Here is a 54,829-nt window from a genome sequence, read left to right as displayed (position 1 = left end):
AAGGTCCCGCGCATCATGACTTCGTGGTTGCCGCGGCGGGCGCCGTAGCTGTTGAAGTCTGCCTTGCTAACCTGATGATCTTGCAGGTAAATTCCGGCAGGACTGTCGGCCTTGATGCTACCCGCGGGGCTGATGTGATCGGTGGTGATCGAATCGGCGAAGATCGCGAGCGGCTTCGCCTCGATGATGTCCGCGGTCGGCGCCGGGGTCATCGTCATCCCCTCGAAATAGGGCGGATTGGCGACATAGGTGCTGCCCGCGCGCCAGCCATAGGTGTCCGAGCCCTCGACCGAAATGCCCTGCCACTTCTCGTCGCCGGTGAAGACGTGCGCATAGCGCGCGCGGAACATGTCACTGTCGATGTTGGCGTCGATGAGCGCACGGACCTCGGCATTGGTCGGCCAGACATCCTTTAGATACACGTCCTGCCCGTCGGAGCCCTTGCCCAGCGGGGTTTCGATCATGTCCTCGGTCACCGTGCCCTTCAGCGCATAGGCGACGACGAGCGGGGGCGAGGCGAGGAAGTTGGCGCGCACGTCGGGCGACACGCGGCCCTCGAAGTTGCGGTTGCCCGAGAGCACCGAGGCCGCGACGATGTCGTTGCCATTGATCGCCGACGAGATCGTCGGCGCGAGCGGGCCCGAATTGCCGATGCAGGTGGTGCAGCCATAGCCGACGAGGTTGAAGCCGATGGCGTTCAGATCCGCGGTCAGCCCCGCCTTGTCGAGATAGTCGGTGACGACCTGCGATCCCGGCGCGAGCGAGGTCTTGACCCAGGGCTTGGGGGTGAGGCCAAGCGCATGCGCCTTGCGCGCGACGAGGCCCGCGGCGACGAGAACGCTGGGGTTCGAGGTGTTGGTGCAGCTCGTGATCGCTGCGATCACGACGTCACCGTCGCCGATGTCGTGGGCCTTGCCCTCGACCGCGACGCGCGCGGGGCCGGCCTTCTTGTAGACCGAGAGCAGATCGGCATTGAACACGTCGTCGACCTGATCGAGCACGACCTTGTCCTGCGGGCGCTTGGGGCCAGCGAGCGACGGCTTGACGGTCGCCATGTCGAGTTCGAGCGTGTCGGTGAAGACGGGATCGGGCGCACCCGCGTGACGCCAGAAGCCCTGTTCCTTCGCATAGGCCTCGGTGAGCGCGACCTGCTCGTCGCTGCGGCCGGTGAGGCGCATATAGTCGAGCGTCGCGTCGTCAATGCCGAAAAAGCCGCAGGTCGCGCCATATTCGGGCGCCATGTTGGCGATCGTCGCACGGTCGGCGAGCGAGAGCGCGTCGAGACCGGGGCCGAAGAATTCGACGAAGCGGCCTACCACGCCCTTGGCGCGCAGCATCTGGGTGACGGTGAGCACGAGGTCGGTGGCGGTGATGCCCTCGCCCAGATTGCCCGTCAGCTTGAAGCCGACGACCTCGGGGATGAGCATCGAGACGGGCTGGCCGAGCATCGCGGCCTCGGCCTCGATCCCGCCGACGCCCCAGCCGAGCACGCCGAGACCGTTGACCATCGTGGTGTGGCTGTCGGTACCGACGCAGGTGTCGGGATAGGCGACGGTATCACCGTTCGCATCGACCGAGGTCCACACCGCCTGCGCGATATTCTCGAGATTGACCTGGTGGCAGATGCCCGTGCCCGGGGGGACAACCTTGAAATTGTCGAGCGCCTTGGAACCCCATTTGAGGAACTCGTAGCGCTCGTTGTTGCGGCTGTATTCGAGATCGACATTGTCCTGGAACGCCTTGGGCGTGCCGAACTCGTCGACCATCACCGAGTGGTCGATGACGAGGTGGACGGGAACGAGCGGATTGATCTTCTGCGCATCGCCGCCGAGACTGTTCATCGCGTCGCGCATCGCGGCCAGATCGACGACGCAGGGAACGCCCGTGAAATCCTGCATCAGCACGCGCGCGGGGCGATACTGGATCTCGCGAGTCGAGCTCGGGTCCTTCTGCCAGTCGGCGAGCGCCTGGATGTCGTCGACGGTGACGGTGACGCCGTCCTCGAAGCGGAGCAGGTTTTCGAGCAGCACCTTCATCGAGAAGGGCAGGCGCGAGACGTCGCCGATCTTTGCGGCCGCCTTGGCCAGCGAATAATAATGCACGGTCTTGCCGCCCACGTTGAGCGCGGAGCGGGTGGCGAGTGTATCCTGGCCGATGGCGGTCATGTCTTGGCTCCTTCAATGCCGGGCATGGGCGGGAACGGCCGAGGAGCGAATTGCCGGGGGGCAATTCGCGACCCGGACGTCCGACGGCTAGCCCATGCCGTTGTTCGCGAACGCGAGAGTCGCGGCGGCATTAGCAAGGGATGGGGTGTGGGGGAAGCGTCCAGAACGAATTGCCGGGGGCAATTTGGTAATGGGCGCTCAAAGGCCTTCTCTTCACAAATTGCTCACCTGCGCGGGGGATTTGTCGAGGCAGCGGGTGGCCGAAAAAGGAAAGTCGGCCTTTCCGCCACGCAGTGAAAAGCGGACGCGTATTTTGTATCGCCATAGTCGGCGTCACTGCCGGGCGGCTTCGCTGGCAGGTCGTTACCGACAGCGCGAAGAGCTTAGGCGCCAGCCTTGCTCCGGCGAGAACCGCTACGCCTTTTGGGAGGCTTTGCCTTTGCGGCTTCTTCATCCTCGTCATCTTCCACAGGCGGGATGAACTGCCATCATCATCAATATCATCGAGATCGAATGCACCGATCTGATTCGCACGAATTATCAGAGCGCGGTATTTGTCTTCTTGCACCTGCTTATTGAGATAAGCCCGCTTGATGACGTGATACGGATTGAAAAATATAGCATAGGATAGTTCGCCGAGTGGCCCAGACTTCACGTCGATGAAACCGAGATCGGCGAGCCGCTTCACACGGTCCTTCCACGTTCTCAAAGCACGCTGGCCAGTGAAGCCCGCATAATCATTCTATGACCGAGTTGCCCCCCACCGTCATTGATTATCCCCCACATATCCCTATATGCATATTGCCCACGTCGCTTGCGACTGACCCTGGCGCTTCCCCTTTTTCCGTGTTCCGCCGTTTGCGGATGCCGGAATGACGGGCGATTTTGACGCGAAGCTCAGGCTTCCTTCTGGATCATGGTTCCCTGTTCAATCGCGCGCCTGCGGCGGCGCGTCGGACGACGCGCGCGTTTATCACCATGTGGCGGCACCGTGCCGCCAAAGGATTTTATGAATACAGACAGTTTCGTTTCCACCCGTCCCAGGCTCTCGCTCCCCTTCGATCGACGATCGAACGCGGCGCAGCGCAGCCAGCCGCGCCCGGCGACCTTGTCGGGCAAGGAACTTCGGAAGATCGTCGCCGATCTGATCGGCTGACCCAACCGCCAGGCAAGGCTTCGCGCTTTGCCTGGCTTTTTATTTTTCGCAGAAGAAGGAGATCCCATGTCCAGAGAAACCGTCCGCCCCTTTCTGATCGCGAAGGACGATAATGGCGATTTCCGGCTGACCGTGCGCGACACGCGCTACAATTCGCAGGGCTATCCGATCGTCACCGCGACGATGCAGGCCGAGACCTTCAGGAGCGCCGCGGCTGCGCGCGCGCATGCCAAGGACCATTTCAGCGCCGAACCGGGGCAGTTTGCGAGCAAATAGTTTCGGCGGCTATCCGGCCGCTGATGGCGAGTCCCGCGTCGCCAGCATGGCTGGCGAGCGGGACAGGCTGTCCTCAGAACGGAACGTCGTCGTCGAGATCGCTGTCGAACGCCGCCGGCGCGCTGCGGCCGCTGCCCGAACCACGGCCGAAATCACTGCCGCCGCCCGACGAACGACCGAAGTCGTTGCCGCCGCCTGCCCAGCTGTCACTGGAGCGGCCGCCACCCGCACCCGCGCCCTCGTCGCGGCCGCCGAGCAGGACGAGCTCGCCGCGGAAGCGCTGGAGCACGACCTCGGTCGAATATTTGTCCTGCCCGTTATTGTCCTGCCATTTGCGCGTCTGCAGCTGGCCCTCGAGATAGACGCTCGAGCCCTTGCGCAGATACTGCTTGGCGATCTTGCCGAGATTCTCGTTGAAGATCACGACGCGGTGCCATTCGGTCCGCTCCTGCTTGTTGCCGTCGCGGTCGTTCCAGCGCTCCGAGGTGGCGATCGAGAGGTTCACGACCTCGCCGCCATTGTTCAACGAGCGCGCTTCCGGGTCGGCGCCCAGATTGCCGACCAAAATCACCTTGTTCACCGAGCCAGCCACGCCCTTATCCCTTCTTAAAGTCCCAAAGCCGTTGCGCCCCAGAAGGTGGCGCCTGCTGCGACATAAGCAAGTGTGAAGAGATATGCCAACGCGAAAGAAGGCCATTTCCAGCCATTGGTCTCACGCCGCATGACCGCGATGGTCGACAGGCATTGCGGCGCAAAGACGAACCACATCAGGAAGGCGAGCGCGGTGGGGAGCGACCAGCGCCTCTGGAGCTGGGTGCCCAGCGAGCGCGCGGCTTCGTCCTCGTCATCGCTCTCGATCGAATAGACCGTGGCGAGCGCCGACACCGCGACCTCGCGCGCCGCCATCGCGGGGATGATCGCCAGCGCCATCTCATGGTTGAAGCCGATCGGGTGGACCACGACCTCGAGCCCCGAGGCGATGCGGCCCGCGACCGAATGCTCGACCTGGCTCTGCCCCGCGGGCGCCTGCGGGAAGGAGAGCAGCAGCCATAGCGTGATCGTGACCATCATGATGATCGTGCCCGCGCGCCGCAGGAAGATCCATGCGCGCTGCCACAGCCCGATCGCGACATCGCTCAGCCGCGGCATCTGGTATTTGGGCAGCTCCATCATGAAGCCGCCCGTGGCGCCGCGCGCGATCGTATTGCGCAACACGAACGCGACGAGCATCGCGCCCACTATGCCGACCAGATAGAGGCCGAACCAGACAAGGCCCTGCAGGCCGATCCCATAGCCAAGATCGCGCGCGGGAATGAAGGCGCCGATGATCACCCCATAGACCGGCAGCCGTGCCGAGCAGGTCATCAGCGGCGCGATCAGGATCGTCGTCAGCCGCTGCTTGGGATCATCGATCGTGCGCGTCGCCATGATCCCCGGAATCGCGCAGGCAAAGGAGCTGAGCAGCGGGATGAAGGCGCGGCCGTTCAATCCCACGCGCGCCATCAGCCAATCCATCAGGAAGGCCGCGCGCGCCATATAGCCCGACCCTTCGAGGAGCAGGATGAAGAAGAAGAGGATGAGGATCTGCGGCAGGAACACCACCACCGAGCCAACGCCCGCGATCACGCCATCGACGAGCAGCGAACGGAAGAAGCCATCGGGCAGCGCCGCGTTGATCGCGCCCTGCAGTGCGACAAAACCTTCCTCGATCCAGCCGATCGGCGCTTCGGACCAGGCGAACACCGCCTGGAACATCACGAAGAAGAGCGCGAGCATCACCAAGAGCCCGGCCACCGGATGAAGCAGGATGGAATCGAGCAGATGCGTGATCTGGCGTACGGGCGTTTCGGACACGGTGGCCGCCGCCGAGATAGCGCGCGCACGGCGTTGCAGGTGCGTGATGTCCTCGGCCTGTGGCGCGGACACATGGGGCGGCGGGCTGCCGTCCCCCACGATCGCTTCGAGCGCGACCTTGAGTTCGTCGAGCCCGCGCCGCCGCACCGCGACGGTAGGGATGACGGGCACGCCCAGTTCGCGCGCGAGCGCGTCAGGGTCGAGCTTCAGCCCGTCGCGCTCGGCCAGGTCGACCATGTTGAGCGCGACCACGACGGGCAAACCGAGCCCGATGAGCTGGAGCGTGAATCGCAGGTGATTGTCGAGATTGCCCGCGTCGACGACGACCAGCAGCGCGGAGGGCCGTTTCTCCCCCTCCTGGCGCCCGAGCACCACGTCGCGCGTCACGGCTTCGTCGGGGCTGCCGGGATCCAGACTGTAGGCGCCGGGAAGGTCGACAAGCTCGACCGGGCGGCCGTCGGACAGCGTCATCCGTCCCGATTTGCGCTCGACCGTGACGCCGGGATAGTTGCCCACCTTCTGCCGCGCGCCGGTGAGTGCGTTGAAAAGTGCGCTCTTGCCGGCATTGGGATTGCCGACCAGCGCAATCATCGGGGCGGGGATCACGGCGCGACGGCCGGGGCGGTTACCTGGATCGCCGCTGCCTGATTGCGCCGCAGGGCCACCGTCATCCGCCCGACGCGACACGCGATCGGCCCGAGGCGGAACAGCCAATGATGCCGCACCTCCACCGCCACGCCCTCACCAAAGCCGAGCTCTCGCAGCCGACGCGCTTCGCCGGGGGCGAGCGCGGTCCAGTCGATTTCCGAAATCTGCGCGATCTGGCGCAGGGGCAGTTGATCAAGCCGCACTGTGTTTCCGTCGTTGGAGTCGAAACTTATGCGATTGATTATCAATAACGCGAACGAAAGGCCAGTCCCGGCTTTCAGATCGCGGGATAGCGCAGCCGGCCGATGAAGCGCGAGAGGCTGGGCATCCGCTCGCGCCGTGCCAGAAACTGCGCCTTGGCCTTTTCGAAGCGCATCACGCCGTCAATGCGGCGCGCGAGGAAGCCGCGCGTCTCGGCGAGGCCCGCGCTTTCATCGTTGAGGAACACCATCAGCGTCGCACCATAGACGCCCGACAGGATCGCGCGTTTGGTATAGTGGTTGTAATCGGTCGCGGTATCGCCCGCGAGGTGCCAGATATGATCGGCGGCGCGCCAGCCGAGTCGCGCGGCGAGCGCGGCATTCTGCGGCATGGCGAGAATCGCGAACGCGCGGCGCAACGCCTCGCGGTGCGGCGTCACGGTCTCGATCCGGGCAAGTACGAGCGACGTGATCTTGTCGCGGATCTTCATCGCGCCGAGCTTATCGGGCGGAACTGCCGCTTCCATCGCGCGGTCGATCGCGGCGAACCAGCCATCGATCATGTCGGTCGCGCCACCGGGAAAGGCGAGCCGGGCAATGTCCGCATCAATCCCCAGTTCCTCGGCGGCCCGCGCCAGCGCGACCGCATTCCAGCCGTCGAAGCTGGCATGCGCTGGGATACGCGCGGCAAGCGCCGCGCGGATCTCGTCGAGCGTGGGATCGGCGGGGAGGGCATCGGGCTGGGGGGACATGGCTGCGTCTCCGGTCATCGGCTGTCCTATGCGCGCTCGGCGGGCGTGCCGCAAGGCCGTGACACCCCCGCTCGCGCATGATAGGCCTCGGCCAAAAGCGTTACGAGCGTGCAACAAGGGAGGGTCAAATGGCAAAATTCTTCGGAAATCTGAATGCGGTGCTCACGGTCGGGGTGCTCGCGCTGCTGGCGGTGCTGTTCGGCGTGCAGGAGGCGTATAGCGGTGACTTTTCTTGGGATCCTTTCTGGCGCTTTCTCCATGTGATCAGCGGGATCATGTGGATCGGGCACCTCTATTATTTCAACTTCACCCAGATCCCGACCATGCCCAAGGTGCCCGCCGAGCTGAAGCCGGGCGTGTCCAAGTACATCGCGCCCGCGGCGCTGTTCTGGTTCCGCTGGGGCGCGGCAGCGACGGTGGTGACGGGCATCATCGTCGCGATCCTTGCGGGCTATGCGCACCAGGCGTTCACGTTGCAGTCGCCGTTCCGCACGATCGGCATCGGCATGTGGCTCGCGCTGATCATGGCGTTCAACGTCTGGTTCATCATCTGGCCCAACCAGAAAAAGGCGCTTGGACTGGTCGAGGCGGACGACGCGACCAAAGCCAAGGCGGCGTCCACCGCGATGATGTTCTCGCGCACCAACACGCTGCTCTCGATCCCGATGCTCTACTGCATGATCTCGGCAGAATCGGGCTTCTGATACAAGCGGTTCAGGCGGCCCGGCGCTCGGGCCGCCTGACCAGCACCAGCGCGACCGCGACCGCGACCGCGCCGACCAGATCGAGCAGACCCAGCCGCTCGTCATAGACGATCCAGCCGATTGCGGCGGAGACGACGGGCTGGATGAGCAGCGCAAGCCCGATCACCAGCGGCGAGAAATGCGCGAGCGAATAGATCATCAGTCCCTGGCCGATGACCTGGCTGACCAGCGCGAGCCCGAGCAGCACGCCCCAGTTGTGCGGCCAGATCGTTTCGCCGAAGAGTATGGCGAAGAACAGCAGCGGCGCGATCCCCGCGACGGTCGACAGCGACAGCGCGGTATAGGGGCCGATCACCATCCGCGCGCGCGCCATCGCGATGAAGTAGAAGGTGTAGAGGATTCCCGCCAAAAGGCAGAGCAGGTCGCCCGCCAGATTTTCGGGCGAAAGCTCGTAGGACCGCCCCATAAGCAGCCCGGCGCCGATCGCGGCGAGCAACAGCGCCACGACCTGCGATCGATTGGGCCAGGCGCGCGCGACCAGGAAGCCGTAGATCGGAAAGATCAGACTGGTGGCGTTGCCGAACAACGTGGCATTGGCAAGTTTGGTCTTGAGGATGCCGAGGTGCCAGCTCGCAAGGTCGCTCGCGAAGAAGAGCCCCGACAGCGCCACAAGCCACCACAGCATCGGCGCCATGCGCGGCACGCGTTCGCCGAGCACGCGCATCGCGACGAGCAGAAAGGGCACCGCGAGCGCCAGTCGCCAGAAAGCCGAGGCGGTCGGCCCGACATCGGCCAGCCGGACGAACCACGGGCCGAAGGCAAGGCAGATATTGGCACCGAGCAGCGCGACGAATGCACGCCCAGCCGGATTTGTGACAGTGGAAGAAAATCTTTGGGGCGACGACTCGTGCATGCCTCCCCTTAACGTCCTATCTCCACGCGGTCCCGTTGCAAACAAGGACTGATTCCATGCCAAGCCTTTTCGACCCGATACAGCTCGGCGCGGTCTCCGCGCCCAACCGCGTCCTGATGGCGCCGCTCACCCGCGCGCGTGCCACGCGGGCGCATGTGCCGACCGAAATCATGAAAACCTATTATGCACAGCGCGCGAGCGCCGGGCTGATCATCTCCGAGGCGACGGGGATCAGCCAGCAGGGTCTGGGCTGGCCCTATGCGCCCGGACTGTGGAGCGATGAGCAGACCGAAGCCTGGAAGCCCGTGACCGAGGCGGTGCATCAGGCGGGCGGACGCATCTTCGCGCAGCTCTGGCACATGGGACGCGTCGTCCATTCGAGCTACAACAATGGCGCGGTCGGCGTTTCCGCTTCGGCCACCACGGCGCCGGGCAAGGCACACACCTATGACGGCCGCCAGCCCTATGAACAGGCACGCCCGCTCGACATCAGTGAGATTCCGGGCATCCTCGAGGACTATGCGCGCGCGACGCGCAACGCGAAGGCGGCCGGGTTCGACGGCGTGCAGATCCACGCCGCCAATGGCTATCTGATCGACCAGTTCCTGCGCAACGGCAGCAACCATCGCGATGACGACTATGGCGGTTCCCCTGAAAACCGAATCCGCCTGCTGCACGAGGTCGTGCAGGCTGTCGCGGGCGAAATCGGCGCCGATCGCACCGCGGTGCGGCTCTCGCCCAATGGCGATACGCAGGGCGTTGAGGACAGCGATCCGGTGAGCGTCTTCGTCCCAGCGGCGCGGGCGCTCAGCGATATCGGCATCGCCTTTCTCGAACTGCGCGAGCCCGGCCCCGAAGGCACCTTCGGGCGCACCGATCAGCCCAAGGTCTCGCCCGCGATCCGGCCGGTATTCAAGGCGCCGCTCGTGCTCAATTCGGATTTCGGCCTTGCCGAGGCGCAGGCCGCGCTCGACGCGGGGCTGGCCGATGCGATCTCGTTCGGGCGCACCTTCATCGCCAATCCCGACCTGCCGCTGCGGCTTGCCGAGAAGCTGCCGCTCAACGGCGACGAGATGACGACCTGGTACAGCCAGGGCGCCGAGGGCTATATCGATTATCCCTTCGCGCGCGAGGGCGCGCCGGTCTCAGCCTGACAGCGAAACGAAGCGCGCCGCCGCCATGAATTCGGCGCGGCGCGCTTCCTGCGCCTGTTGCGCGAGCGCATCCTCGCCCCATTGCTCGGACTGCCAGCGTTCGTCGACGGTCGCGGCTTCCCACACTGCCTCTGCCTCGGCCGCGCCCTCGGCGAGCGCGAGAGCTGCCACCAGCGACCCGGTGATCGTCACCAGCGGCGACAGTCCTGCCAGCGCGAAATGATTGCGGGCCGCGGTTGCCGCGGCGAGTCGCTCGAGCGTCTGCGCATGCTGCGCCCTATGCATGACTCCCGTCGCGGTGACGAAAGCGACGTCATAACGCTGTGCTGCCCAGTCGAGCAGTGGATCCCAGGCTTCGACCTGGCGCGCGACGAGCGCCGCAGGGCCTTCCGCGCGATAGCAGAGCAGGTCGCTCTCACCATAGACGGACAGCCCCGCCGCAAACGTCGCGGCATCGGGCGCGACACGATCGATCGCGGCGTTGGACAGACCCGTGAAGCGCATCGTGCGCGGATCGATCTCGTCGCCCTGCGCCATCCATTCGGCGGCGATCGCGTCGGCCAGCGCGCGCGTCGGCACCGTCAGCGCCGCACGGCCGGGGGTACGCACCGGCCGGCCGTCGAGCGTTATGCCGAAACCGTCCTCAGCCTCGACCGCTTCGGCCTGCTTGTAGAAGCGCTTCATGGTGCAGGCGGGGTGCGCCAGCGGCGTGCCAGCATCGTCGGGACAAGGGCGACATCGAGCAGCCCGAGCACGATCAGCACATAGCCGACGAGCGGCGGGATGCCCTCGAAACGGCCCGCGGTGACGACCAGCCCGAAGATCGTCATCGCGGCGCCGGTGATGCGCAGGATGACCATCGTGAAATAGCGCGTGCGCGCCTGCGCCTCGCGTTGCTCGGGGGTCATGCGAATTCCTTCAGATGCGCCGGGATGTCGCGCGGACCGCGCGCGATGCCGTGCGCGCCCGCGAGGGTCAGTTCCTCGGGGGCGTGGTAGCCCCATGCGACGCCAAGCGCGTGCGTGGCGGCGGCACGGCCCATCATTATGTCGAAGCTCGTGTCGCCGATCATCACCGTGGTTTCGGGGGCGGCGCCCGCCTCGGCGATCGCCGCCTCGACCATCGCGGGGTGGGGCTTGGAGGGGTGTCGGTCGGCGGTCTGGAGTGTGACGAAGCGGCTCCTGAGCCCATGATGATCGAGGCAGAGCGCAAGCCCGCGATCGGACTTGCCCGTGGCGACGCCGAGCAGCCAGCCATCGGCCTCGAGCACATCGAGCGCGGCGGCAATGCCGTCGAACAGCGGTTCGTCGACCAGCCCCTTGCCGCGCAGTGCATGAAAGGCGCGCTTGTAATTGTCGGCCAGCTCAAGGTGGAGCGCGGCGTCGCCCTCGGGCAGCAGCGCCGCGATCGCCTGCGGCACGCTCAGTCCGACGATGCGGCGGATGGCGGCGCGATCGGGCGGGACGAGCCTCGCCTGATCGAAGCAATGCTCCATAGCCATGCAGATATTGGCCTGGCTGTCGACGAGCGTGCCGTCGCAATCGAAGAGCGCGAGCCGGTGGGTCATTGCGCCATGTTCCGCATCAGGTGTGCCACCGCGCGCTGGCCCGCGGCCTCGAGCGCGTCGGCAGCGCCATTGCGTACCGCCTCGGGCTTGTTCTGGCCGAGCTTCCGGGTGCCGCGCCACGCGCTGATCTCGAGCGTGAAGCCGGTGATCGCGCCGAGCATCCTGTCGACCGCCCCGGGCGTCATCTTGTGGCGCGTCCATTCGGGCTTGGGCGCGAGCCGCGCCTCGTGAAGGGCGGAGAGCCGGTCGATCTGGTCGAGCAGCTGCTCGCGCTCCATCTTGCGTACGCGGCCCTCGAGTTCGACCGCGAGATAGTTCCAGGTCGGCACCTGATCCTCCACGCCGTACCAGTCGGGGCTGATATAGGCGTCGGGTCCCTGCACGACATAGAGCGCGGTCGCGCCGTCGAGATGGCGCGTGATGCCGTTGCCGCGCGCGACATGGAAGCCGAGCATGGTATCATCGATGAACACCGCGGGCACATGCGCGACACGCGGGCCGTCGGGCGTCGCCGCGAACAGCGCGCCGAAGCCGATCTCGGAGACGAAGGCGGCGAGCGCGTCGCGGTCCTCCCAGCGGAAATGAGGAGCCGGATGCATCAGCCGCGCCCTCGTCCGCGCCTCTCGCCCTTGCGCTCCTTGCGCTTGTCCTTCGCGATCGCCGCCGCCTTGCGGCGCTTGCCCTCGGGCGTTTCGGAGAATTTGACCTCGTCGATCGTCAGCGCTTCGGCAAGCACGGGATCGAAGCCCAGCGTGTCGATGCTCTCGGCGAAGTGCCGGGGAAGCTCGGCGGTGACGTCGACCTGCCCGCCATCGGGATGGTCGATGCGGATGCGGCGCGCATGGAGGTGCATCTTGCGGCTGATCCCGCCGCTCAGAAAGGCTTCCTTGCCGCCATATTTGCCGTCGCCGACGATCGGGTGGCCGATCGCCGCCATGTGCACACGCAGCTGGTGCGTCCGCCCGGTAAAGGGCTGGAGCTCGACCCAGGCCGCGCGGTTGCCTGCGCGCTCGATCACGCGGTAGCGCGTGCGCGCGGGCGGCCCCTCCTTCTCGTCGACATGCATCTTCTCGCCGCCCGTGCCCGGCTGCTTGGCGAGCGGCAGTTCGATCATGCCGTCGTCGATATCGGGGACGCCGACGACGAGCGCCCAATAGACCTTGCGCGCGGTGCGGCTGGAAAAGCTCTTGGCGAAGCTCGCCGCCGCGCGCGACGAACGCGCGAGCAGCAGCGCGCCCGATGTATCCTTGTCGAGCCGGTGGACTAGCTTGGGCCGCCCTTCGGCCTCGAAGACCAGTGCGTCGAGCAGCCCGTCGACATGTTCGGCGGTCTTGGTGCCGCCCTGCGTCGCAAGCCCGGGCGGCTTGTTGATGACCAGCGCCGAGCGATCCTTGTGGATCACCAGTGACTCGGCGAAGGCGCTCTGGTCCTCGCTCAGTTGCGCGCGCTCGCGTTTGGGCTTCGCGGTCTCGGCCTTGGCGGGCTCGGCCGGGGGTACGCGGAGCACCTGCCCCGCCTCGATCCGGTCGCCCGGCGCAGCGCGCTTGCCGTCGACGCGCAGCTGGCCCGTCCGCGCCCAGCGCGAGACAAGGTTGAAGCTGACATCGGGCATGTGCCGCTTGAACCAGCGGTCGAGGCGGATGCCGTCATCGTCGTCGGCCACGGTGAACTGGCGGACGTCGGTGGGAATCGTCTTGGTCATGCGAAAGCCCTTACCATCCAGAGCCCCGCAAACAGAGCCGCAATCGAGCCGATCACCGAGACGAGCGCGTAAAGCGCGGCGTCCCCCGGCGCGCCGCGCTCGATCATGTTCGCGGCATCGAGGCTGAACGCGGAAAAGGTGGTGAAGCCGCCGAGCAAGCCGATGCCGATGAAATGGCGGTAGCCCGCAGGCCCCTCTCCGAAGCGCGCGAGCAATCCGGCGAGCACCCCCATCGCGAAGCCGCCAACCAGATTCACGATCAGCGTGCCCCAGGGGTAATGAGGGCCGAGCTGCTGAAGCGTCAGCCGGCCGACGCCGAAGCGCGCCGCGCTGCCGAGGGCACCGCCGAGCATGACGAGGATGAGGTTCCGCATGCGGCGCCTTTAGAGCCTGATCGTTTGAGGGGGAAGCGCTTTGCGCTTCCCCCGAAAGCGTGAATCAGACCCCGATCAAAATCTGCCCAAATGCGCCGGCGACTGCACTCTTGTCGCGCGGGGCGCCTCAGCGGCCGTTATTGGTGATCAGATCGACCTCGGTGCCGCCGCCCGGAAGTGCGCGCGCGAGCAAGTAATAGGCGCCGCCGTCGCGCCCACGCGTCCCGCCCAGGACGTGTTCCTTGTCCTGCAGCAGGTGTTCGGCCGTGAAGCCCGCCGCAATCGCGCGCGTGTAATAATAGTCGACCACCTGATCGACGCTCGCCGCGGTGGCGAAGGTGACCGCGCGGCAACCCCCCTCCGCCTTGCCCGAGGCCTCGCTGACGCGCGCGCGCGGAAAGAGCGGCAGGTCGGCGGGGAGCTTTGCTGCCCAGGCAGCGCCTTCGGCCAGTCCGGTGGTGCAGCCGCTGCTACCATCGGCCGGCGCTGCTGCCGGCACCGTGACCGGGGCAGGCGACGACCCCGGTGTGGGAGCGCGCTTGAGCGTACCGAGTTCGGTAGCGCCGGGTTTGGGGCCGAGCGCCGGCGCGCCGCCGGCGCGTGCGGGATCGACCACGATCTGCTGTTCGAGCGAGGCATCGGCGACATTGCCGTCGTCCGCGGCGCGATCCGTCTCGCCGCTGCACGCGCCCAGCATGAGCGATGCGGCGAGCAGCCATGTCGAAGCCGAAAGAACAATGCGGGCCATGGGCAGCGATCCTCCTGAGCTCCAGCCTAAGCCACGGAAAGATTAATAAAGACCTGGGAAAAAGCGATGATTTTCCCGATCGGCCGCGCCCCTGTTCCGAATCGGGACACGCGTGCTCACCCCGTCGGTTCGAGCGCGGCGACGAAGCCTGCGAGGAAATTGCGCAGCCGCTCGCGCACCGCCTGATCGACGAGCTGGCCTTCGGCATCGAATGCCTTGCCGGCGTAGGGCACCATCAGCCGTCCTCCGAACCATGGCCGTGTACCCAGCGTACGCAGCACCGGCAGCCAGTCGTTCTGCGCCAGCACCGTGCCGAACTGGCCGGCCGATGCGCCGATTATTGCGACGGGCTTTCCGCCGAAGACACGGGCGATATCGGCGGGCGGGCGTGATGCCCAGTCGATCACGTTCTTGAACACCCCCGGGATGCCGTTGTTATATTCAGGCGTGGCGAGCAGCAGCGCATCGGCGCCTGCGATCGCATCCTTGAGCGCGGCGACCGCTGCGGGGATGCCCTCCGCTGTCTCAAGATCGGCATCGTAAAGCGGGATGGCTTCGATCGAGGCGATGTCGAGCGTCGCTTCGGCGGGCATCAGATTGGCCGCCGCGGCGAGCAGCGCGCGATTTTACGACTGGCGCCTGAGGCTGCCTGCTATGCCGAGCACGCGAATCATGCCGCTGCACTGCCCTCGATCCGGGTGTCGATCGCGACCCCGCCCTTGATCGCTAGCGTTACCGGCGTGCGCTCGGCGACGTCGGCAAGCCGCGCGCGCTGGTCGTCGGAGAGGGCGCCGACGGGTTTCAGTAACCGCTCGATATGGTCGCCCGCGTCCGACCTGAGATAGCGCAGATCGACATCGAGCGACTCGAGCGGCCAGCCCTTGCGCTCGGCGTACATTCTGAGCGTGATCGCCGTGCACGCGCCCAATGCCGAGAGCAGCAGTCCGAAGGGGGGCGGGCCGCTGTCCTCGCCGCCCAGCTTCTTGTGCTCATCGGCGGTCAAATCGTGATGCCCGGCCTTGATGGCGACGGCGTAGCGCGTTTCGCCGATATGCGCGCTTGCCTTGGCTATCAGCAGGGATGCGGGACCGGTCATCGCGCCAGCCCCCTCACGATGCCGCGGCGGGTGCGCGAACGGGTTCCTCGGGCAGCGGGATGAATTCGTCATGATCGAGGTCGGGCAGCTTCATCCGCCCCGCCCGCCAGTCGGCCTTGGCCTGTTCGAGCCGGTCCTTTGACGAGGAGACGAAATTCCAGAAAAGGAAACGCTCGCCCAGCGGCTCGCCGCCAAGCATCATGATCTGCGACGGCTCGAGCGCGGTGAAGTCGGCCGCGCCCGGCGCCATGACGAGCATGTCCCCCGCCTCATGAGGCTGCCCGTCGATCTCGATCGCGCCTGCGCTCACATAGAAGGCGCGCTCGCTGTGTCCGTCGGGCAGCGCCGCGCGCGCACCCGCATCCATGTCGAGATGCGCGTAGAATAGCGGCGAATGCGTGCGCACCGCCGCGCGCAGCCCGAACGCCTCGCCCGCGATCAGGCGCCCGCGCACCCCCGCCTCGCTCCAGGTCGGCAGGTCGTCGCCTTCATGATGGGCAAAGCCGGGATCGGTTTCCTCGTCGGCGGTGGGCAGCGCGACCCAGGCCTGGATGCCATGGACATGGTCGCCCTCGCGGCGCGCGCGCTCGAAACGCTCCGAATGCGCGATGCCGCTGCCCGCCACCATCCAGTTGACCTCGCCCGGGCGGATCGCCTGTTCCGAGCCAACGCTGTCGCGGTGCATGATCTCGCCCGAGAAAAGATAGGTGACCGTCGACAGGCCGATGTGCGGATGTGGCCGGACATCGACCGAGCGCGATACGCCCGCCTCGAGGTCGAGCGGGCCCATATGGTCGAAGAAGACGAAGGGTCCGACCATCCGGCGCCTGGCGAAGGGCAGCACGCGCCCGACATCGAATCCGCCCAGGCTGCGGCGACGCTGCTGGATGAGCATCTCGATCATCGCGATCTCCTTCGCATCAAAAATCTATCCATCGACGATATCGCCAAATTCCGGATGCCGCGCCGCATAGGCGACCATGAAGCTGCATCTGAGCATCGCCTTGCGCCCGCTCGCACGGATCGCCTCGAACACGCCGCGCGCGAGCTCCGACCCGATACCGCGCCCCGAAAAGGCGAAGGGCACCTCGGTATGCGTCAGGAACACGCGATCATCCTCGATCCGGTAATAGGCCGCGGCGACCTCTTCGCTGCCCTCGATCGCGAGCTCGAAGCGGTGCTGCGCGGGATTGTCGACAACGTCTGACGGCATGGACTTTACTCCCGGGCGGCGTGGTGACCAGCGGAACCGCTGGTGCTGCTATAATCCGCGAAAGCGCATGAAAGAAGGGCGGTGGCGGCCACGCCTATTCGGTGTCAACCAGCGGTCGCCATTTGCGATCGTGGCAGCGGTGCAGGCGAGTCGAGCAATGCACGCATTCGCTGATCCAGCGGCCACGGTCATCAGAGAAGGCGCGTTCCCTTGAACGGAGATGCCCGAGAACGCCACACAGATACTTTCTGATACGCATGGCGCGCGCGATATTTTCGGCCGCGGCGGCTGTCCAGTGCCGAAATTGCACATTGTTTGACAATTCATCGTGCGATCAGGGCATCGCGGCGCCCGCCGGGATCCGATGCGGAACCAGCCCCAGCCTTTCGCGCCGCATCCAGCGGGTGGCCATCAGTATCGCGACCGCAGCGAGGCCGCTGGCGAGCCCGAGCCAGATGCCTACGCCGCGCAGGCCGAGCGGGAACGCCAGCACGGTGCCGACGCCGATGCCGATCACCCAATAGCCGACCGCGGCGTACAGCATCGGCACCTTGGTGTCGTGGAGCCCGCGCAATATACCCGCGCCCACCACCTGCGCGCCGTCAACGATCTGGAACAGCGCGGCGACCGCGAGGAACGAGACCGCGAGCGTCGCGACACGGGCATTGGCGGGGTCACCAAGGTCGAGGAATATCCCGATCAGCAGCCGCGGCGCGGTGATCAGCAGGATCGCGGTGGTACACATGAAGCCCACACCCATCGCCAGCGCCAGCCAGCCCGCGCGCGCGATCATCGCAGGGTCACGCCGGCCATGGCCGATACCGACGCGGACCGTGCCCGCCTGCGCCAGACCCATCGGCACCATGAAGGACAAGGCGGCGATCTGGATCGCGATCGCGTGCGCGGCGAGCGAGGGCTTGTCGATCAGCCCCATCAGGAACACAGCGGCATTGAACACCGTCACCTCGAGCCCCAGCGTCACTGCGATCGGCAGGCCGAGCCTCCACACGTCGCGATAGCGCGGCCAGTCGGGCACCCAGAAACGCCCGAACAGGTGGTAGCGGCGGAAGCGCCGGTCGCCATACACCACCGCAAGCATCCCGAAGAACATGAAGAAGCCCGACAGGCTGCTGCCGATCCCCGCCCCGACCAGCCCCAGTGCGGGTGCGCCGAACTTGCCGAAGATCAGGATCCAGCAGACGAGCAGGTTGAACGCCACCGTCGCGACGACGACGACCACGCCCCAGACCGGCCGTTCGAGCGCGGAGATATAGTTTCTGAGCGTCAGGTGGAGCAGGAAGGGAAACAGCGCCCATTGCAGCGCGCGCAGGAAAATGCCCGCATCGGCCGACAGCGCGGGATCCTGCCCCATGGCGAGCAGGATCGCCTCGCCGTGCCAGAGCACGGCCCAGATCGGCACGCAGATCGTGGCGGCCGCCCACATCGTCTGGCGCACCGTGCGGCGAATATCGCGCACCGAATGGAGCCGGCGCCCGCGTTCGCTGGCGATCAGCGGTGATGCCGCCATCACCAGCCCCATGCCGAAGATCAAGAAGGCGTTGTAGAGATTGACGCCGAGCGCCGCGGCGGCGAGCGTGTCAGCACCGAGCCTGCCGACGAGGATCAGGTCGGTGGCGTGGATCGTCGCCCACGCGAGGTTGCCCAGGATGAGCGGCAGCGCAAGCACGATCATCGCGCGCGCTTCCTGTCCCCAGGCGCCCCTTTCCTGCTGCAAAGCCGACGTGGCCATCGAAAATCTCCGTCCCGCAACGACCGGCGGGCCGGCTCCTATGCCAGTCCGCCGGTCGATTGGAAATGGGCCGGGTCGCGGGGCCTCAGTCGTTGAGGCCCGTGGTGCATTGCCTGAGCAGCGCGGCAACCGCCTCGATACGCGCGAGCCCGCGCGTATCGGCGTGCGTCACCAGCCAGAAGCTGCGCCGTATCTCGCGCTCGCCCGCCATGACGGGGACCAGCAACGGGTCACGATCGCCGATGAAGGTCGGCAACACGCCGATGCCTGCGCCGCCCGCGATCAGACGGTGCTGGATGTTGATGCTCGTGCTCCTGAGCCGCGGTTCAAGCCCGCTGCCGATCTCACCCAGATAGTCGAGCTCGGGCGAATAGATGAACTCGGGGACATAGCTGACGAGCGTATGGCGGGCCAGTTGCTCGACCTGTCCGGGGGTGCCGTGGGCTTCAAGATAACTGCGCGTGGCATAAAGCCGCAGGCGATAGTCGCTGAGTTTGGCGGCGACCAGCCGACCGCTGCGCGGGCGCGCGAGCATCACGGCGATATCGGCCTCACGCTTGGACGGGTTGAGGAAACCCGATGCGGTGATGAGGTCGAGCTGAATATCCGGATGCGTCCGGTGGAATTCGGGGAGCGCGGGGGCGAGCACCCAGGTCGCGAAGCCCTCTGCCACGCTCAGCCGGACCTGCCCCGAAAGGCTGCGCGAGTCGCCTGTGACCTCGCCCATCGCGGCGAGCGCGGTGCTCTCGATCGCCTCGGCGCGCGCAAACAGTGTCTGCCCGCGCTCGGTGAGGAGCCTTTCACCCCCGGCGTTTTCGAAGAGCTGCGCACCGAGCTGCTCGGAGAGCCGCGCCAGCCGCCGCCCTACGGTCGTCGCATCGACGCCCAGCCCGCGCGCCGCGGGCGCAATCCGCCGTGCGCGCGCGACCGCAAGGAAAACGCGCAGATCGTCCCAGTCGAACATCGCCCCGTCCCGTGCTGCAAAATTGCATGAACAGCCTGCAGATATGTCGGGTTGCGTGCAAATTCACAATGGCCGATGACATGCCTGATAAAACACCCCGTCATCTTCGAGAGGATGCCCCGATGCGTCAGATCACGCACAAGCTCGCCACCGCGCTCGCGTCCGAAGGCGCGCGCTTCGGCGACGTCTTCGATCCCAATAGCGGCCAGATCCAGGCGCGTGTAGCACTGGGCGACCAAGCGGTGCTCGACGCCGCGGTCGCCGCCGCGCAGAAGGCGCAGCCCGCCTGGGCCGCGACCAATCCGCAGCGCCGCGCGCGCGTCATGTTCAACTTCAAGGCGCTCGTCGAAAAGCACATGGACGAGCTCGCGCACCTGCTCTCCTCCGAGCATGGCAAGGTCATCGCCGATGCCAAAGGCGACATCCAGCGCGGGCTCGAGGTCATCGAGTTCTGCTGCGGCATCCCCCATGCGCTAAAGGGCGAGTACACCCAGGGCGCCGGCCCCGGCATCGACGTCTATTCGATGCGCCAGCCGCTCGGCATCGGCGCCGGCATCACCCCCTTCAACTTCCCCGCGATGATCCCGCTGTGGATGTCGGGGGTCGCCATCGCAACGGGCAACGCATTCCTGCTCAAGCCCTCCGAGCGCGATCCCTCGGTGCCCGTGCGACTTGCCGAACTGTTTCAGGAAGCGGGATTGCCCGAAGGCATCCTCCAGGTCGTGCACGGCGACAAGGAAATGGTCGATGCCATCCTCGATCATCCCGCGATCTCGGCGGTCAGCTTCGTCGGCTCGTCGGACGTCGCGCATTACATCTATCAGCGCGGCGTCGCGGCCGGAAAGCGCGTCCAGGCGATGGGCGGTGCCAAGAATCACGGCATCGTCATGCCCGACGCCGATCTCGACCAGGTGGTGAACGACCTGTCGGGCGCTGCCTTCGGCTCTGCGGGCGAGCGCTGCATGGCGCTGCCCGTCGTCGTGCCGGTTGGTGAAAAGACCGCCAACGAACTGCGCGAGGCGCTGATCCCTGCGATCCGCAAGCTGCGCGTCGGCGTGTCGACCGATGCCGAGGCGCATTACGGCCCCGTCGTCAACGCCGCGCACAAGCAGCGTGTAGAGAACTGGATCCAGAAGGGTGTCGACGAAGGCGCCGAGCTCGTCGTCGACGGCCGCGGCTTCAAGCTGCAGGGCCATGAGGAAGGCTTCTTCATCGGCCCGTCGCTGTTCGACTATGTCAAGCCGACGATGGAGAGCTACAAGGAAGAGATTTTCGGCCCCGTGCTCCAGATCGTCCGGGCCCATGATTTCGAGGAGGCGCTGCGTCTTCCGAGCGAGCATCAGTACGGCAACGGCGTCGCGATCTTCACGCGCAACGGCCATGCCGCGCGCGAATTCGCGCACCGCGTCAATGTCGGCATGGTCGGCATCAACGTCCCTATCCCCGTGCCCGTCGCCTATCACAGCTTCGGCGGCTGGAAGCGCTCGGCATTCGGCGACATCAACCAGCACGGCATGGAGGGCGTCCGCTTCTGGACCAAGACCAAGACGATCACCCAGCGCTGGCCCGACGGCTCGCCCGATGGTAGCAACGCCTTCGTCATTCCGACGATGGGGTAACGCCATGGAGCTGATCGCGCACGACCCGGTCGAAAATATCTATCGGACCGGGTCGGACTGGGTGCACGCCATGGAGGTTCGGGGCGCCGAGCGCATGGTCTTCGTCAGCGGCACGATGGGGCTTGACCCCGCGGGCATGCCGGGCGCGACCCTCGACGATCAGCTCGAACTCATCTGGAACAACATTCGTACCATCCTCGCCAGCGCGAGGATGACGACTGACAATATCGTGCGGCTCACCAGCTATATGCGCGACGCGGGCTATGCCGAGGCCAATGCGGCCGCCCGTTGCCGCGCGCTGGGTGAGCGGCGCATCCCGACCACCGCCATCGTCGCGCAGACGCTCGAGAGAGACTGGCTGGTCGAAATCGAGGTAGTGGCAGCAGCATGACCAATCAGTTCGACCTCACCGAAGACCAGCGCGCGATTCAGGAGATGGCGCGCAAGTTCACCGCCGACGCGATCACGCCCTTCGCGGCCGAATGGGACGAGAAGCACATCTTTCCGCGCGACACGATCAAGGCCGCCGCCGAGCTCGGCTTCGCCTCGATCTACGTGTCGGAGGAGATGGGCGGGATCGGGCTTGGGCGGCTCGAGGCGGCTCTGATCATGGAGGCGATGGCCTATGGCTGCCCCTCGACCAGCGCCTTCATATCGATCCACAACATGGCGAGCTGGATGATCGACCGCTTCGGTTCGGCGGCGGTCAAGAACAAGTACCTCCCGCAGCTCGTCGGCATGGACAAGATCGCGAGCTATTGCCTGACCGAACCCGGCTCGGGCTCAGACGCCGCGGCATTGAAGACCAAGGCGGTCCGCGATGGCGACCATTATATCGTCACCGGCTCCAAGGCGTTCATCTCGGGCGGCGGCGAGAACGAAATCTATGTCACCATGGTCCGCACGGGCGAGGATGGCCCCAAGGGCATTTCCTGCCTCGTCATCGAAAAAGACATGGAAGGCGTCAGCTTCGGCGCCAATGAGAAGAAGCTCGGCTGGCGCTCACAGCCGACGAGCCAGGTCAATTTCGACGGCGTCCGCGTGCCCGTCGAGAATCTGGTGGGCGCCGAGGGTGAGGGATTCCGCATCGCGATGATGGGGCTCGACGGTGGTCGCCTCAACATCGGCGCCTGCTCGCTTGGCGGTGGGCAGCGCTGCCTCGACGAGGCGGTGAAATACACCAAGGAACGCAAGCAGTTCGGCAAGGCGATCGCCGACTTCCAGAACACGCAGTTCATGCTCGCCGACATGGAGACCGAGCTCCAGGCCGCGCGGACGCTGCTCTATGCCGCGGCATGCAAGGTGACCGCTAATGATCCCGACAAGACCAAGTTCGCGGCGATGGCCAAGCGGCTCGCGACCGACACGGGCTCCAAGGTCGTCAACGACGCGCTCCAGCTGCACGGAGGCTATGGCTTCCTGCAGGACTATCCGATCGAGCGATTCTGGCGCGACCTTCGCGTCCACTCGATCCTCGAGGGCACCAACCAGATCATGCGGATGATCGTCGGGCGCGAACTGACGCGGCAGTGACATTTTCTTCCGTCATGCCGGCCCTTCGACGCCGCCTGCGGCGTCGCTCAGGATAAACTTGGCCATGTATGGCCAAGGCTGGCATCTCGCGGCGCCACCAGAGATGCCAGCCTGCGCTGGCATGGCGCGAATATTGGGGTAACGGGAAAGCATGACCGACCAACTCATCATCCGCAACGAGGGCCGCGCCGGCCGCATCAGCCTCAACCGCCCCAAGGCGATCCATGCGCTCACCACCGAGATGTGTCAGGGCATCATCAACGTGCTCGAGAACTGGCGTGATGCGGGCGAGGTGGAGATTCTGTTCTTCGACCATGCCGAAGGCCGCGGCTTCTGCGCTGGCGGCGATATCCGCATGCTCGCCGAAAGCGGCGCGAAGGACGGCGCGGAGGCGCGGGCGTTCTTCCACGCCGAATACCGGATGAACCACCGTCTCTTCACCTATGCCAAGCCCACCGTGGCGTTCATGGACGGGATCACGATGGGCGGCGGCGTCGGCATCGCCCTGCCGTGCAAATATCGCGTCGCGACCGAGAATACGCGGCTTGCCATGCCAGAGACGGGAATTGGGCTGTTCCCCGACGTTGGCGGCGGCTGGTATCTCTCGCGCCTGCCGGGCCGCGTTGGCCAGTTCCTCGCGCTCACCGGCGCGCGGCTCGATGGTGCCGAGTGCCTGTCGCTCGGCCTTGCCACGCATTACCTCCCCGCCGAAGCGCTGGAAGAGGCCAAGTCGCGGATCGCCACCGATCCCTCGCGGATCGACGGCATATTGGGCCAGCTATCGGTGTCTCCGCCGCCCGCGCGGATCGAGGAGAGCCGCGCGTTGATCGACCGGCTGTTCGCGTCGGACCGTCTTGAGGACATCTACGACGCGCTCGAGGCCGACGGCAGCGACTGGGCATTGAAGGAGCTTGCGACGCTCAGGACCAAGTCGCCGCAGACGATGAAAGTCTCGCTGCGCCTGCTCAGGGAAGGCGCCGGCATGCACAGCTTCGCCGACGAAATGAAACAGGAATATGCGGTCGGCGCGCATGTCGTGCAGCGCCATGATTTCCTCGAGGGGGTCCGCGCGGTGATCGTCGACAAGGACAACGCCCCGCAATGGAACCCGGCTACGCCCGAAGGCGTGACCGAGCACATGCTCGACACGATCTTCGCACCGCTGCCCGAGGATGAGGCCTGGACGCCGGCCTGACGCTTTCCACGTCATGCCAGCGAAAGCTGACATCTTGCGTGGCCACCAGAGATGCCAGCCTGCGCTGGCATGACGAAGGAAAAAGAAGATGACATACGAAACGCTGCTCGTCGCAACCCGCGGCCCCGTCACGCTGATCACGCTGAACCGCCCGCAGGCATTGAATGCGCTCAACTCGCAGGTGCTTGCCGAGCTGATCGCTGCGCTCGAGGCCTTCGACAAGGACGACAACCAGGGTTGTGCGGTGATCACGGGCAACGAAAAGGCCTTCGCCGCGGGCGCCGACATCAAGGAAATGTCGGATCAGGGTTTTGCCGACATGTATGGCAGCAATTTCTTTGCGGGCTATGACCGCGTGACCGCGACGCGCAAGCCCGTGATCGCCGCGGTCGCGGGCTATGCGCTGGGCGGCGGATGCGAACTCGCGATGATGTGCGATTTCATCCTCGCCGCGGACAACGCGAAATTCGGTCAGCCCGAGATCAAGCTCGGCGTCTCGCCGGGCATGGGCGGATCGCAGCGCCTGCCGCGCGCGGTGGGCAAGGCCAAGGCGATGGAAATGTGCCTGACCGGGCGGATGATGGACGCCGAGGAAGCCGAACGTTCGGGCCTCGTCGCACGCATCGTTCCCCTCGGCGATCTCGTCGAGGACGCGATCAGGACCGCGACGGTGATCGCGGGGATGGCGCCGCTTGCGGTCAAGGCGAACAAGGAAATGGTCAACGCCGCCTACGAGACCAATCTGCAGATGGGTGTGCAGTTCGAACGCCGCCTGTTCCACGCGCTGTTCGGCACCGAGGACCAGAAGGAAGGCATGGCCGCCTTCGTCGAGAAGCGCCCGGGCAATTGGACGGGGAAGTAGACGGAACGAACGTCATGCCAGCGAAGGCTGGCATCTCTGGTGGCCACGCAAGATGCCAGCCTGCGCTGGCATGACGGAAAAGGACTGAGGATTATGGCACGCATCGGTTTCATCGGGCTCGGCAATATGGGCGGCGGCATGGCCGCGAACCTCGCAAAGGCTGGACATGACGTCCGCGCGTTCGACCTGTCCGAAGAGGCGCTGGCGCGCGCGAAGGAGGCGGGCTGCCTGCCCGTCGAGGACGCTGCGGCAGCCGCCGACGGGGCCGAGGCGATCGTGACGATGCTGCCGGCAGGCAAGCATGTCGAGCAGGTCTATACCGACGCGCTGTTCGGCAATGCCCAGCCGGGGACGCTGCTGATCGACTGTTCGACGATCGACGTCGCGACCGCGCGGCGCGTGGCCGACGCTGCCGCGGCCAAGGGGCTGATCGCGGTCGATGCGCCCGTCTCGGGTGGCATCGCGGCGGCGAACGAGGGCACGCTCACCTTCATGGTCGGCGGTTCGAACGAGGCTTTCGGGCGCGCCGAGCCGATCCTCGCCGCGATGGGCAAGGCGGTGATCCATGCGGGCGCGAGCGGGGCGGGACAGGCCGCGAAGATCTGCAACAACATGCTGCTCGGCGCGTCGATGGTCGCGACGTGCGAGACCTTCCTGCTCGCGCAGAAGCTCGGCCTCGACCTCCAGACATTCTTCGACATCTCCTCCAAGGCATCGGGCCAGAACTGGTCGATGACCAGCTATTGCCCCGTCCCCGGCGTCGGCCCCGTGACGCCCGCCGACCGCGACTATCAGGGCGGCTTCGCGACCGCGCTGATGCTCAAGGATCTGCGCTTGGCGATGGAGGCCGCGAGCGGTGTTTCGGCGGATGTGCCGATGGGCGCGAAGGCGGCTGAACTCTATGAGCAGTTCGCCGATGCCGGGCAGGGCGGGCTCGATTTCTCGGGTATCATCAAGATGCTTGCGGGGCGGGCCTGATCGCCAGGCTGCGCTTCCGCCGCGGCTTAGCGGACGCGGAAGCCCGGGCGCTTGTGATCGGTGGTCGGGCGAAACTGCGGCGGCACGACATATTCGCTTTGCTGCGACGTGGCGGGCGGAGAGAGCCGCGCCAGCGAGGGATCGATTCGCGTGTCGAACTGGAGCCCGAACAGATGCTCGTTGGTCCACGCCACACGCCCCGCGACCAGCCCGATGCCCGCGAGCAGCATATGGCCGCGCTGCCCCACGCGCAGCAACGTGTCGCTGCGGCCGCCGAAGCCACCTTCGGAAATATTGCGGATGCGGACCTTGACCACGCTGCCGTCCTCCAGCGCGAGCTGGCCGACGAAAAGGCGGCTGGTTCTCGGTTCGCGAGTCCTTTCTCCCATATCCGCCGGATCATGCGAATCCGGGGTGGGCGAATGATCCATGGGTGATCTCCATTTCACAAACTGCGGAGTGGTTTCCCATACTAACCCATATGCGGTATTCAAGCGATAAGCGGCCGGATTTGCGTTTTATTCGTCCTAACGACCCCGTTCCGCGCGACTTAAACCAGCTTCGATCAAGTTTGGTACGCCGATTGCCCGTCCGCCTGCCCCATAACGATACGCTTGCGTGTTGACGCGGCGGGGCGCCATGCGCATTGCGCTGAAATGCGCTTCTTTTCGGACAACGCCGCCCCCGCCTGCCAGCCCGTCCTCGACGCGCTGGTCGCCGCCAACAAGACCGACACCGCCTATGACGGCGATCGCTGGAGCCAGTCACTCGACGCGCGGTTTTCGGAACTGTTCGAGACCGAGGTGCGCGCGCTGTGGGTGGCGACGGGCACCGCGGCCAATTCGCTGGCGCTGGCGGCACTGTGTCCCCCGCATGGCGGCGTGATCTGTCACGCCCAGGCGCATATCCAGAATGACGAATGCGGCGCGCCCGAATTCTACACGCATGGCGCCAAGCTGATGCTAGTCGACGGCCCCGGCGCGAAGCTTACCCCCGATCAGGTGATCGCTGCGCTGGGTGGGGTGAACGCCGGGGTCCACTGGGTCCAGCCGCACGCGCTCTCGATCACCAACGCCACCGAATATGGCGAGGTCTATACGCCCGCCGAGGTCGCCGCGCTGGGCGCGGTGTGCCGCGAGCGCGGGCTCGGCTTCCACATGGACGGTGCGCGCTTCGCCAATGCCGTGGCCCATCTCGGCTGTAGCCCCGCCGATGTGACGTGGCGCGCGGGCGTCGATGTCCTCAGCTTCGGCTTTACCAAGAATGGCGGCATGGCGACCGAAGCGCTGATCTTCTTCAAGCCCGGGTTGGCGGAGGCGACCCACTATCGCCGCAAGCGCGCGGGGCACCTGCTTTCCAAGGGCCGCTATCTCGCCGCGCAGATCCTGGCGATGCTCGACGACGATGTCTGGCTTACCAATGCCCGCGCCGCCAATGCGGGGGCGCGGCTGCTCGCCGACGCAGCCGGCGCGCGGCTGGTCCACCGGGTCGAGGCCAACGAGGTATTCCTGCGCGTGACGCCGCAAGAGGCCGCGTCGTTGCGCGCGCTGGGCTTCGATTTCTACGACTGGGCGCAGGGCGAGGTGCGGCTGGTGACGAGCTGGCACCAGGATGTCGAGGCGATCCGGCCATTGGCCGACGCCATCGCCGCGCTGTGACCGCGCCCCCCGCTGCGGCGGCGAAGGGGCGCGTCCTCATCCCCTTCGTCATCGTCACGCTGATCTGGGGATCGACCTGGCTCGTCATCCGCGACCAGCTGGGCGTCGTGCCGCCGAGCTGGTCCGTCGCCTATCGTTTCCTGATCGCGGGGCTGACTATGCTCGGCTATGCGCTCGCGCGGCGCGAAAGCCTGAGGCTCGACCGCGCGGGGATGCTCTTCGCGATCGGCATGGCGCTGTCGCAGTTCGTGCTCAACTTCAACTTCGTCTATCGCGCCGAGCTCTACATCACCTCGGGGCTCGTCGCGCTGGTGTTCGCACTGCTCGTCGTGCCCAATGCGTTGCTGAGCCGGATCTTCCTCGGCCACAGGGTTTCAGCGCGCTTCCTGCTGGGCTCGGCGATCGCCATCGCGGGGGTCGCGCTGCTCTTCGTCCATGAGGCGCGTCGCGACGATGCCGCCGCGGGCAGCACCTTGCTCGGCATCGGCATCACACTGCTCGGCGTGCTCTGCGCCTCGGCCGCCAATGTGATGCAGGCGACCGAGCGGTCGAAACTCTATCCGATGGCGGTGATGCTCGCCTGGGCGATGCTGCTCGGCAGCGCGGTCAACGCGCTTTACGCCTGGGGTACCGCGGGGTCACCGGTGATCGAACTGCGCTGGGGTTACCTTGCAGGGCTGCTCTATCTGGGCGTGATCGCCTCGGCCGTGGCCTTCTCGCTCTATTTCGGCGTGATCCGCATGATCGGCCCCGCCAAGGCGGCCTATTCGAGCGTGCTCATCCCGGTGATCGCGATGCTGCTCTCGACGCTGTTCGAGGGTTATCGCTGGTCGCTGCTGGCCGCTGCCGGCTGCGTGCTCGCGCTCGCCGGGCTCGTGATCGCATTGAGGGCACGCAGCCCCGCGCGATAATCGGGATAGCGCGGCGCCCAGCCGAGCAGCCGCCTAGCCTTGCCGTTCGCGACCCGCCGGTTCTCCGCATAGAAGGCGCGCGCGGGGGGCGACAGCCCGGCCTGGTCAAGCGTCTGCAGCGGCGGGCGGGGCAGGCCTAGCAGCGCGCAGGCCTGTTCGACCACCGCGTTCTGCGACGCCGGACGATCGTCGGCGAGGTTATAGACGCCCGCGGGCCCGTCGAAGCCTGCGATCACGCCCGAAACGATATCGTCGACATGCACGCGGCTGAAGATCTGTCCGGGCAGGTCGATCCGGTGCGCCTTGCCCGCTGCGACGCGCTCGAGCGCCGATCGGCCCGGCCCGTAGATTCCGGGCAGGCGGAAGACGCGGACGTCGGCGCCGAGCGCCTGCCACGCCGAGTCGGCCGCGACGCGCGCCGATCGCCGGCCACCGCCCGTACGCGCGCTTTCATCGACCCAGGCGCCGCCGCTGTCACCATAGACCCCCGTCGAGGACAGATAGCCGATCCAGCGGGCAGGTGCTGCGGCGATCGCGCCGCCATAGCGCGCCAGCACGGGATCGCCTTCGCCCTCGGGCGGCACGCTTGACAGGATATGCGTCGCGCGCGCCAGCTCGGCGTGAATTGCGGGCGCATTGTCGAATGCCAGCGCATCGCCAGAAGCCTGGCGCCGTGTCCCGATCACGCGCCAGCCGCGCGCTTGCAGCGCTGCGGCGATGCGGCCCGCGCTATAGCCCATGCCGAAGATCAGGATCGAAGCCATGGCGCGTTCTACCCAGTGCCGCGGGTCATTGCACGGGGGAGTTGTCCCGCCTAAGTCTCTGTCCATGCTCGACGTCCAAACCGCCCCCGCCGCCCCCACGGTTGTCCGCCGCCTCGACTATCGCCCGCCCGACTGGCTGGTCCCCGAGATCGCGCTCGATTTCGCGCTCGACAGCCTCAAGGCACGCGTGAAGGCAAGGCTGAGCGTGACGCGCAACGGCGCGCACGACCGGCCGCTTCGCCTCGACGGCGATGGGCTCACCCCCGAGTCGGTCGCGGTCGATGGCAAGGTGCTCGACGCCGGTGCATGGCGGCTTGAGGATGGCGATCTGGTCGTCGATCTCCCCGGCACTGCGCATGTCGTCGAGACCGAAGTGCGTATCGCGCCCGAGCTCAACACCCAGCTGATGGGGCTCTATGCCTCGGGCGGGCTGCTCTGCACCCAGTGCGAGGCCGAAGGCTTTCGCCGCATCACCTTCTTCCCCGATCGGCCCGATGTGCTCACGCGCTATTCGGTGCGGATGGAGGCGGACAAGACCCGCTATCCGGTATTGCTGGCCAATGGCGATCCCGTCGCTTCGGGCGATCTGTCCGATGGCCGCCACTGGGCCGAATGGAACGATCCCTTCCCCAAGCCGAGCTACCTGTTCGCGATGGTCGCGGGCGATCTCGTCGCGAACCGGGACAGCTTCACCACCGCGTCGGGGCGCAAGGTCGATCTTGGCATCTGGGTCCGCAAGGCCGACCTGCCCAAAACCGATCACGCGATGCGCGCGCTCAAGGCGGCGATGGCGTGGGACGAGAAGAACTATGGCCGCGAATACGACCTCGACGTGTTCAACATCGTCGCGGTCGCCGATTTCAATTTCGGCGCGATGGAGAACAAGGGCCTCAACATCTTCAACTCGCGCTACATCCTCGCGGACCCCGACACCGCGACCGATGCGGATTACGACGCGATCGCGGGGGTCGTCGCGCACGAATATTTTCACAACTGGTCGGGCAACCGCGTCACCTGCCGCGACTGGTTCCAGCTGAGCCTCAAGGAAGGCCTCACCGTCTTTCGCGACCAGAGCTTTACCGCCGACCAGGGCTCGGCCGCGGTCAAGCGGATCGAGGACGTCCGTGTGCTGCGCGCCGCGCAGTTCCCCGAGGATGCGGGCCCGCTCGCGCATCCCGTCCGCCCCGATTCCTACATGGAAATCTCGAACTTCTACACCGCGACGGTCTATAACAAGGGCGCCGAGCTGATCCGGATGATGGCGGTGATGCTGGGCGCCGAGCGTTTCCGGAAAGGTGCCGATCTCTATTTCGATCGGCATGACGGCGAGGCCGCGACCTGCGAGGATTTCGTCACCGCGATGGAGGACGGCGGCGCGATCGATCTCGCCCAGTTCCGTCGCTGGTATGAGCAGGCGGGAACGCCGCGGGTCCGCGCGCAGCTCGAGCACAGCGGCACCACCGCGCGGCTCCACCTCGAACAGGGCGTGCCGGCGACGCCCGGCCAGCCCGACAAGCTGCCGATGGTGCTGCCGCTTCGCATTCGATTGTTCGGCGAATCGAGCGGCAAGCCGCTGGGCGAGGAACAGCTGGTACTGCTCGACACCGCCGAGCAGACCGTGACCTTCGAAAACATCGACGAGCGCCCGGTGCTCTCGATCAACCGCGGCTTTTCGGCGCCCGTCATCGTCGAGACCGATCGTTCGCCTGCCGATCTCGCATTTCTCTCGGCGCATGACGACGATCCCTTTGCGCGCTACGAGGCGATGCAGCAGCTGATGCTCGACACGCTGGTCGGCGCGGTCGCGGGGGGCAGGCCCGATCACGAAGCGGTGATCCGCGCGGTCCGCAATACGCTGACCGATCCCGCGCTCGACAAGGCGTTCATCGCGGAGGCGGTGCTGCTGCCGAGCGAGAGCTTCATCGGCGATCACATGCTGGTCGTCGATCCCGAGGCGATCCACAAGGCGCGCGAGGCGCTGCGCCGCGACCTCGGCGTGACGCTCGAGCAGGAATGGCGCGCCGCCTATGCCGCGACGCAGGCCAACCGGTTCGAATATTCGCCCGCGGCCAAGGGCGCACGCCGGCTGCGATCCGTCGTGCTGGGCTATATCGACGCCAGCGACGGGGCCGACGCCGCCGAACTTGCCTTTGCGCAGTTCGAGAATGCCGACAACATGACCGATCGTCAGGGGGCGCTCACCGTCCTTGCCAATGGCAGCTCGACGCTGCGCAGCAAGGCGCTGGACGCCTTCTACGCGCGCTATCATGACAATGCGCTGGTGCTCGACAAATGGTTCACCACCCAGGCGCTGTCGCCGCGCGATGATACCGTGGATCAGGTTGTCGCGCTGTCGCAGCATCCCGATTTCACGCTCGCCAATCCCAATCGCGCACGCGCACTGGCGGGGGCGTTCGCGGTCAACCAGCGCGCCTTCCACGCGCTCGACGGACGCGGCTACGACTATCTCGCCGATACGATCATCGCGCTTGACAAGCTCAACCCGCAGACCGCGGCGCGGCTCGTCCCGCCGCTCGGCCGCTGGCGTCGCTTCGGCGAGGAGCGGGCGGCCAGGATGCGCGCGGCGCTCCAGCGGATTGTCGACACGCCGGACCTGTCCAGGGACGTGTTCGAACAGGCCTCGAAGAGCCTCGCTTAGAGCCTGATCGTATGAAATCGAAGCACGGCGTGCTTCGATCGAGGGCGTGAATCAGGCTCTATTCAAAAGGCCGGGCTCAGTCGGGGATCGGCCCCACCGCCATGATCTCGAGCGCCTCGGGCTTGCCGCCGAAATCGACGCGATCGCACTCCCCCGCGCCGATAAGGGCGCGCGCGAGCGGTGATGTGAAGGCGATGCGCCCTGCAGCCGGGTCGGCTTCGTCAACACCGACGATGTCGACGCTGTGCCGGGTTCCCGCGGCGTCGGTATAGGTCGTGCGCGCGCCGAAGCGGATCGCGTCCCCCGCAAAGCCGGGCATGACCTGCGCGGTCGCGCGGCGCGCGCGCCAGTAGCGCAGGTCGCGCTCGATCGCCTTGGTCTCATCCTCGGTCGCAGCGGCCGCGAGCGCGGCTTCGAGCGCGGCCACGCGCGCCTCGGTCAGCGCCAGCCCGCGCGCGGTGACGAGGTTGGGGCCGGGCGGGATCGGCAGCTCGGGACGGGGTTCAAGATGCTCCTCGTCCACATCACGGCGAAAGGCGACGCTCATCTCGCTTCGCTTTCTATCACGAAATTGCGCAACGCGCGCGCATCGTGGAGCGCGTTGTGCGGCACCTTGCTGTTGCGGGCGGTGCTGAAGCCCGGATTGCTGAGCATTTCGAAGCGCAGGCTCCCGACATCGGCGATCAGCCCGGGGCCGACCATCAGCAGCTTGCAGAACAGCGCGATGTCGTCGGGCCAGTCGGCGACGATCTCGGGGTCTGGGTCGGCCGCGAGATAGGCGGCGACCTCGTGCGCAGCGCTCACCGGATCGAGCTGGAGGTCGAGTCCTTGCGGCACCATGTGCAGATAGGGAACGACATGCCGCTCTACCCAGGGCTCGATCGCCTCGGGCGATGGCAGCACCGCGTAGAATTCATTGTCGCCGAACTCGGGTACCAGCGCGATGCTCATCAGGGCGCCGCCAAAGCCGTTGAATTCGGTATCGAGGAAATAGCGCATGGCCGTGCCGGGATGGCTAGCTCCCGATCCAGGCGGCGACGTCGGCGGCCACCTTGTTGGCGGCCTCGTTGAGCGCGGCGCCGACCGGGCCGGCCTTCACCTCCGACACGGGAACGCGCGCCTCGAAGCGGCGCTCCTCGATCCGGTCGCTGCCGGGCAGCGTACGCGTCGCATCATAGGTCACGATTGCCTCCATCGCCTCGGCGTCGACGCCGAAATTCCGGAGATCGCCGCCGATACGCACGCCGGGGTCGAACGAGAACTGGCGGAAATCCATGACCACCCGGCCGGTCTTCGCCGCGATCGTCTCGGATAGCAGCGCGCCGAACAGCCGGCCCGGGCTGTCGACCCATTGCGCGTCCTTGACATAGGCGATGTTGGTGCCGTCGGCCTTGACCGGCACGCGATTGGTCGCGAGCGCGGCGGGCACGCGCGGCGGTAGCACGGTCACCGCTTCGCCGGGCCCGACCGATCGGCTCGTTCCTGCCGCAAGCGCACTGTCGGCACTGAGCGTCAACAGCGAGCTGGGCGGCTCGCTGCCGAAGCTGACGCAGCCCGCAAGCGTGAACGCCGCGGCGAGCGCGGTCAGCGATCCGATCTTCATTGACGGCCCCTTGGTTCGTAATCGGGAAGCTTGCGCGAGCCCACCAGCCCGCCCGCCCCATCGCGGTCGAGCCGCGTGGCGACCGCAGTAAGCGCTTCGGACATGTCGCGCAGGTCGCGCACGAGCAGCCCGACCTCCGGTATCGTCTGTTTCGAAAAGGCCTGCAGGCCGGGACGCGCGTCGGTGATCGCGCCATCGAGCGCGTCCATGCTCTTCTGCGCCGACTGGACGGTCTTGCGCAGGTCGGCGATCAGCGGCCGGCCCTCGCCGTCGAGCAGCTGGTTGGTCGTCCCCGCAAGCTTGCCGATCTCTTCCACCGCGACCCCCGCCTTCTGGATCGTCACGCGCGTCTCGGCCAGCGTGGCGGCGATCTCGGGGCCACGCTCGGCGAGCGAGCCCGAAAGCCGGTTCACATTCTTCAATATGCCCGCGATCGACGCCTGGTTCTCGTCGTCGAGCAACTGCCCCAGCCGTTCGGCCAGCGTAGTCAGCCTTTCGAGCAGCTGCGGCGCGTTGGACAGCAGCTCGCCGAGCGCACCGGGCTTGGTGGGGATGACAGGCTTGCCCGCGGGGCCGATATCGGTGATCGGCGGTGCGCCCTTGACCGCGCCGTCAAGCGTGATCTGCGACACGCCCGTAAAGCCGACACCCGAAATCTGCGCGGTCGTCCCCTGCAGGATCGGCGTTTCGTCCTTCACGCGGATGCGCACGCGGACGAATTCGGGATCCTGCGGCCATAGCGCGATTTCGTCGACCTGGCCCGAGGGCACGCCCGCAAAGCTGACCGCCGAGCCCTTCGACAGGCCGTCTACCGACTGTTTGAAGAAGATGTCGTAGAATTTCTCGCCGCCCGCGCCGAGCTGCGCAAGCCAGATCGTAAACAGCGCGAGCGCCGCGATCAGTGCAAGGACGACACCGCCGACAAGGACATGGTTGGAACGCGTTTCCATCGACGATCAACCCTTCCTGTCGCGCGCTTTGGCCGAAGCCACGGCGGCGCGGCCGCGCGGGCCGTTGAAATATTCCTGGATCCAGGGATGGTCGGTCGCCAGCAATTCGTCGATCGTTCCCACCGCAATCACCTTCTTGTCCGCCAGTACCGCCACGCGGTCGCAAATAGCATAAAGCGTGTCCAGATCGTGCGTTATCAGAAAAACCGTCAAGCCGAGGATCGAGCGGAGCTGATGGATCAGATGATCGAACGCGGCCGCGCCGATCGGATCGAGCCCCGCGGTCGGTTCGTCAAGGAACAGAAGCTCGGGATCGAGCGCCAGTGCGCGCGCCAGGCCTGCGCGCTTCTTCATGCCGCCCGACAATTCCGCCGGATATTTGGGACCGGCATCGACGGGCAGGCCGCTGATCAGCACCTTGAACGCTGCGATCTCGTCGAGCAGTTTCTGGTCGAGGACGCCGCCGTAGAATTCGCGCAGCGGCACCTGGATATTTTCGGCAACGCTCAGCGTCGAAAACAATGCGCCGCCCTGGAACAGCACGCCCCAGCGCTTGCGGACCGCGACGGCATCGTCTTCATCGCGGTCGATCATCGATTCGCCGAAGACCGTGACATCGCCCTCGACGGGCGTCTGCAGCCCGATGATCGAGCGCATCAGCACCGACTTGCCCGTGCCCGACCCGCCGACCACGCCCAGTATCTCGCCCTTCCTGACGTCGAGATCGAGGCCGTCATGCACCACCTGGTCGCCAAACGCATTTTTCAGGCCGTGCACGCTGATGAGCGTTTCGCCCACCGCGATTTCGCGCAGTTCTTCGGCGTCCTCGATGGCCTCGCTCATATCCAGCCGACCTGCGTGAAGAACACCGCGAAAAACGCATCGAGCACGATGACCAGGAAAATCGCCTGCACCACTGCGGAGGTCGTCCGCATGCCGACTTCCTCCGCATCGGCCTTGACCTGCATGCCCTGGAAGCAGCCCGCCATCGCGATGATTGCGCCAAAGACGGGCGCCTTGACCACGCCGACCCAGAGGTCGGTCATCGGCACCACCTCGCGCAGCCGCTGGACGAAGGTGACGGGCGGGATGCCGAGATCGATCCAGCACCAGATACCGCCGCCGATGATCGCGACGACCGAGGAATAGAAGCCGAGCAGCGGCATCATCACGACCGAGGCGAGCAGCCGCGGCAACACCAGCGCTTCCATCGGCGAGACCCCGATGATGCGCATCGCGTCGATTTCCTCGGTCAGTTTCATCGTGCCCAGCTGCGCGGCAAAGGCGCTGCCCGAACGGCCGGCGACCATGATCGCGGTCATCAACACGCCGAGTTCGCGCAGCGTGATCCGCCCGATGAGGTTGATCGTGAACACCTCGGCGCCGAACTGGCGCAATTGCACCGCGCCCTGCTGCGCGATGACGATCCCGATCAGGAAGCTCATCAGCCCGACAATGCCCAGCGCCGAAACGCCGACCACCTCGAAGCGCTGGATCACCGCATTGGCGCGAAAGCGCGACGGGTGGCGCATGACGTTCCAGATCGCGATGCACGTCGCGCCGAAAAAGGCGAGCAGGCCGAGCAGCGTCCTGGCCGCGACCATCGTCGCGTCGCCGACCTCGCCAAGGACGCGCAGGAAGGGCGGCGTGTAGCCGGGGTGGACGCGACTGCGGATCGTCTCGTCAACCTCGCCGAGACGCGTGAGCAGCTTGGTCGCGTCGGCATCCGCGCCGGTGATCCGCGCGCCATGCGCATGCGCGAAATCGTGAACGATCCAGGCACCGATCGTGTCGATATGGACGATGCCGTCGAGCCGGATCTCGTCGATCGGGCCGCTAAGTTCTTCTAGTCGCTTGGGAAGGTCACCAAGGCGCGCGATCGCAAGACTGCCCGTGAAGCGCAGCGCCCGCCCGGAGCCGCTCTGCTCCTCGATGAAATCCGCCTGTGCGTCCATGCACTTATTCCTTGCGGCATAATCGCGCGCGCGGCAAGCGGGGAGGGCAATGGCAATGCTCGCGATCTACGACATGGACCGGACGATCACGCGGACCGGCACCTTCACGCCCTTCCTGCTGCACGTCGCGCTCGCGCGCGCGCCGTGGCGGCTGCTGCTCGCGCCGATCGCGCCGCTGATAATGCTCGCCTATGCGCTGCGGCTGATCGATCGCGCGAGGCTCAAGCAATCGATCCAGACGCTGTTCATCGGCAGCCATATCCCCTCGGCTGAGATCGAACCGTTTGCGCGCTCCTTTGCCGACCGGATGATCGCGACCAATATCTATCCCGGCGCGCTCCGGCAGATGGAGGCCGACCGCGCCAACGGCCACAGGCTGATCATGGCGACCGCGTCCAATCGCATCTATGTGACCGAGATCGCGAAGAAGCTCGGGATGGACGATGTGATCGCGACCGACAGCTTCTGCCTGCCCGACGGTCGCGTGCATGCGCGGATCGAAGGCGAGAACTGTTACGGCCCGGCGAAGCTGCGCAAGATCGAGGCATGGATGGAGACCAACGGACTGCACCGCCCCGACTGCACCGTCCGTTTCTATTCGGACCATGTCTCCGACGAACCCGTGCTTGACTGGGCAGACGTGCCGATCGCGGTCAACCCGAGCCCCAGGCTGCGCAGCCTCGCCAACGGACATGGCTGGCTGATCGTCGACTGGAGCAGCTAGGCTACGCAACCAAAGATTCTGCGTCACCCCAGCGCAGGCTGGAGTCTGCCGGGCAAAGCGCGGAATATTATGCGTTCAGAAGCTCGAAAAGGTCGGACCATCCGGGATTCTGCGCTTCGATCATCCGGATCTTCCATGCGCGATGCCATGCCTTGAGTGCCTTCTCGCGTCCGATCGCGCGTTCGATGTCCTCGTGTCGCTGGGCGAAGACGAGGCGCTTGAGCCCATAGCGCCGGCAGAAGGATGATCCTTGGCCAGTTCTGTGTTGATGGACCCGGGCCGGCAGATCGGCCGTCACCCCGACATAGAGAACCCGTGCGGCTTGTTGGTCATAATGTAGACCCAGCCGCCGTGGGGCATCGCGCTAGATGTTCAGCAGATGCCAGCCTTCGCTGGCATGACGTGGGCGGGCGGGGTTGAGAGTCAGGCCTTTTCCAGCGTGCACTGGAGCGGGTGCTGGTTCTCCCGGGCGAAGTCGATCACCTGGCTCACCTTGGTCTCCGCGACCTCGTAGGTGAAGATCCCGCACACGCCGACGCCCTTCTGGTGGACGTGCAGCATCACGCGCGTCGCATCCTCGACGTCCATGCGGAAAAAGCGCTGCAGGCACAGGACAACGAACTCCATCGGCGTATAGTCGTCGTTGAGCATCAGCACCTTGTAGAGCGCGGGCTTCTTGGTCCTGGCGCGCGTGCGCGTCGCCACGCCCAGCCCGGTGCCCTCGTCATCACCCTCCTTGCGCTCCGCCATCGCAAAGGGCGTGGTCGCCAGGGGGCGGAGGAGAAGGTCGTGGTTTTGCATGGCAGTCCCGAGAATATGGCATGCGCTTGGCGCAGGGCAAGGGGTGAATCGGCGGATTGCGCGGGCGTTATCCATGAATCCCGCCGCCTCAACGCAAGACGGCCGCCCCGATGGGACGGCCGTCGCTACGCGGTACTGAAATCGGCGCCGATCAGGCGGCGGTCTTGAACTTCTCGGCCGCGACCGCAAGGCGGTTCGACAGCGGCTGGAAGATGTCGCCGGCGAGCTTGAGCGCGGCCTCGGTGTTCTTCGAGGCTTCGGCGACGAAGGTGTCGAACGACGACTTGGCATAGTCGCTCTGGAGCTTGAACAGCTCGGTCGGCGACTTCACTGCGGCGAAGCTCTTGAGCGCGGCCTGCGCGTTCTCGAAGTTCTTGCGGCCGAGCTCGGCGGCGTCCTGGCCCATCGACTCGATGCCCTTCGCGGCAACCTTGGCCGACGCGACGAGCGCCTCGACATTGCCCTTCTGGAAGTCGGCGAATTCCTCGGCGATCTTCTGGCTCTTTTCAACGGCGGTCTTGGTCCGCTCGTTGATATCGGCGAACACGGCCTGCGCCTGATTGGTGGCTTCGGTGGCGGCCTTCTTGACGCTCTCGGTCACTTTCGCGGTGTCGGTCATGGTCTCGGTTGTTCCTTTCTCGGGGGCGGGCGCCGGCTCTGGTACTGGCGCTACGCTGACATTCGTCGCTATGCTGTTGGCCGGGGCGGCGTTCGTTTCCGGTGCCGCCGACGGCAATACGCTTTCACTCGACGCTATGCTCTTGGCCGGGACTGCCACCGTTTCCGGTGCCGGCGGCGCTGCGCTATCACTCGGCGCATTGCTCTTGGCCGGAGCGGGCTTGGCAGCCTTGGCCGGCGGGGTCTTCCTGGTGGCGCTCATCGTCTGGCGTCCCCTGCAAACACATCTATGTTGCAGTGCACAATATAGGCGATATGTGACGATTGCAAGCGCTTTTTGTGCAGTGCAACAAAAGCGTCACCCAAATGCGGCGAGGCGAGCGATTCCGCGGTTCAGCGCCGTTTCACATAGCTCCCCGGCGCATCCTCGATCGCGGCGAGCTTGCCCTTGCCGGGAATTCGCGCCCCCCTGGCATCGACCTTGGTGCCGTCGAGCGCTTCGAGCCAGCGAATCCAGTCGGGCCACCAGCTGCCCGCGGTTTCGGTGGCGCCCTCGACGAACTCGGCGAGCGATCCCACCGCAGTATCGTTGGTCCAGTATTGGTATTTGCCCGCGGCGGGCGGGTTCACCACCCCCGCGATGTGCCCCGATCCCGCGAGCACGAAGCGGATCGGGCCCGTCAGGTGCTCGGTGATCTTCCACACGCTGTCCATCGGCGCGATATGGTCCTCGCGCCCTGCCTGGACATAGACCGGCGTGGCGATCCGGGTCAGGTCGATCGGGGTGCCATCGATGCTGATCGCGCCGGGCTGGACCAGCTTGTTGTCGCGGTAGAGCTCGGTCAGATAGGCCTTGTGCCATCGGGCGGGCAGGTTGGTCGTGTCGCCGTTCCAGTGGAGCAGGTCGAAGGGCGCATAGTCCTGCCCCAGCAGATAGTTGTTCTGGACATAGTTCCAGATCAGGTCGCGCCCCCGCAGCAGGTTGAAGGTCGCGGCCATATAGCGCCCGTCGAGAAAGCCGTCGCTCGACAGGCTGTCGACCAGCGCGATCTGCTCGTCGTCGACAAACAGGTTGAGTTCGCCCGCGCGCGCGAAATCGACCTGCGCGGTGAAGAAGGTCGCGCTCTTCACCTTGTCGGCCTCGCCGCGCGCCGCAAGCAGCGCGAGCGTCGCGGCAAGCGTCGTGCCCGCCACGCAATAGCCGATCGCATGGACCGATTCGACGCCCAGCAGTTCGCGCACCGTGTCGATCGCGTCGATCTGCCCGCGCACGACATAATCGTCCCAGACCACGTCCTTCATGCTCGCGTCGGCCGATTTCCACGACACAACGAACACGGTGATCCCCTGCTCCACCGCCCAGCGGATGAAACTCTTCTCGGGATTGAGGTCGAGGATGTAGAAACGGTTGATCCAGGGTGGGAAGATGACGAGCGGCGTGGCGAACACCTGTTTGGTCGTCGGCGTGTACTGGATCAGCTGGTAGAGCGGCGTCTCCCTGATCACCTTGCCCGGCGTCGTCGCGATGTTGCGGCCGAGCTCATAGGCACCGGGATCCGTGTGCGTCAGCTGTCCCTTGGCGATGTCGCGGAGCATGTACTCGAGCCCCTTCAAGAGGTTCTGCCCCTGCGTCTCGATCGTCTTCTCGATCACCAGCGGGTTGGTCAGCGCGAAATTGCTTGGGCTCATCGCGTCGAGCATCCCGCGCGTCGCGAAGCGGACCTGCTCCTTCTGCCTGGGATCGATGCCGTCGATCGCGTCGACGCCCTTCAAAAGATGGTCGCAGATCAGCAGATAGCTTTGCCGCACCAGGTCAAACATCGGACTGTCGCGCCATTGCGGCGCCGCGAAGCGCCGGTCCCTGGCGTGGCGCGGATCCTCCGCCGCGGGTTCGGCGCTTTCGGGCGTGATGAAGCGCTGCCACAGTTTCAGGCTGTCGGTCCAGAAATCGGCCTGCGCCTTGGCGATCCCGCCCATGTCGGGAAGCCCGGGGATCGCGGCCGCGGGCGTCTGCGACGCCGCCTGACGGACCATGTCGAGCCCGAATTCGAGCATCATCTGCTGGGCGCGGCCGATCACCCAGGTCCAGTGCTGCATCTCCTCCAGCGTGGGCAGCTTCATCGCCGGTTCCCGGATCGTGTCGGTCATTCCCGCATCTCCTCGGCTACGCCTCTCTTCGCTGGCATGGCCGCTTCCCAAAGGATATAGCGGCTTTCGCATCATAGCGATGCCGGCCGCGGCATCATAGGTGCACCCACAAGAGGAAAGATCAATGACTGAAGACTTCTACCGCATCAAACGCCTGCCTCCCTATGTCATCGCCGAAGTCAACGCGATGCGGGCAGCGGCGCGTGCGGCGGGCGAGGACATCATTGATCTGGGCATGGGCAACCCCGATCTACCGCCGCCCGACCATGTCATTGAAAAGCTGTGCGAAGTGGCGCGCAAGCCCGATGCGCACGGCTATTCGCAGTCCAAGGGCATTCCGGGGCTACGCCGCGCGCAGGCGGGCTATTACGGCCGCCGCTTCGGGGTCGATGTCGATCCCGAGACCGAGGTCGTCGTGACGATGGGCTCCAAGGAAGGGCTCGCCAACCTCGCGCAGGCGATCACCGCGCCGGGCGATGTCGTGCTCGCGCCCAACCCCAGCTATCCGATCCATACCTTCGGCTTCATCATCGCGGGGGCGTCGATTCGTTCGGTGCCGACGACGCCCGACGAACGCTATTTCGAGGCATTGGAGCGCGCGGTGAAGTTCACCGTGCCCCAGCCCAAGGTGCTGGTGATGGGCTATCCGTCCAACCCGACCGCCGAGGTCGTCGACCTCGCCTTTTACGAACGCGTCGTCGCCTTCGCCAAGGAGCACGGGCTCTGGGTCCTGTCGGACCTCGCCTATTCGGAGATCTATTTCGATGATTGCCCGACCCCCTCGATCCTGCAGGTGCCCGGCGCCAAGGATGTCGCGGTCGAGTTCACCTCGATGTCCAAGACCTATTCGATGGCGGGCTGGCGCATGGGCTTCGCGGTGGGCAACAAGACGCTGATCGCAGCACTCAGCCGCGTGAAATCCTATCTCGATTATGGCGCCTTCACGCCGATCCAGGCCGCGGCATGCGCCGCGATCAACGGGCCGCAGGACATCGTCGAGAAGAACCGCCAGCTCTACAAGCATCGCCGCGACGTGCTGGTGGAGAGCTTCGGCCGCGCGGGTTGGGAGATTCCGCCCCCGCGCGCCTCGATGTTCGCCTGGGCGCCGCTGCCCCCCGCGCTCGCGCATCTCGGCAGCCTCGAATTCTCCAAGCAGCTCCTCACCCATGCGGGCGTCGCGGTCGCGCCGGGCGTCGGCTATGGCGAGGACGGCGAGGGTTTTGTCCGGATCGCGATGGTCGAAAACGAGCAGCGCATCCGCCAGGCAGCGCGCAACGTGAAGAAATATCTCCAGTCGATGGGGGTCAACACGCCCGCAAAGGCTGGGTGATGCTTCAGAACTCCAGCGCCCTCCCTTTCACCTACCGTTTTCGCGTTCGCTATGCCGAGCTCGATCCGCAGGCTGTGGTCTTCAATTCGCGCTATCTCGAATATGCCGATCTGGTGATCACCGAATTCTGGCGCGCGGTGGGGATGCCCTTTTCGGACGAGGATGCGCTGGAGTTCCACGTCGCGCGCGCGGTGGTGGACTTCAGAAAACCGCTGCGCGCCGACGAACAGGTTGAGGCGCGGGCGTGGATCAGCCGCTTCGGCAATTCGAGCATGACGACGCAGATCGAGCTGCACGGACCGGGCAGCGACGATCTGCGCGCGCGGATCGAGCTGATCCATGTTCATGTCGATCTGGAAACGGGGCGCTCGCAGGCGATTCCCGATTGTGTCCGCGCGGGCTTCGCGGCGCATGCCGGGGCACTCGCCAGCGCCTGAGTTCGACCGAAGCGCGAATCGCGTCGACGAAGGCGGTTGACCCCGTTGGGGCAGGTGGCAGTCTTGCTGTCTGACCAGCTGCAAGGGGAATGCCGCCATGCGTGCGCTGATCGCCTTCGCCGTCCTGCCACTGCTCTGCGCCTCGCCGCTCACGGCCGCGCCAGCCGACTATGCCGCCGCAGTCGCGCCCGAGGGACGGCCGGCCAAGATGGCCGAACTCGACGAAAGCCGAAAACCCGCCGAAATACTCGATTTCATGGGCGTGAAGCCCGGCCAGAAGGCGCTCGATTTCTTCGCGGGCCAGGGATACTTCACACAGATCCTTGCGCGCGCGGTTGGCCCCAAGGGGCAGGTCACCGCCTTCGAGCCAAAGAATTTCTACGAGGATCCGCGCTCGGCTTCGGTGTGGCGCGCGCTCCATGCGGCCAATGGCAACATCAAGGTCTCGGCGCCGCCGATGGATCAATATGCCGAGTCCGCCAATGCCTATGACGTGGCGCTGCTCAACCTCGTCTATCACGACATGTACTGGGAAAGCGCCGAGTACAAATTCCCGCGCGTCGAGCCCGACAGAATCCTCGCCGAGCTCTACAAGGGCATGAAACCCGGCGGCACCGTCGTCGTTGTCGACCATGTCGGCCCCGCGGGCGACACGCGTATGGTGGTCGAAAAGCTTCACCGCATCGATCCCGAAACGGTGAAGGCCGATTTCAAGCGCGCCGGTTTCGTCTTCGACGGCGAGAGCGACGCGCTGCGCGTCGCGACCGACGATCATGCGAAGAGCGTCTTCGACCCCGCCGTCCGCGCCAAGACCGACCGCATCATGTACCGCTTCAGGAAGCCGGGCTGAGCCCACCCGGCTGGCCCTCTCCCTCGCATTCCCCCTGAGGGAGAGGGCCGATTGCCGTCAGATCGCTGCCAGCGCCTGCTCGAAGTCGGCGATCAGGTCGTCGGCATCCTCCACCCCGATCGAGATCCGCACCATATTGTCACCGATCGCGAGCGCCTTCTTGCGCTCGTCGGGAACCGACAGGTGCGTCATCGCCGCGGGGTGGCTCGCCAGCGTCTCGGTGCCGCCGAGGCTGACCGCGAGCTTGGCGATCTTGAGGCTATCGAGGAAGCGGAACGCCTCGGCCTCGCCGCCCTTGAGATAGAGCGAGAAGGTCGAACCCGCGCCGCTGCAATGACGGTTGTAGATATCGGCCTGCCGCTCGTTTTCGGGGAAGCCCAGATAGACGACCTTTTCCACCTTGGGATGGTCCTTGAGCCAGGTGCAGATCTTCTCCGCATTCTGGCCGGCGCGTTCCATCCTCAGTTCGAGCGTCTCGAGGCTGCGGAGCAGCATCCACGCGCTGTGCGGATCGAGGATCGTGCCGATCGTGTTGCGCATCGCGCGCACCATCGTCATGTGCGTCATCGAGCCGAGCGCGCCGCCCGCGACGAGATCGCTGTGCCCGCCCGCATATTTGGTGAGCGAGTAGATGACGATATCCGCGCCGTGCTCGAGCGGACGGTGCCAGAGCGGCCCGAGGAAGGTGTTATCGATCACGATCGGCGGCTTGGCGCCATCGAACATCGCGTCGCGCACCGCGCTCACCGCCTGCACGTCGACAAGCACGTTGGTCGGGTTGGCGGGGCTTTCGAGATAGATCATCGCGACATTGCCCTGTGCCTTGGCCTTCTCGACCACCGCCTCGATCTCTTCCCTGGTCGCGCCCGCCGGGAAGTCGAGCCAGGTCACGCCGAACTTGCCGAGGATGCGGCCGATCAGCGTCTCGGTCGCAGCATAGAGCGGCGCCGAATGGACGATGACGTCGCCGGGCTTGACGAAGGTCAGCAGCACCGTCGCGATCGCGGACATGCCCGACGAGAAGGTCAGCGCCTCCTCGGCATCCTCCCACACGCCCAGCCGGTCCTCGACGATCTCCTGGTTGGGGCCGTTGAAGCGCGAATAGACCAGCCCCTCGGCGCCGCCGGGGCGCTTGCCCGTGACGCCCTCGAAGTGGCGCTTGCCCGCGGCCGCATTCTCGAAGACGAAGGTCGAGGTGAGGAAGATCGGCGGCTTCAATGCGCCTTCGGAGAGCGCGGGGTCGAAGCCGTGCCCCATCATCAGCGTCGAGGGTTTCAGCTTCTTGCCGCCGATCTCGATCACGTCGGGCTTGGGCCGGCGGCGGGGCGTAGTGCCGGTCAGGTCAGCTTCATCGGGCTTCTGGGGCATGTAACAATCTTTCCGAAACGAGTAATATGACTACACCATATCGAGACGCGTTCCGACAATCCATCGCGCGATGACGATTGCCGTGCAACGCGGCGCGTTTCGGGCACCATCCGCGCGCGACACCGCCCCTCTCGCGGCGGTTACTTATACGCGATTGCTGCGCTTGCGGGGCCGGTCAGCGGCAGTATCTCGCACCGTGAAAAGCCCGCCTCAAGACACCATTGCTTGAAATCGGCGCCGGTAAAATCAAAGGCCTCGCCGAACTCGATCAGCATGTTGAGCGACATGAGAAGCCCGAAGGCGTTCTGCCGCCGCTCGTCATCGATGATGTTCTCGATCGCCACGAACGCGCCGCCCGGCGGCAGCGCCCGGTACGCCTTGGCGATCAGCATCTTCTTGTTTGCGAGATTCCAGTCGTGGAGGATCAATCCCATGGTGATGACATCGGCCTTGGGGAACTCGTCCTTGAAGAAGTCGATCGCGCCCGTCGTGACGCGGCCGTCAAGGCCCGCCTCGGCGATGCGGCGCTCGGCGATCGGCTTCACCACGGGCAGGTCGTAGGACGCGCACGCCATATGCGGATGATGCCGCGCGACGAAGCGCGACAGCTGCCCCGTAGCACCCCCGATATCCGCGAGCGTGGCGTAGCGCGCGAAATCGAACTTCTGCGCGAAGGCGTCGAAATTGGCCATCGACACGCCGGTCATCGCATCCATGAACTGCTCGAGCCGTGCCGGGTCGGCATAGAGCTCGTCGAACATCGGCTTGCCCGACTGCTTGATCTCGTTCTGTGGCTGGCCCGTCTTCAGCGCGGGCGTGAGGTCCGCCCAGAAGCGGTAAAGCCGCGCGTTGGACATCTCGAGGATGCCGCCGATATAGGTAGGGCTCTCCCTGTCGAGGAATTTGGCGGTCGCCGGGGTGTTGGCATAGCGCCCCTCCGGCCCGTCGCCCGCGCGGTCGAGCAAACCCAGTGCGACCAGCGCGTCGAGGAAATCATAGGTCGCGCGCGGGTGCAGCCCAAGGCTCCGCTCAAGCTCCGCCCCCGTGCTGGCGCCCTTCGCCAGTTCGGTGAACAGGCCCAGCTCAACCGCGCTCAGCAGCGTCTTGGATGCCCAGAAGCCCATGCCGGTCTGGAGAACATGGTCCGGCGAAATATCGGAATGCATAGCCTCTCCCCAAGCAACCATGCGGAGCAACCAGCGAGCCTTGCCGTAAGCGCCGCGTGAATTGGCGCGGCAGGCTTACAGCATTCGGCGCGTTTTCACCCCTGTTCGTGAGCCGAACGCCGCGGTGCAAAAGTAGTATTTCGCCCCGTATCCGGCCCCATGGGCTAGGCTGTGAGCCCGATCAGCGAGATCTGCCGGCCATAGCCGGGCTCGCCGCGATGGCAGGCGCGGCGATAGCTGAAGAAGCGGTCCTCGTCCGCATAGGTGTCGAGACCGAGTACCTCGACCCGCGCGATCCCCGTCGCGGCGAGCCGTGCGGCGACATAGGCCTCGATGTCGAACTGCTGGTGCCCGGGCCGGCCGGCGCTGAAGAAGCGTTCGTTCTCGGGATCGACCGCGGCGAAGGTCCAGAAGAAATCGTCGCTCACCTCATATGACGCGCGCGCGATGCACGGGCCGATCGCGGCGGTGATGCGGCTGCGATCGGCGCCCAATGCCTCCATCGCGTCGATCGTGTTGTCGGACACGCCCTTGATCGCGCCCTTCCACCCCGCATGCGCCGCACCGACCACGCCCGCTTCCTTGTCCGCGAAAAGCACGGGCACGCAATCGGCGGTAAGGATGCCGAGCAGCAGCCCGGGCCGGTCGGTGACGAGCGCGTCGGCGTGCGGGCGCTGATCCTCGGCAAAGGGCGCGGTCACGGTCACGACATCGGGGCTGTGGACCTGATAGAGCGTGACGAGTGTCGCGTCTGCCAGCACCGCATCGGCGGCGCGGCACCGGTTCTCGACGATCGCCTCGCGGTCGTCACCGCTGCCCAACCCGACATTCAGCCCCGCATGGATCCCCGTCGAGACCCCGCCGCGCCGGCCGAGAAAGCCATGCGGCACATCGCCCAGCGCCTCGGCGCGGATCACTTCGACTGGCTTCACCAAAAACTCCCAATGTCATCCCAGCGAAAGCTGGAATCCAAGCAATATTGAAGCCGCGCCGTCGCTTCCAGCCATTCCATGGATCCCAGCTTTCGCTGGGATGACGGAAAAGGGTTGGTCTAAAACCCCTCGGGCCTGGGCCAGTCGGGCGCGACGAGCGCCAGCGCCTTGAACAACTGCCCCATCTGCGCAGGGTTGGCCAGCCGGTCGCGCGCCGTGGCGATCTCTTCGGCGCGCTCGGGTGCGGCCTTGGAAAGCGCGGCGGCGCGCGCGACGAGGCCGAGCGCCATCAGCCAGTCGCCCTGCGGCGCGGGACCGAAGACGCGCAGGCCGGCACCGCGCCCTTCCTCGGCCAGCGCCGCGAAATCGACATGCGCGGTCAGGTCGCGCTCGCCGGGATCGCCGAAGGGATCGGCATATTCGTGGCCCTTCACCGCCTGGAGCGTGTCGCCGATCGCGGGCCCCGCATAGCCATAGTCGATCAGGATCGCGGCCCCGCCCTGATCGGCGATACGCGCCGCGATGTCGGCCGCGATCGCGGTCGATGCGGGCGAGGATTCGAAGATCGCGCCTTCGGCTGCGCCCCACAGCGCCTCGGGCACCGCGGCATCCATCGGCAACGGCCCCGGCGACGCGACAAAGCCGTCGCCTTCGCGCAGCACCACGCGCTCGCGCCAGCCGTCGCCGGTCCTGACGATCTGGCGCATCGGCAGCGCGTCGAAGAACTCATTGGCTACGATCAGCAGCGGACCCGATTCGGGCAACGTATCGATGCTGTCGTGCCAGTGCGCGTGGGCCAGCCGCTCGGCCTGTTTGGCGCGCAGCGCGGGGCTGGTCTCGACAAGATGCACCGCTGGGTCGAGCCGCGCGGCGCGCATCGCGCGCAGCGCATCGGCGGCGAGCGTCCCGCGCCCGGGGCCGAGCTCGACATAATGCACGTCGCGGGGTGCCTCCGCGCGCAGCCAGAGGTCGGCCAGCCATAGTCCGACCAGCTCGCCGAACATCTGGCTGATCTCGGGCGCGGTGGTGAAGTCGCCCGCGACGCCGAGCGGATCGCGCGTCGCATAATAATGCGCGTTGGCCTGCGCCATGAAGTGCGAGACGGGCATCGGTCCGCCCTGATCGATGGCGCGCGCCAGCCTTTGGGTAAGGGTGCTTGCTTCAGGCGACGCTCTGCCCTCCCGACACCGCCTCGACGCGCTGGCGGCGCTTCTTCGCGGTCGCGATCAGGTAGATGCCGCCGACGATCATCGGGACCGTCAGCCACTGGCCCATGCTCATGCCCGTCCGCTCGGCGAATTCGAGCAGCTGCGCGTCGGGCTGGCGGAAGAACTCGACGGTGAAGCGCGACAGGCCATAGCCGAGCAGGAAGGTGCCGACGAGCTTGCCCGGCTCGTAGCGCGCCTGCGTCTTCCAGAACATGAACCAAAGCACCGCGAAGAGCACCACGCCTTCGAGCCCGGCTTCATAGAGCTGACTGGGATGGCGCGGTTCAAGGTCGCCCGTCCCGGGGAAGATGATCGCCCAGGACACATCGGTGACGCGGCCCCAGAGCTCGCCGTTCACGAAATTGGCGAGCCGGCCGAACAACAGCCCGAAGGGCACGCAGCACGCGATATAGTCGTGGATGCGGAGCCAGTTGAGCCCGTTCTTGCGCGCGAGGTAGAGGATCGCGAGCGACACGCCGATCGCGCCGCCATGGAAGGACATGCCACCCTCCCACAGCTTGAGCACGTTGATCGGGTTGGCGAGGATCGACGGCTGGTAGAAGAGCACATAGGCGATGCGCCCGCCCAGGATGATGCCGAGCGTCGCGTAGAACACCATGTCGTCGGCATGGCGCCGCGCCATCGGCGCGCCGGGCTGCGCGATCAGCTTGAGCAGATACCACCAGCCGAGGATGATTCCCGTGATATAAGCCAGCGAATACCAGCGTATCTTGAAGAAACCGAGGTCGAGCGCGATCGGCGATAGCCCGAGGCTGTCGAAATGCGTGTATGCCGTAGCGGCAGCCGAAAAGGTGAGAAACAAGCTCTTTACCCCTGATGATTTGGGCCTTCATATAGGCGGAAACAGACAAGACCAAGAGAGGAGAGCACCCCCATGCCATCCGCGCTCGATCGACGTATCGACGAGGCGATCGCCAAGGTTACGGGCCCCGGCGGCCCGCTGCCGCTCACCACGATCGAACGCTACGGGATAGACCTCCCGATGATCGCGGCGGCGCCGCCGGCGCTCAGCTATTATTTCGCGCATTTCTGCGCGCAGCATGGCGACGCGACCTTCCTCGTCGCGGGCGAGGAGCGGCTGAGCTTTGCGCAGACCTATGCCGCCGCGAAGCAGGTCGCCGCCGCGCTGGTCGAGGGCTATGGCGTCAAGCGTGGCGACCGCGTCGGCATCGCGATGCGCAACGCGCCGGCGTGGATCGTCAGCTATATGGGCGTGCTGATGGCGGGTGGCGTCGCGACGCTGCTCAACGGCTGGTGGCAGAGCAACGAACTCGCGGACGGCATCCGCGACACCGGCACGCAGCTCGTGATCGCCGACGCCGCGCGCGTCCAGCGGCTGACCGAGCACCCCGAACATGGTGCGAGCGTCGTCGGGCTCGACGTCGCACTCCCGATTGCGCAGGCGATCGCTCCGATCGTCGCAAAGGGGGGCAGCGAGGACACCCCGCTGCCCCAGCTCACCGGCGATGACCTCGCCACCATCCTCTTCACCTCGGGATCGACGGGCCAGTCAAAAGGCGCCTATTCGGATCATCGCGGCGTCGTCCAGGGCATTTTCAGCTATCTCGCCAACACGCTCGCGATGCTCCAGCTCGCGACCGAGGAGGGGATGGCGCCAACGATCCAGCCCTGCACCTTGCTCAATGTGCCCCTCTTCCATGTCACCGCCGAAATCCCGGTGATGCTCCAGAGCTTTGCGATGGGTCGCAAGCTCGTGCTCATGCCCAAATGGGATGCCGAGGAAGCGATGCGGCTGATGGAGCGCGAAAAGGCGACCTATTTCGTCGGCGTCCCGCTGATGAGCTACGAGATCATGATGCACCCCAATCGCAGCAAATATGATCTCTCCACGGTCGCGCATTTCGCCGCGGGCGGCGCGCCGCGCCCGCCCGAGCATGTCAAGCGCCTCAACGACGAGATGGGGGGCAGCAAGCCCATTCTCGGCTACGGCCTGACCGAGACCAACGCGGTCGGCTGCGGCAATCTGAACGAGAACTATCTCGCCAAGCCCAACAGCACGGGCCCCGCTTCCAAGCCGCTGGTCGACCTCGCGATCCTCGACGATGCGGGCAAGCCCGTGCCGCAGGGCGAGCGTGGCGAGGTCTCGATCCGCTCGATCGCCAATTTCCTCGGCTATTGGAACAACGAGGAAGCGACGCGCGCGTGCATGACCTCCGACGGCTATTTCCGCAGCGGCGACATCGGCTATCTCGACGAGGATGGCTATCTCTTCATCGTCGATCGCAAGAAGGACATCATCATCCGCGGCGGCGAGAACATCTCGTGCCAGGAGGTGGAGGCGGCGATCTACGAACATCCCGCGGTCGCCGAGAGCGCTGTGTTCGGACTGCCCGACGAGCGTTTCGGCGAGGTGCCCGGCGCGGTCGTCCATCTCAACAAGGGCGAGGCGCTCGAGATCGCGCAGCTGCTCGAATTCCTCGGCGAACGCCTCGCCGCGTTCAAGCTGCCCTGCCGCGTCTGGTTCGTCCCTGAGCCGCTGCCGCGGCTTGGCACCGAAAAGATCGACAAGGTGTCCTTGCGCGCCAAATACCGCGCGCTCGCGCAGTTCGAGGCGGTGGACTGAAAGATTCCTCCCCGAGCTTGCTCGGGGAGGGCCATTCAGCGAAGCTGAATGGTGGAGGGGCAGCATGATCGCCCCCTTCCCCAAGGGCGCGCGCCACCCTATCAGGCACATATGGCGCTATGGGATGAGCTGAAGGCACGCGGCGGGGGGCTTAGCCGCAGGCAGATTCTGGTTGGGGGCGGCGTCGGTGCGGGGCTGCTGATCGGCTGGGCGGTTTGGCCACGCAGTTATCCCCCCAATCTCGTCGCCAATCCCGGCGAAACGATCTTCAACGCCTTTCTCAAGATCGGCACCGATGGCCGCGTGACAGTCGCAGTGCCGCAGGGCGAGTTCGGGCAGGGATCCTGGACCGCGCTGCCCCAGATCCTGGCGGACGAGCTGGGCGCCGACTGGCGCACGATCGCGGTCGAGGCCGCGCCGATCAGTCCCGTCTATGCCAACCGCCTGCTCGCCGGAAATGCGGTGGAGGGTGAGGTTGCCCGTCCCTTTGCTGGCGTCGCGCGCTGGACGGTGCAGGAATTCGCGACGCGCGAGGCAATGATGGTCACCGGCTTTTCGAGCTCGGTGCGCGCCTTCGAGCAGCCGCTGCGCGAGGCGGGTGCGGCCGCGCGCGTGCTGCTCTGCAAGGCCGCGGCACGGCGCTGGGAAGCCGACTGGCTCGCCTGCGACACCGCCGAGGGCTTCGTCGTGCGCGGCGAGGAGCGGCTGCGCTTCGGCGAGTTGACCGAGGAGGCGCTCGACTTCAAGGTGCCCGATCCCGTGCCGCTGCGCACGGGGCGCGAGAACCGGCTGGTCGCGCGCTCGCTGCCACGGCTCGACCTGCCTTCAAAGATCGACGGCACAGCGACCTTCGCCGCCGATGTCCGCCTCCCCGAAATGGCCTATGCCGCGATCCGCCAGGGACCGATCGGCGAGGCACGGCTGCTCGGCTATGATCGCAAGGCCGCCGAGGTGCAGCCCGGCGTGCTCGGCGTCGTTGACACGCCGCACTGGGTCGCCGCGGTCGCGACCAACTGGTGGGCCGCCAACCGCGCGCTCGACGCGATGAAGCCGCGCTTCGAACGCACCGCTGCGGCGCCCTCGACCGCGCGCATCACCGAGGCGCTGCAAAAGGCGATGGACGGCGACGGCGTCCGCATCGCGAAGCAGGGCGACCTGACCTCGGTCTATCGCGGCCAGACCATCCATACCGCCGACTATTCGGTCGGGCTCGCACCGCATGCGCCGATGGAGACGATGTCCGCCACCGCAAGGCTCAGGCGCGGGACGCTCGAGCTCTGGATCGCGTCGCAGACCCCCGCGCTGGCGCGCGCCGGGGCCGCGCGCGCGCTCGGCATGTCGGAGAACGACGTGGTCGTGCACAGCGTGCTGGGCGGCGGTGGCTTCGGCCACCGGCTCGAGAATGATATTGCGGGGCAGGTCGCGATCCTCGCCGCGAAGATGAACCGGCCGGTCCAGCTGACCTGGTCGCGCGCCGAGGATCTGATGCATGACCGCTTTCGCCCGCCCGCCTTTGCGCGGATGAGCGCGAAACTGGGGCCGACGGGGATGATCCAGGGCTGGCTCGCCAAGATCGCGGCGCCCTCGACCGCACTCGAACAGGCGCATCGCATGTTCGACGACAGCGAAGCCGCGCGCAGCTTCATCCCCGATCCCGATTCGGCCGATGCCAATGCGGTCGCGGGCGCACTCCCGCCCTATGGCATTCCCGCCTTCGCGATCGACCATCATCCCGTCGAGATCGGCGTGCCCACGGGCCATTGGCGCTCGGGCGCGCACAGCTACACCGCGTTCTTCACCGAATGCTTCATCGACGAGCTCGCTCTTGCCTCGGGGATCGAGCCGCTCTCCTTCCGCATGCAGCTGCTCGGCAGCAACCCCCGGCTCGCGCATTGCCTCGCCACCGTCGCCGCGCTCGGCGGCTGGGAAGGCGGGGTGCAGGGCAGCGGACAGGGTATCGCCTGCCATTCGATGGCGGGCAGCCATGTCGCGCTGCTTGCCGAGGCGCATGTCGACGGCAACCAGAAGGTGGTGGTCGACCGCGTGATCGCGGTGGTCGATTGCGGTCGCGTCATCAATCCCGATCTCGTCCGCCAGCAGATCGAGGGCGGCATAATCTACGGCATCGCAGCAGCCACGGGCGCACCGATCGACATCAGCGACGGCCTGATCGCTCAGCGTAATTTCGCGCAGCTCGAATTCCCCGTGCTCGCCAATTCGCCCGCGATCGGGATCGAGCTGGTGCGCAGCCAGGCACCCTCGGGCGGGGTGAGCGAGATCGCGGTGCCGCCGATCGCGCCCGCGGTCGCCAACGCGATCGCCGCCGCGAGCGGCCAGCGGCTGCGCTCGCTCCCGCTCGTGCCGGGCGCGGTGTGATGGAGCGCCCCGCCGACCACGCCACCGTACGCGCCCCGCGCATCGGCGTGCTGCTCGTCAATCTCGGCACCCCCGATGCGCCCAACCCTGCGGCGGTGCGCCGCTATCTCAGGGAATTCCTGTCCGACCCGCGCGTGGTCGAGATCCCGCAGCTCGTCTGGCAGCCGATATTGCGGGGGATCATCCTGACCACGCGGCCGAAGAAATCGGCGCATGCCTACAGCCAGGTCTGGCGCCCCGACGGCTCCCCGCTCGCGGTCTTCACGCGTGCGCAGAGCGATGCGCTGCAGGGCGCCTTCGGCCCCGACGTCACCGTCGACTGGGCGATGCGCTACGGCAATCCCGCGATCGCCGACCGGCTCGCCGCGATGAAGGCCGCGGGATGCGAACGCATCCTGATCGCGCCGCTCTATCCGCAATATTGCAGCGCGACGACCGCGACCGCCAATGACCGCGCCTTCGATGCGCTTGGGCAAATGCGCTGGCAGCCCGCGCTACGCACGCTCCCGCCCTATCATGACGATCCCGCCTATATCGCGGCATTGAAGGCCTCGGTCGAGGCGAGCCTCGCCGCGCTCGACTTCGCGCCCGATACGCTCATCGCCAGCTTTCACGGCATGCCCGAGCGCACGCTGCACCTGGGCGATCCCTATCATTGCCATTGCCACAAGACCGCGCGGCTGCTCGGCGAGGCGCTCGGCCGGCCGCTTGAGATAACCTTCCAGTCGCGTTTCGGCCGCGCCAGATGGCTCGAGCCCGCGACCGATGCGACGCTCGCCGCACTGCCGGGCCGGGGCGTGAAGAGAGTCGCGATCGTCGCCCCCGGCTTCTCCGCCGACTGCCTCGAGACGCTGGAGGAACTCGCGATCCGTGGCCGCGAGACGTTCCTCGGGGCGGGCGGGACACACTTCGCCTGTCTGCCGTGCCTCAACGCCAGTCCCGAATCCGTAATAATGCTGCGCCACTTGCTGGTGCGCGAGCTTGCGGGCTGGATCGAGGCCGCATAGGTTCGTCACACAGAAGACTACCAACTGGGAGAGCGAATGCCATGGCCAGAACAGCGATCGTCACCGGCGGAACCCGCGGCATCGGAGAGGCGATCAGCCTCGCACTCAGGGACTTGGGCATGAACGTCGCTGCGACCTATGCGGGCAATGACGATCGCGCGCGCGAATTCACCGAGCGCACGGGGATCAAGGCGTATAAATGGGACGTCGCCGACCATCAGGCGTGTCTCGACGGTGTCAAGACGGTCGAGGCCGAACTCGGCCCCGTCGACGTCGTCGTCAACAATGCGGGCATCACGCGCGACGGCACGCTGCTCAAGATGAGCTTCGAGGCGTGGAAGGAAGTGATCGATACCAATCTGGGCGGCTGCTTCAACATGGCAAAGGCGACCTTCCCGGGCATGCGCGAGCGCGGCTGGGGACGCATCGTCAATATCGGCTCGATCAACGGGCAGGCCGGGCAGTACGGCCAGGTCAACTATGCCGCGGCCAAGTCGGGCATCCACGGCTTCACCAAGGCGCTCGCACAGGAAGGCGCGAAGTTCGGCGTGACGGTCAATGCGATCGCACCGGGCTATATCGACACCGACATGGTCGCGGCGGTTCCCGCCGACGTGCTGAGCAAGATCGTCGCCAAGATCCCCGTCGGCCGCCTCGGCCATGCCGATGAAATAGCGCGCGGCGTCGCGTTTCTCTGCTGCGACGAAGGCGGCTTCATTACCGGATCGACGCTGTCGATCAACGGCGGGCAGCACATGTATTGAGCAAGGCCGCGCTGTTTGCCGGGCCGGTCAAGCGATCGGTCACCATCGCGGGGCACCAGACCTCGATCAGCCTCGAACCCGCCTTCTGGGACGCATTGCGCCAGGAGGCGGGCCGGCTCGAACTCCCCGTCAACGCATTGATTGCGCGCATCGACGTCGAACGCATCGCCGCCGAAGATCCCCCCAATCTGGCAAGCGCGATCCGCCTCTGGCTGTTCGCGCAGCGGGGGTAGATTCCGATGTTCGATTGGGGTGCTGAGTAGTCGTTCACTTGAGCCCTCTCCCGCCCTTGCGGGAGAGGGTTGGGTGAGGGTCTTCTTCTGCTTCTTCAATTCAACTCTGACGGAGCGCGGCGACAATGGTCTCGAGGACGCCTTCAAAGCTCTCGATGACCTCGGTGTTCCAGAACCGAAGCACGCGATAGCTGCGAGACCCTCACCCAACCCTCTCCCGCAAAGGGCGGGAGAGGGCTTGAAGGAAAAGTCTGCAATGGGTCCAGACTGTGTAAAAACGTGCTGATGTGCTAATCTCCATTGCGATGATGGGGGGCGCAGATGGGGCGTTTCGTCGAG

General features: G+C 66.1%; 59 protein-coding genes and 1 pseudogene (1 of these 60 cut by a window edge). 22 read left to right on the top strand and 38 right to left on the bottom strand.

The genetic code is table 11. The annotated features are described in order from the left end of the window. Window positions 1-2,165, bottom strand: partial view of an aconitate hydratase AcnA gene (gene acnA, locus AC3WJD_RS03180; RefSeq protein ID WP_492744443.1) — the 5' portion only. 508 nt of this gene lie to the left of the window's left edge; the window shows 2,165 of its 2,673 coding nt (coding positions 1-2,165); its start codon is at window positions 2,163-2,165; the stop codon falls past the left edge of the window. Window positions 2,166-2,295: 130 nt separating this feature from the next. Continuing rightward, a complete protein-coding gene (locus tag AC3WJD_RS03175; protein ID WP_492744441.1) occupies window positions 2,296-2,853 on the bottom strand; it encodes a hypothetical protein in 558 nt (185 codons plus the stop codon). A 321-nt stretch (window positions 2,854-3,174) separates the two neighbouring features. Between AC3WJD_RS03175 and AC3WJD_RS03170 the strand changes: the two genes are divergently transcribed. After that, on the top strand, window positions 3,175-3,321 hold the full coding sequence (locus tag AC3WJD_RS03170; protein WP_492744439.1) for a hypothetical protein: 147 nt from the start codon (window positions 3,175-3,177) through the stop codon (window positions 3,319-3,321). A 66-nt stretch (window positions 3,322-3,387) separates the two neighbouring features. After that, a complete protein-coding gene (locus AC3WJD_RS03165) occupies window positions 3,388-3,597 on the top strand; it encodes a hypothetical protein (protein ID WP_492744437.1) in 210 nt (69 codons plus the stop codon). A gap of 73 nt (window positions 3,598-3,670) precedes the next feature. Here AC3WJD_RS03165 and ssb read toward each other — a convergent pair whose 3' ends face one another. From ssb to AC3WJD_RS03145, 4 genes are all read right to left on the bottom strand, one after another. Next, on the bottom strand, window positions 3,671-4,189 hold the full coding sequence (gene ssb, locus AC3WJD_RS03160; RefSeq protein ID WP_492744436.1) for a single-stranded DNA-binding protein: 519 nt from the start codon (window positions 4,187-4,189) through the stop codon (window positions 3,671-3,673). A 14-nt stretch (window positions 4,190-4,203) separates the two neighbouring features. Further along, window positions 4,204-6,042 carry a ferrous iron transporter B gene (gene feoB, locus AC3WJD_RS03155; RefSeq protein ID WP_492744586.1) on the bottom strand — a complete coding sequence of 613 codons (1,839 nt, stop codon included), beginning with the start codon at window positions 6,040-6,042 and terminating at the stop codon, window positions 4,204-4,206. 11 nt (window positions 6,043-6,053) lie between these two features. After that, window positions 6,054-6,302, bottom strand: a complete 249-nt coding sequence (locus AC3WJD_RS03150; protein ID WP_492744435.1) for a FeoA family protein — start codon at window positions 6,300-6,302, stop codon at window positions 6,054-6,056. A gap of 74 nt (window positions 6,303-6,376) precedes the next feature. After that, window positions 6,377-7,069 carry a COQ9 family protein gene (locus tag AC3WJD_RS03145; protein ID WP_492744433.1) on the bottom strand — a complete coding sequence of 231 codons (693 nt, stop codon included), beginning with the start codon at window positions 7,067-7,069 and terminating at the stop codon, window positions 6,377-6,379. Window positions 7,070-7,179: 110 nt separating this feature from the next. Between AC3WJD_RS03145 and AC3WJD_RS03140 the strand changes: the two genes are divergently transcribed. Then, window positions 7,180-7,755, top strand: a complete 576-nt coding sequence (locus tag AC3WJD_RS03140; protein WP_492744431.1) for a urate hydroxylase PuuD — start codon at window positions 7,180-7,182, stop codon at window positions 7,753-7,755. 10 nt (window positions 7,756-7,765) lie between these two features. On the opposite strand, the gene AC3WJD_RS03135 is transcribed toward AC3WJD_RS03140, so the two are convergent. Further along, on the bottom strand, window positions 7,766-8,668 hold the full coding sequence (locus AC3WJD_RS03135; RefSeq protein WP_492744430.1) for a DMT family transporter: 903 nt from the start codon (window positions 8,666-8,668) through the stop codon (window positions 7,766-7,768). 56 nt (window positions 8,669-8,724) lie between these two features. Between AC3WJD_RS03135 and AC3WJD_RS03130 the strand changes: the two genes are divergently transcribed. After that, window positions 8,725-9,822: an alkene reductase gene (locus tag AC3WJD_RS03130; protein WP_492744429.1), complete on the top strand. Its 1,098-nt coding sequence runs from the start codon at window positions 8,725-8,727 to the stop codon at window positions 9,820-9,822. Here AC3WJD_RS03130 and AC3WJD_RS03125 read toward each other — a convergent pair. From AC3WJD_RS03125 to AC3WJD_RS03065, 13 genes are all read right to left on the bottom strand, one after another. Next, entirely contained in the window at window positions 9,814-10,506 is a 693-nt protein-coding gene (locus AC3WJD_RS03125) for an ATP12 family chaperone protein (RefSeq protein ID WP_492744427.1), read from the bottom strand. The two genes, AC3WJD_RS03130 and AC3WJD_RS03125, sit on opposite strands and share 9 nt — an antisense overlap. Beyond that, entirely contained in the window at window positions 10,503-10,730 is a 228-nt protein-coding gene (locus AC3WJD_RS03120; protein ID WP_492744426.1) for a hypothetical protein, read from the bottom strand. The genes AC3WJD_RS03125 and AC3WJD_RS03120 overlap by 4 nt, the downstream gene beginning before the upstream one ends. After that, window positions 10,727-11,389, bottom strand: coding sequence for an HAD-IA family hydrolase (locus tag AC3WJD_RS03115; protein WP_492744425.1), 663 nt, complete (start codon window positions 11,387-11,389; stop codon window positions 10,727-10,729). The genes AC3WJD_RS03120 and AC3WJD_RS03115 overlap by 4 nt, the downstream gene beginning before the upstream one ends. Beyond that, the gene (locus AC3WJD_RS03110; RefSeq protein ID WP_492744424.1) at window positions 11,386-11,988 is read right to left on the bottom strand and encodes an FMN-binding negative transcriptional regulator; all 603 of its coding nucleotides are present in this window, start codon (window positions 11,986-11,988) and stop codon (window positions 11,386-11,388) included. Before AC3WJD_RS03110 ends, AC3WJD_RS03115 begins: the two co-directional genes overlap by 4 nt. After that, window positions 11,988-13,091 (bottom strand): RluA family pseudouridine synthase, encoded by a 1,104-nt coding sequence (locus tag AC3WJD_RS03105; RefSeq protein ID WP_492744422.1) that lies wholly within the window; start codon window positions 13,089-13,091, stop codon window positions 11,988-11,990. The genes AC3WJD_RS03110 and AC3WJD_RS03105 overlap by 1 nt, the downstream gene beginning before the upstream one ends. Beyond that, a complete protein-coding gene (gene crcB, locus AC3WJD_RS03100) occupies window positions 13,088-13,465 on the bottom strand; it encodes a fluoride efflux transporter CrcB (protein ID WP_492744421.1) in 378 nt (125 codons plus the stop codon). Before crcB ends, AC3WJD_RS03105 begins: the two co-directional genes overlap by 4 nt. A gap of 127 nt (window positions 13,466-13,592) precedes the next feature. Next, complete coding sequence (locus AC3WJD_RS03095) at window positions 13,593-14,213, bottom strand: hypothetical protein (RefSeq protein ID WP_492744419.1); 621 nt, start codon at window positions 14,211-14,213, stop codon at window positions 13,593-13,595. Between the two features lie 116 nt (window positions 14,214-14,329). Next, window positions 14,330-14,830 carry an NADPH-dependent FMN reductase gene (locus AC3WJD_RS03090; RefSeq protein WP_492744584.1) on the bottom strand — a complete coding sequence of 167 codons (501 nt, stop codon included), beginning with the start codon at window positions 14,828-14,830 and terminating at the stop codon, window positions 14,330-14,332. A gap of 53 nt (window positions 14,831-14,883) precedes the next feature. Beyond that, window positions 14,884-15,285: an OsmC family protein gene (locus AC3WJD_RS03085; RefSeq protein WP_492744582.1), complete on the bottom strand. Its 402-nt coding sequence runs from the start codon at window positions 15,283-15,285 to the stop codon at window positions 14,884-14,886. A 37-nt stretch (window positions 15,286-15,322) separates the two neighbouring features. Continuing rightward, window positions 15,323-16,213, bottom strand: a complete 891-nt coding sequence (locus AC3WJD_RS03080) for a pirin family protein (protein WP_492744418.1) — start codon at window positions 16,211-16,213, stop codon at window positions 15,323-15,325. 24 nt (window positions 16,214-16,237) lie between these two features. Next, the gene (locus tag AC3WJD_RS03075; RefSeq protein WP_492744416.1) at window positions 16,238-16,522 is read right to left on the bottom strand and encodes a GNAT family N-acetyltransferase; all 285 of its coding nucleotides are present in this window, start codon (window positions 16,520-16,522) and stop codon (window positions 16,238-16,240) included. 334 nt (window positions 16,523-16,856) lie between these two features. After that, window positions 16,857-18,272: an MATE family efflux transporter gene (locus tag AC3WJD_RS03070; RefSeq protein WP_492744415.1), complete on the bottom strand. Its 1,416-nt coding sequence runs from the start codon at window positions 18,270-18,272 to the stop codon at window positions 16,857-16,859. 85 nt (window positions 18,273-18,357) lie between these two features. Continuing rightward, window positions 18,358-19,236, bottom strand: a complete 879-nt coding sequence (locus AC3WJD_RS03065) for a LysR family transcriptional regulator (RefSeq protein WP_492744413.1) — start codon at window positions 19,234-19,236, stop codon at window positions 18,358-18,360. Between the two features lie 122 nt (window positions 19,237-19,358). Here AC3WJD_RS03065 and AC3WJD_RS03060 point away from each other — a divergent pair, with 122 nt between their 5' ends. From AC3WJD_RS03060 to mmsB, 6 genes are all read left to right on the top strand, one after another. After that, the gene (locus tag AC3WJD_RS03060) at window positions 19,359-20,855 is read left to right on the top strand and encodes a CoA-acylating methylmalonate-semialdehyde dehydrogenase (protein ID WP_492744411.1); all 1,497 of its coding nucleotides are present in this window, start codon (window positions 19,359-19,361) and stop codon (window positions 20,853-20,855) included. A gap of 4 nt (window positions 20,856-20,859) precedes the next feature. Next, window positions 20,860-21,246, top strand: a complete 387-nt coding sequence (locus tag AC3WJD_RS03055; RefSeq protein ID WP_492744409.1) for a RidA family protein — start codon at window positions 20,860-20,862, stop codon at window positions 21,244-21,246. Beyond that, window positions 21,243-22,388 (top strand): acyl-CoA dehydrogenase family protein, encoded by a 1,146-nt coding sequence (locus tag AC3WJD_RS03050; RefSeq protein WP_492744407.1) that lies wholly within the window; start codon window positions 21,243-21,245, stop codon window positions 22,386-22,388. Before AC3WJD_RS03055 ends, AC3WJD_RS03050 begins: the two co-directional genes overlap by 4 nt. 151 nt (window positions 22,389-22,539) lie before the next feature. After that, the gene (locus tag AC3WJD_RS03045; protein WP_492744406.1) at window positions 22,540-23,583 is read left to right on the top strand and encodes an enoyl-CoA hydratase/isomerase family protein; all 1,044 of its coding nucleotides are present in this window, start codon (window positions 22,540-22,542) and stop codon (window positions 23,581-23,583) included. Between the two features lie 88 nt (window positions 23,584-23,671). Then, window positions 23,672-24,445 (top strand): enoyl-CoA hydratase, encoded by a 774-nt coding sequence (locus AC3WJD_RS03040; RefSeq protein WP_492744404.1) that lies wholly within the window; start codon window positions 23,672-23,674, stop codon window positions 24,443-24,445. 93 nt (window positions 24,446-24,538) lie between these two features. After that, entirely contained in the window at window positions 24,539-25,423 is an 885-nt protein-coding gene (gene mmsB / locus AC3WJD_RS03035; protein WP_492744402.1) for a 3-hydroxyisobutyrate dehydrogenase, read from the top strand. Between the two features lie 26 nt (window positions 25,424-25,449). Here mmsB and AC3WJD_RS03030 read toward each other — a convergent pair whose 3' ends face one another. Continuing rightward, on the bottom strand, window positions 25,450-25,854 hold the full coding sequence (locus AC3WJD_RS03030; RefSeq protein ID WP_492744400.1) for a PilZ domain-containing protein: 405 nt from the start codon (window positions 25,852-25,854) through the stop codon (window positions 25,450-25,452). 225 nt (window positions 25,855-26,079) lie between these two features. On the opposite strand from AC3WJD_RS03030, the gene AC3WJD_RS03025 reads away from it, so the two are divergent. Continuing rightward, window positions 26,080-27,081 (top strand): threonine aldolase family protein, encoded by a 1,002-nt coding sequence (locus tag AC3WJD_RS03025; RefSeq protein WP_492744580.1) that lies wholly within the window; start codon window positions 26,080-26,082, stop codon window positions 27,079-27,081. Further along, window positions 27,078-27,992: a DMT family transporter gene (locus AC3WJD_RS03020; RefSeq protein WP_492744399.1), complete on the top strand. Its 915-nt coding sequence runs from the start codon at window positions 27,078-27,080 to the stop codon at window positions 27,990-27,992. The genes AC3WJD_RS03025 and AC3WJD_RS03020 overlap by 4 nt, the downstream gene beginning before the upstream one ends. Here AC3WJD_RS03020 and AC3WJD_RS03015 read toward each other — a convergent pair. After that, window positions 27,902-28,756 carry an SDR family oxidoreductase gene (locus AC3WJD_RS03015; RefSeq protein ID WP_492744397.1) on the bottom strand — a complete coding sequence of 285 codons (855 nt, stop codon included), beginning with the start codon at window positions 28,754-28,756 and terminating at the stop codon, window positions 27,902-27,904. The two genes, AC3WJD_RS03020 and AC3WJD_RS03015, sit on opposite strands and share 91 nt — an antisense overlap. A gap of 64 nt (window positions 28,757-28,820) precedes the next feature. Here AC3WJD_RS03015 and pepN point away from each other — a divergent pair, with 64 nt between their 5' ends. After that, window positions 28,821-31,415 carry an aminopeptidase N gene (gene pepN, locus AC3WJD_RS03010; RefSeq protein ID WP_492744396.1) on the top strand — a complete coding sequence of 865 codons (2,595 nt, stop codon included), beginning with the start codon at window positions 28,821-28,823 and terminating at the stop codon, window positions 31,413-31,415. 76 nt (window positions 31,416-31,491) lie between these two features. Here pepN and AC3WJD_RS03005 read toward each other — a convergent pair whose 3' ends face one another. Genes AC3WJD_RS03005 through AC3WJD_RS02980 form a run of 6 tightly spaced genes read right to left on the bottom strand, consistent with a single transcriptional unit; the run spans window position 31,492 to window position 35,923 of the window. Further along, window positions 31,492-31,962: a GreA/GreB family elongation factor gene (locus tag AC3WJD_RS03005; protein WP_492744394.1), complete on the bottom strand. Its 471-nt coding sequence runs from the start codon at window positions 31,960-31,962 to the stop codon at window positions 31,492-31,494. Then, window positions 31,959-32,414, bottom strand: coding sequence for a 3'-5' exonuclease family protein (locus AC3WJD_RS03000; protein ID WP_492744392.1), 456 nt, complete (start codon window positions 32,412-32,414; stop codon window positions 31,959-31,961). The genes AC3WJD_RS03005 and AC3WJD_RS03000 overlap by 4 nt, the downstream gene beginning before the upstream one ends. A gap of 16 nt (window positions 32,415-32,430) precedes the next feature. After that, window positions 32,431-33,018 (bottom strand): ABC-type transport auxiliary lipoprotein family protein, encoded by a 588-nt coding sequence (locus tag AC3WJD_RS02995; RefSeq protein WP_492744390.1) that lies wholly within the window; start codon window positions 33,016-33,018, stop codon window positions 32,431-32,433. Next, window positions 33,015-33,968 (bottom strand): MlaD family protein, encoded by a 954-nt coding sequence (locus AC3WJD_RS02990; protein WP_492744388.1) that lies wholly within the window; start codon window positions 33,966-33,968, stop codon window positions 33,015-33,017. Before AC3WJD_RS02990 ends, AC3WJD_RS02995 begins: the two co-directional genes overlap by 4 nt. Window positions 33,969-33,974: 6 nt before the next feature. Then, window positions 33,975-34,811, bottom strand: a complete 837-nt coding sequence (locus AC3WJD_RS02985) for an ABC transporter ATP-binding protein (RefSeq protein WP_492744386.1) — start codon at window positions 34,809-34,811, stop codon at window positions 33,975-33,977. Beyond that, entirely contained in the window at window positions 34,808-35,923 is a 1,116-nt protein-coding gene (locus tag AC3WJD_RS02980; RefSeq protein ID WP_492744384.1) for an MlaE family ABC transporter permease, read from the bottom strand. The genes AC3WJD_RS02985 and AC3WJD_RS02980 overlap by 4 nt, the downstream gene beginning before the upstream one ends. A 49-nt stretch (window positions 35,924-35,972) precedes the next feature. On the opposite strand from AC3WJD_RS02980, the gene AC3WJD_RS02975 reads away from it, so the two are divergent. Beyond that, a complete protein-coding gene (locus AC3WJD_RS02975) occupies window positions 35,973-36,647 on the top strand; it encodes an HAD family hydrolase (protein ID WP_492744382.1) in 675 nt (224 codons plus the stop codon). A gap of 67 nt (window positions 36,648-36,714) precedes the next feature. On the opposite strand, the pseudogene AC3WJD_RS02970 reads toward AC3WJD_RS02975, so the two are convergent. The 4 genes and pseudogenes from AC3WJD_RS02970 to AC3WJD_RS02955 form a co-directional block, all read right to left on the bottom strand. After that, window positions 36,715-37,007: pseudogene (locus tag AC3WJD_RS02970) on the bottom strand (GIY-YIG nuclease family protein). 63 nt (window positions 37,008-37,070) lie between these two features. Beyond that, window positions 37,071-37,397: an ATP-dependent Clp protease adapter ClpS gene (gene clpS, locus AC3WJD_RS02965; protein ID WP_492744578.1), complete on the bottom strand. Its 327-nt coding sequence runs from the start codon at window positions 37,395-37,397 to the stop codon at window positions 37,071-37,073. Window positions 37,398-37,599: 202 nt separating this feature from the next. Further along, window positions 37,600-38,067: a phasin family protein gene (locus AC3WJD_RS02960; protein WP_492744380.1), complete on the bottom strand. Its 468-nt coding sequence runs from the start codon at window positions 38,065-38,067 to the stop codon at window positions 37,600-37,602. 392 nt (window positions 38,068-38,459) lie between these two features. Next, the gene (locus AC3WJD_RS02955) at window positions 38,460-40,214 is read right to left on the bottom strand and encodes a PHA/PHB synthase family protein (RefSeq protein ID WP_492744378.1); all 1,755 of its coding nucleotides are present in this window, start codon (window positions 40,212-40,214) and stop codon (window positions 38,460-38,462) included. 124 nt (window positions 40,215-40,338) lie between these two features. Between AC3WJD_RS02955 and AC3WJD_RS02950 the strand changes: the two genes are divergently transcribed. The 3 genes from AC3WJD_RS02950 to AC3WJD_RS02940 all read left to right on the top strand — a co-directional run bounded on the left by AC3WJD_RS02950 (window position 40,339) and on the right by AC3WJD_RS02940 (window position 42,831). After that, window positions 40,339-41,544 (top strand): LL-diaminopimelate aminotransferase, encoded by a 1,206-nt coding sequence (locus AC3WJD_RS02950; RefSeq protein ID WP_492744377.1) that lies wholly within the window; start codon window positions 40,339-40,341, stop codon window positions 41,542-41,544. After that, window positions 41,544-41,981, top strand: coding sequence for an acyl-CoA thioesterase (locus tag AC3WJD_RS02945; RefSeq protein WP_492744375.1), 438 nt, complete (start codon window positions 41,544-41,546; stop codon window positions 41,979-41,981). Before AC3WJD_RS02950 ends, AC3WJD_RS02945 begins: the two co-directional genes overlap by 1 nt. Before the next feature lie 97 nt (window positions 41,982-42,078). After that, window positions 42,079-42,831: a class I SAM-dependent methyltransferase gene (locus AC3WJD_RS02940; RefSeq protein WP_492744373.1), complete on the top strand. Its 753-nt coding sequence runs from the start codon at window positions 42,079-42,081 to the stop codon at window positions 42,829-42,831. 57 nt (window positions 42,832-42,888) lie between these two features. Here AC3WJD_RS02940 and AC3WJD_RS02935 read toward each other — a convergent pair whose 3' ends face one another. The 5 genes from AC3WJD_RS02935 to lgt form a co-directional block, all read right to left on the bottom strand. Beyond that, window positions 42,889-44,199, bottom strand: coding sequence for a cystathionine gamma-synthase family protein (locus tag AC3WJD_RS02935; RefSeq protein WP_492744371.1), 1,311 nt, complete (start codon window positions 44,197-44,199; stop codon window positions 42,889-42,891). A gap of 140 nt (window positions 44,200-44,339) precedes the next feature. Further along, the gene (locus tag AC3WJD_RS02930; protein WP_492744369.1) at window positions 44,340-45,365 is read right to left on the bottom strand and encodes a methyltransferase; all 1,026 of its coding nucleotides are present in this window, start codon (window positions 45,363-45,365) and stop codon (window positions 44,340-44,342) included. A gap of 164 nt (window positions 45,366-45,529) precedes the next feature. After that, window positions 45,530-46,297, bottom strand: a complete 768-nt coding sequence (gene pgeF, locus AC3WJD_RS02925; RefSeq protein ID WP_492744367.1) for a peptidoglycan editing factor PgeF — start codon at window positions 46,295-46,297, stop codon at window positions 45,530-45,532. Window positions 46,298-46,416: 119 nt separating this feature from the next. Further along, window positions 46,417-47,406 (bottom strand): class I SAM-dependent methyltransferase, encoded by a 990-nt coding sequence (locus tag AC3WJD_RS02920; RefSeq protein WP_492744365.1) that lies wholly within the window; start codon window positions 47,404-47,406, stop codon window positions 46,417-46,419. 52 nt (window positions 47,407-47,458) lie between these two features. Further along, window positions 47,459-48,328, bottom strand: a complete 870-nt coding sequence (lgt, locus tag AC3WJD_RS02915; RefSeq protein ID WP_492744363.1) for a prolipoprotein diacylglyceryl transferase — start codon at window positions 48,326-48,328, stop codon at window positions 47,459-47,461. Between the two features lie 72 nt (window positions 48,329-48,400). Between lgt and AC3WJD_RS02910 the strand changes: the two genes are divergently transcribed. The 5 genes from AC3WJD_RS02910 to AC3WJD_RS02890 are packed head-to-tail and all read left to right on the top strand — an operon-like array spanning window position 48,401 to window position 54,490. Next, window positions 48,401-50,110, top strand: a complete 1,710-nt coding sequence (locus AC3WJD_RS02910; protein WP_492744361.1) for a class I adenylate-forming enzyme family protein — start codon at window positions 48,401-48,403, stop codon at window positions 50,108-50,110. 48 nt (window positions 50,111-50,158) lie between these two features. Continuing rightward, window positions 50,159-52,486 (top strand): xanthine dehydrogenase family protein molybdopterin-binding subunit, encoded by a 2,328-nt coding sequence (locus AC3WJD_RS02905; RefSeq protein ID WP_492744359.1) that lies wholly within the window; start codon window positions 50,159-50,161, stop codon window positions 52,484-52,486. After that, window positions 52,486-53,493, top strand: coding sequence for a ferrochelatase (gene hemH / locus AC3WJD_RS02900; protein WP_492744357.1), 1,008 nt, complete (start codon window positions 52,486-52,488; stop codon window positions 53,491-53,493). Before AC3WJD_RS02905 ends, hemH begins: the two co-directional genes overlap by 1 nt. 41 nt (window positions 53,494-53,534) lie before the next feature. Next, window positions 53,535-54,257, top strand: a complete 723-nt coding sequence (gene phbB / locus AC3WJD_RS02895; protein ID WP_492744355.1) for an acetoacetyl-CoA reductase — start codon at window positions 53,535-53,537, stop codon at window positions 54,255-54,257. Next, complete coding sequence (locus AC3WJD_RS02890) at window positions 54,254-54,490, top strand: ribbon-helix-helix domain-containing protein (protein WP_492744353.1); 237 nt, start codon at window positions 54,254-54,256, stop codon at window positions 54,488-54,490. Before phbB ends, AC3WJD_RS02890 begins: the two co-directional genes overlap by 4 nt. Before the next feature lie 100 nt (window positions 54,491-54,590). On the opposite strand, the gene AC3WJD_RS02885 is transcribed toward AC3WJD_RS02890, so the two are convergent. Further along, window positions 54,591-54,674: a hypothetical protein gene (locus tag AC3WJD_RS02885; protein ID WP_492744576.1), complete on the bottom strand. Its 84-nt coding sequence runs from the start codon at window positions 54,672-54,674 to the stop codon at window positions 54,591-54,593. Window positions 54,675-54,829: the final 155 nt, after the last annotated feature.

The sequence above is a fragment of the Sphingobium sp. FW306-1B-F04DB genome (assembly GCF_058781925.1).
Note: the sequence above shows the minus strand (reverse complement) of the source record. Positions and strands in the feature narration are given on the sequence as shown.

Bases quoted from the DNA above. Each gene is read 5' to 3' on its own strand.
- mmsB (WP_492744402.1), top strand. From the start codon at position 24,539: ATGGCACGCATCGGTTTCATCGGGCTCGGCAATATGGGCGGCGGCATG.
- crcB (WP_492744421.1), bottom strand. From the start codon at position 13,465: ATGCGGAACCTCATCCTCGTCATGCTCGGCGGTGCCCTCGGCAGCGCG.
- AC3WJD_RS03115 (WP_492744425.1), bottom strand. From the start codon at position 11,389: ATGACCCACCGGCTCGCGCTCTTCGATTGCGACGGCACGCTCGTCGAC.
- AC3WJD_RS02995 (WP_492744390.1), bottom strand. From the start codon at position 33,018: ATGAAGATCGGATCGCTGACCGCGCTCGCCGCGGCGTTCACGCTTGCG.
- phbB (WP_492744355.1), top strand. From the start codon at position 53,535: ATGGCCAGAACAGCGATCGTCACCGGCGGAACCCGCGGCATCGGAGAG.
- AC3WJD_RS02935 (WP_492744371.1), bottom strand. From the start codon at position 44,199: ATGCCCCAGAAGCCCGATGAAGCTGACCTGACCGGCACTACGCCCCGC.
- hemH (WP_492744357.1), top strand. From the start codon at position 52,486: ATGGAGCGCCCCGCCGACCACGCCACCGTACGCGCCCCGCGCATCGGC.
- AC3WJD_RS03060 (WP_492744411.1), top strand. From the start codon at position 19,359: ATGCGTCAGATCACGCACAAGCTCGCCACCGCGCTCGCGTCCGAAGGC.
- AC3WJD_RS02960 (WP_492744380.1), bottom strand. From the start codon at position 38,067: ATGACCGACACCGCGAAAGTGACCGAGAGCGTCAAGAAGGCCGCCACC.
- AC3WJD_RS03145 (WP_492744433.1), bottom strand. From the start codon at position 7,069: ATGACCGGAGACGCAGCCATGTCCCCCCAGCCCGATGCCCTCCCCGCC.
- AC3WJD_RS03135 (WP_492744430.1), bottom strand. From the start codon at position 8,668: ATGCACGAGTCGTCGCCCCAAAGATTTTCTTCCACTGTCACAAATCCG.
- AC3WJD_RS03105 (WP_492744422.1), bottom strand. From the start codon at position 13,091: ATGACCAAGACGATTCCCACCGACGTCCGCCAGTTCACCGTGGCCGAC.
- AC3WJD_RS03050 (WP_492744407.1), top strand. From the start codon at position 21,243: ATGACCAATCAGTTCGACCTCACCGAAGACCAGCGCGCGATTCAGGAG.
- pepN (WP_492744396.1), top strand. From the start codon at position 28,821: ATGCTCGACGTCCAAACCGCCCCCGCCGCCCCCACGGTTGTCCGCCGC.
- AC3WJD_RS02950 (WP_492744377.1), top strand. From the start codon at position 40,339: ATGACTGAAGACTTCTACCGCATCAAACGCCTGCCTCCCTATGTCATC.
- AC3WJD_RS03030 (WP_492744400.1), bottom strand. From the start codon at position 25,854: ATGGATCATTCGCCCACCCCGGATTCGCATGATCCGGCGGATATGGGA.
- AC3WJD_RS03070 (WP_492744415.1), bottom strand. From the start codon at position 18,272: ATGGCCACGTCGGCTTTGCAGCAGGAAAGGGGCGCCTGGGGACAGGAA.
- AC3WJD_RS03025 (WP_492744580.1), top strand. From the start codon at position 26,080: ATGCGCTTCTTTTCGGACAACGCCGCCCCCGCCTGCCAGCCCGTCCTC.
- AC3WJD_RS02910 (WP_492744361.1), top strand. From the start codon at position 48,401: ATGCCATCCGCGCTCGATCGACGTATCGACGAGGCGATCGCCAAGGTT.
- AC3WJD_RS02905 (WP_492744359.1), top strand. From the start codon at position 50,159: ATGGTGGAGGGGCAGCATGATCGCCCCCTTCCCCAAGGGCGCGCGCCA.
- AC3WJD_RS03120 (WP_492744426.1), bottom strand. From the start codon at position 10,730: ATGACCCCCGAGCAACGCGAGGCGCAGGCGCGCACGCGCTATTTCACG.
- AC3WJD_RS03125 (WP_492744427.1), bottom strand. From the start codon at position 10,506: ATGAAGCGCTTCTACAAGCAGGCCGAAGCGGTCGAGGCTGAGGACGGT.
- AC3WJD_RS03165 (WP_492744437.1), top strand. From the start codon at position 3,388: ATGTCCAGAGAAACCGTCCGCCCCTTTCTGATCGCGAAGGACGATAAT.
- AC3WJD_RS03015 (WP_492744397.1), bottom strand. From the start codon at position 28,756: ATGGCTTCGATCCTGATCTTCGGCATGGGCTATAGCGCGGGCCGCATC.
- AC3WJD_RS03080 (WP_492744418.1), bottom strand. From the start codon at position 16,213: ATGATCGAGATGCTCATCCAGCAGCGTCGCCGCAGCCTGGGCGGATTC.
- AC3WJD_RS03075 (WP_492744416.1), bottom strand. From the start codon at position 16,522: ATGCCGTCAGACGTTGTCGACAATCCCGCGCAGCACCGCTTCGAGCTC.
- AC3WJD_RS03140 (WP_492744431.1), top strand. From the start codon at position 7,180: ATGGCAAAATTCTTCGGAAATCTGAATGCGGTGCTCACGGTCGGGGTG.
- AC3WJD_RS03110 (WP_492744424.1), bottom strand. From the start codon at position 11,988: ATGCATCCGGCTCCTCATTTCCGCTGGGAGGACCGCGACGCGCTCGCC.
- AC3WJD_RS02985 (WP_492744386.1), bottom strand. From the start codon at position 34,811: ATGAGCGAGGCCATCGAGGACGCCGAAGAACTGCGCGAAATCGCGGTG.
- AC3WJD_RS03130 (WP_492744429.1), top strand. From the start codon at position 8,725: ATGCCAAGCCTTTTCGACCCGATACAGCTCGGCGCGGTCTCCGCGCCC.
- AC3WJD_RS03040 (WP_492744404.1), top strand. From the start codon at position 23,672: ATGACATACGAAACGCTGCTCGTCGCAACCCGCGGCCCCGTCACGCTG.
- AC3WJD_RS03095 (WP_492744419.1), bottom strand. From the start codon at position 14,213: ATGGCCCGCATTGTTCTTTCGGCTTCGACATGGCTGCTCGCCGCATCG.
- feoB (WP_492744586.1), bottom strand. From the start codon at position 6,042: ATGATTGCGCTGGTCGGCAATCCCAATGCCGGCAAGAGCGCACTTTTC.
- AC3WJD_RS03065 (WP_492744413.1), bottom strand. From the start codon at position 19,236: ATGTTCGACTGGGACGATCTGCGCGTTTTCCTTGCGGTCGCGCGCGCA.
- AC3WJD_RS03055 (WP_492744409.1), top strand. From the start codon at position 20,860: ATGGAGCTGATCGCGCACGACCCGGTCGAAAATATCTATCGGACCGGG.
- AC3WJD_RS02930 (WP_492744369.1), bottom strand. From the start codon at position 45,365: ATGCATTCCGATATTTCGCCGGACCATGTTCTCCAGACCGGCATGGGC.
- AC3WJD_RS03000 (WP_492744392.1), bottom strand. From the start codon at position 32,414: ATGCGCTATTTCCTCGATACCGAATTCAACGGCTTTGGCGGCGCCCTG.
- AC3WJD_RS03005 (WP_492744394.1), bottom strand. From the start codon at position 31,962: ATGAGCGTCGCCTTTCGCCGTGATGTGGACGAGGAGCATCTTGAACCC.
- AC3WJD_RS02940 (WP_492744373.1), top strand. From the start codon at position 42,079: ATGCGTGCGCTGATCGCCTTCGCCGTCCTGCCACTGCTCTGCGCCTCG.
- AC3WJD_RS02945 (WP_492744375.1), top strand. From the start codon at position 41,544: ATGCTTCAGAACTCCAGCGCCCTCCCTTTCACCTACCGTTTTCGCGTT.
- AC3WJD_RS02920 (WP_492744365.1), bottom strand. From the start codon at position 47,406: ATGCCCGTCTCGCACTTCATGGCGCAGGCCAACGCGCATTATTATGCG.
- AC3WJD_RS03170 (WP_492744439.1), top strand. From the start codon at position 3,175: ATGAATACAGACAGTTTCGTTTCCACCCGTCCCAGGCTCTCGCTCCCC.
- AC3WJD_RS02975 (WP_492744382.1), top strand. From the start codon at position 35,973: ATGGCAATGCTCGCGATCTACGACATGGACCGGACGATCACGCGGACC.
- AC3WJD_RS02955 (WP_492744378.1), bottom strand. From the start codon at position 40,214: ATGACCGACACGATCCGGGAACCGGCGATGAAGCTGCCCACGCTGGAG.
- AC3WJD_RS02980 (WP_492744384.1), bottom strand. From the start codon at position 35,923: ATGGACGCACAGGCGGATTTCATCGAGGAGCAGAGCGGCTCCGGGCGG.
- clpS (WP_492744578.1), bottom strand. From the start codon at position 37,397: ATGGCGGAGCGCAAGGAGGGTGATGACGAGGGCACCGGGCTGGGCGTG.
- AC3WJD_RS03045 (WP_492744406.1), top strand. From the start codon at position 22,540: ATGACCGACCAACTCATCATCCGCAACGAGGGCCGCGCCGGCCGCATC.
- AC3WJD_RS02990 (WP_492744388.1), bottom strand. From the start codon at position 33,968: ATGGAAACGCGTTCCAACCATGTCCTTGTCGGCGGTGTCGTCCTTGCA.